We start from the raw sequence: 57,255 nt of genomic DNA, 5'->3' as shown, positions 1-57,255 counted from the left end.
CGCGTTATCCGCGCTGTCGGGCATGGTGCATCGGGGGGACCAGACCGTGGCCGCGCGGCGATATGTCTCCATCGCCGCGGCCGTCGCGGCGGTGGGGGGATTGCTGTTCGGATATGATACCGGGATCATCGCCTCTGCCCTGATTTTCGTCACGCAGACCTTCTCCCTGTCCACCGCGGGGCAGGAATGGGTTGCGGCGGCACTCAATATCGGTGCGATCTTTGGCGCATTGCTCAGCGGTCCGGTGTCGGACCGGTGGGGGCGGCGACCGGCCATCATGGTGGCGGCCGCGATCTTCATCGTCGCGTCGCTGGTCTGTGGGCTGGCCCCTGATGTGCGCACGCTGATCGGGGCGCGGCTGTGGTTGGGGGTTGCGATCGGGGCCACCACGCAGATCGTGCCGGTCTATGTCGCCGAACTGGCGCCCGCGGCACGGCGCGGGGGGCTGGTGTCGCTGTTCCAGCTTGTGTTCTCGCTGGGGCTGCTTCTGGCGTTTTTTGTCGGGTATGAACTGTCGGGGGGGGCCGGGTCATGGCGCGCGATGTTCATGCTGGGTGCCATCCCGGCGCTGCTGCTGGGGGTGGGGATGCTGTTCCTGCCCGAAAGCCCGCGCTGGCTGCTGCATCATGAACGTGAACATCATGCGGTCTCCATCCTGTATAAACTGCGTGGGCATCAGGATATCGTGCGACAGGAACTGGATGATGTCCTGCGCATTGGCGCGGCCACGACGGCGGGGGAACACCGGGCCAGCCTGAAACCGCGCTGGATCCGTCCCGCGCTGATTGCCGCGCTGGGGGTTGCGGCCTTTTCACAGCTTTCAGGCCCGAATGTCATTGTCTATTACGCGCCCATCATCCTGTCACAGGCGGGGTTGGGGCATTCGGCGGCACTGCTGACATCGGTGGGGGTCGGGGTGACATCCACCATCACCACGGCCATGGGCATCGCCCTGATCGACCGGGTCGGCCGCCGGCGCATGATGTTGTGGATGCTGCCGGTGGCGGCGCTGTCGCTGTTTGTGCTGGGGGGTGTCTTCCTTGACCCCGCGCCCCTGACGGGGGTGCGGCTGGTGCTGATGGTTGCATCGCTGCTGGGCTATATCTTCTTTAACTTCGGCTCCCTGTCGGTTGCGGTATGGCTGATCGCGGCCGAGGTCTTTCCCCTGTTCGTGCGCAGCAAGGCCATGGGCATGGCAAGCGCCACGGTCTGGCTGTCCGATACGCTTGTCTCGCTTGTCACCCTGTCGCTTGTCGCGGCGCTGGGCACGACGGGGACGTTCTGGCTGTTCGGGGTCATCAATGTCGCGGCGTTCGCGTTCGTCTGGAAATACGTGCCCGAAACCGCAGGCACCAGCCTGGAACAGATCGAAGGCGCGCTGCGCTCGGGCACGTTTTACGCCGGCACGTTTCATACGGATACCGGCCATCGCACGGACATGCGGCCGGGGGGCTGACGCGCCCGCCCCGGATGGCCATCCCCATGGTATCCGCGCGCCCAAGAGAGTATTTGAAAACAGGTCATTGATAAAAAAGTTTTTGGGTGCCGCCTTTTGATCGAAAAAGGCGGCGTCTTCTGAAGCTTTTTGGAAAAAGATTCACCAAAAAATTTTATGATTTCAGTGTGTTATTGGGGCTGACGGTTCAAACATCCTCAAAGTCCCTGATACCGGCGCCGCGTTGCGGGCGTGGTTGTGAAAACGGCATCCCCCGAAACTTTTACCCCGGGCATTGGCGGTTTTTTCACGGAACACGCGTTATGGTCCTTATGCAGCCAGTTTTGGCACAGCATTGAGGAAGGTCCATATGAAATTAGCCACAATACTGGCGGGCGCACTGCTGGTTTGCGTCATGGCGTGCCCCGTGGCCCACGCCGCGGCGGACCCGGTGACACTGACAACATACCTGCATGATCCCGCCTGGACAAAGCGGTTCGACACGATGTTTGGCAAGACGCCAAAGCCGGGCTGGCTGAACAGCGCAACCCAGTCCGAGGCCGTGCCCGTCACCATGGGGGGCAAGCCCTATACCGTTCTGTTGGCCTGCAAACAGCATGATTGCGCCAATCACCAGCTTGTCGTCCTTTTCGACGCCACGACGATTTACGGCCTGCGTTTCGAAACCACGGACAACAGCCCGAAAGAGACCCTGACATGGCTCAATATCGGCGGTGGCCCCGAAAGCATTGATGGCAAGACGATCCTGTATGCTGCCATCACCGGCAGCCTGTTCAACCATCCCGCGATGTTCGCCTTCCCCGCCTCGAAATAGGCGCGACATCACCGCCCGCCCCCCTCACCCGCCATGCCGGGGGGCGGCTGTTTGACCAGCACCGGGGCAGGCCCGTACAGGGTTTGGGTGGCGCTTGCCTGTCAGCACGCCGTGAGAGAGTGTTTGAAAACAGGTCATTGATAAAAAAAGTTTTTGGGTGCCGACTTTTTTCAGAAAGGCGGCGTCTTTCGAAGCTTTTTAGAAAAAGCTTCACCAAAAACTTTTATGATTTCGGTGTGTTATCGAGCATGTCTTTTCAAACAGTCTCTGAAAGACATCGCCATGTGAAAACACGGCACCGTCCAGAAACATGCATGGTCCCCGGCCCGTCGGCCAGTTGCAAACAGCCCCCGCTATAATCACGAAAGGATCGGGCGCGGTGTCCCGAGAGTGTCCCACAAAGGGCAGATCCCACAAGGAACACACACACGGGGGCACATACAGGGGGCACGTCCCGCAAGGAGCGCACACACAGGACGCGCGTGCCCTGCCTATTATGTATCGTGGGGGGACATGCCGTCTGAAAGCCCGAACTGTTCAGGATAGGGCATGGCGCTGCGGCTGCGTTTTTTCTTTTTCCACTCCGCCAGCGCCCGGTTATATTCGACATGCCGCAGGACAAACTGCAAGGCCGCCACATGGCGTTCGTCACTGGCGTCCATCCTGTTGCGCCGCCATCCCGCCGCGATCAGCCAGTATTCCCCCGCCAGTTGCCAGGCCCCGGCCTGATGATACGCCATGGCCAGCCGTTCAACCCCATGATAGCCATTATCCGGGTTTGCAAGCACCTGTGGTGTGATGATGAAATCGTCACCTTTCCACGGAAACGTCGCTTTCATATAGGGAAACTGCCGCGTCAGGGCACCGGGATCGCCGAAATGCTCCTTGATCAACATCGGAACCAGCCGGTCATAAGACCTACGCCATTCGCACTGCACAGACTGTCCCCGCAAAATCATGATGAAGAATGCTGCTTTTATAACAGCGCGCCCCTTATAACAGCGCCCCCTGCCAAAGTCGATTTTCCGACATTCGTCCCACTGGCGGCCCCCGCCCGCGACAGGGGCGGCCCTGCTGTCGTCTTTGCGGGCAGATAAAGGCAGGACAAGGCCCCCACGGGGAAGAATAGGAATCCCGGCAAGGATTTTTCAAAAGGGCTTTGTAAAGCTGCCGCATTCTTGAAAAAAGGCATGATCGCTTCTAGACTGAAGCCCGTTGAACACAGAATAAAAAACAGGAAAAGTTTCTGGGTGCCGACTTTTTTCAGAAAGGTGGCGTCTTTCGAAGCTTTTTGGAAAAAGCTTCACCAAAAACTTTTATAATTACAGTATGTTATCAAGCCTGACTTTTCAAACAGTCTCCAAAACAACCTCCGAGATTTAGAAACCATGTCCCTGATTGCTTTTGTTGCCGCGGCCTCCCTTCTGACCATAACACCGGGCCTTGATACGGCCATGGTCCTGCGTGTCGCAACAAGCAGCGGGACACGACCCGCATTGATGGCAGGGCTGGGCGTGGCGCTGGGATGTCTGGTCTGGGGGATCGCGGCATCACTTGGACTGGGGGCCGTTTTACGCGCCTCTGAACTGGCGTATAACCTTATTAAATGGAGTGGGGCGGCCTATCTATGCTGGCTGGGCATCAACCTGCTGCTTCACCCACGCACAAACCTGACCGATGGCATGACGTCATCAATGGCTTCTGCGTCAAAGGCGTTGAGACAAGGCTTCCTGACCAATATCCTCAATCCCAAGGTCGGGATATTCTATGTTACTTTCCTGCCGCAATTTATGCCGCCATCGGGCCATCTGGTACAGTATGCGCTTTTACTGACCTCTATTCACGCCATGCTTACCGTGCTGTGGTTTTCCATTCTGGCCATGGCAACGGCACCTCTGCTCCGGCTGTTGAAAAGGCCGCGATTCCTGTCTTTGATTGATCGCTTGACCGGCGGTCTTTTTATTGCTTTCGGTTTGAAAATAGCCCTTTCCAAGGCCAGATAACGCGCAAGCATTTTCCCGTCACAACCATGACGATTTCAGAAAATGCCTTTCCCGCACACGCCCCTCCCTCCTCCATATCGCAATGGCACGGATGACGGTTGGGGAGTGTGATCCCACAGGATGCGATAAAAAAGATATTCAGGATGTTGAAAAATTATTTGGTATTTTTAAAATGTCCATTCCCCGGAAACATCAATCTTAATCGCCATGGTTTATTTTTTATCCTTTTTACATTCCAATTATATTTCGTGAATATTTCATCGCCCATGGCCAGGACGGGCGGAAATTTTCCAGACGATGTTGCGATATTTTCCCATGATGCAGATATCTGTCAGTATCTGGCCGGAGAATGGGACAGCAGCCTGTCGCAGAACAGGAAAACTGAACTCTCCGCTGAAATGGATAAAAATTGTTCCGACATTTATCAACGACAGGAGCATCTTAAAAAGAAATACAGCAGGAATAAATTCATTATGCATAAATTAAATTCTTATGAGTTCTAAAATAAACATTTGAAAACCAGCCTTCATAAAAAATAAAAGTTTTTGGGTGCCGACTTTTGATCGAAAAAGGCGGCGTCTTTCGAAGCTTTTTGGAAAAATCTTCACCAAAAACCTTTATAATTTCACCATATTATGGAACCTGACCTTTCAAACACTCTCTCCGGCAGGCGCCATTTCCCAACGCCTGTTGAAAATAGCGTCACCAGAACGTTTTATGATGCCGCGTGATGCCGGGGCCTGCCCTGTCCGGACCGTTTCCCTCCCCCCGCATACGCACCTGCGACATGCGGGGGCGGTGGTTGCCCGTATTGGTGAAGGGCGGCATGATTGGCCGACGCGCGTTGCCGTGCCGCGCCACATCCCCGATATCGCAGGATACCCGCCCATGTCCCCTTTGTTGCGCCCCTTTTGCCTGATGCTTGCCGCCCTTGCGCCGGTGGTGGGGGGGCTGCCTGTGGCATGGGCCGCACCCGCACCCGCACCCGCACCCGCCGTCAGTTTCGACCGCGCGCCGTTTGGCGCCACCGATGATGGACATGCGGTGGAACAGTTCACCCTGCGCAATGCCCATGGCGTGACCGTGCGGTTCATGACCTATGGCGCCACCATCACCGCGATCGAAGCCCCGGACCGCCATGGCGACATGCGCGACGTGGTGCTCGGCTTTCCCACCCTGTCGGGCTATACCCATGACAGCGCACGTGGCGGCCTGTTCTTTGGCGCGATTATCGGGCGTTATGCCAACCGTCTGGCACGCGGGACATTTTCGCTGCATGGCCACACCTATCACGTTGCCATCACCGCGCCGCCCAATGCGCTGCATGGCGGGAAAAAGGGGTTCGACAAACAGGTCTGGACCTTTGAGGGCGAACAGACCGACGCCCATGGCGCCAGCGTCACGCTGGGGCTGATAAGCCCTGATGGCGACCAGGGCTTTCCCGGCACGCTGCATGTGCATGTGACCTACCGGCTGGATGACGCCAATACGCTTGGTGTGCATTACACCGCGACAACCGACCGGCCCACGGTGCTGAACCTGACGAACCACAGCTATTTCAACCTTGCGGGCGAAGGCAGCGGCAGCATCGAAAACCATATCCTGCGCATCAATGCCGACACCTTTACCCCCACCGACGCGACCTCCATCCCGCTGGGGCCGATCGCCAGCGTGGCGGGCACACCGATGGATTTCCGCACGGCCCACCGCATCGGCGATCACCTGCGCGATAACGACCCGCAGATCATGTATGCACGCGGGTATGACCAGAACTGGATCATCAATACGCCCGCCGGGACGACGCCGCGCCTCGCGGCACAGATCAGCGACCCGGCGTCAGGCCGCATGATGGAGGTCTGGACCACACAGCCGGGATTGCAGGTCTATACCTCCAATTCGCTTGACGGGGCCTATGCCGGGGTGTCGGGCCGCGCCTATCGCCAGACCGACGCCGTCGCGTTCGAGGCCGAGCATTTCCCCGACTCCCCCAACCATCCCGACTTTCCCACCACGGAACTCCGCCCTGGTCAGACATTTGATCACACGACGCTTTTCCACTTTGGCATCAGCGCGACGAAAGCCCCCTGACCTGCGCCGCCATCATGGCGGCGGCCCCGCGGGATTCGCCAAACAACGTCTTTTCCTTTTGCTGGTGGCTACCTAAATATATCACCAGAACGTGAATAAGGACGATTGATGATGTGGACGGCCATGACACGCATGATATGCATCGCGGGCATGCTGGCGGGACTGGCGGCATGCGCGTCGAACCACCCACCCAGCGACCCCAGCCAGAGCGGCGGCATGGGCGGCATGACCGGCTCCCCCGGACAGGACGACAGTTCCGACGGGCCGGGCGGTTCAGGCGGGCCGGGAATGGGTTGAGTGTAACGCCACCGGCGGGGGCTGCCGCCTTTATGGAGGTCGCCTGAAAAGGTCAGGCCAAATAACATACTGAAATTACAAAAGTTTTTGGTGAAGCTTTTTCCAAAAAGCTTCGAAAGACGCCGCCTTTTTCGATCGAAAGGCGGCACCCAGAAACTTTTCCTGTTTTTTATCAATGCGTTGTTTTCAAACACTCTCTTCCGCCACAGGCCGCCATGAAAACAGGCCACAGCCCCAAGGTTTCATGCGGCTGTTTTCACGCGGTCCCTTCCGCCAGGATACGTGCGGGCCAGAACAGATCCTGTGTGAATGCGTGCATTCAAAACGGGTGAAGATGCGCGTAAAAACAATAAACCGGAGCATTTTCACCAAACCGGTTTTTTGGTGGAAATGCCCTAGTGACGTTTTGCCGTCGCTGCTTTTTCCGGCAGGGCAAGCCAGCGGATACGCGCATCGCGCAGTTCGAAATTACGCTTTCCCTGCACGCCCATATCCCCGAACGGGTCATACACGATGCCGGTCACTTCCGCGCGGCATTGCGGGTGCATGCCGGTATCGCCGCACATCTGCTGCGCCTTGTCCGAGGACGCGGCCTCCAGCGATGTGCCATCCAGCGGCACGCTGCCGTTCCAGTTCACGCTGCCGGGCAGGTCGTCAATGCGGAATGCGGCACACGCGGCCCCGCCCGCACTGGCGGAGGCGATATAACATGACAGGGTCACACGTTTCCCCACCAGCGACGGCGCCTGTGACAGCAGGGTCGGCACATCCATGACCGGCGGGGGCGGTGCGGGCGGGGTGACGTGACGGGCGGCGGCATGGCCCATGCCCGGCATCGTGGCGCATGCCGCCGACACCGTGACCGCCACCGCCGCCGCACGCCATATGCGCCCAAGAAACACTTGATTCACTTTATTCTGTCCTTCCGTGGGGTCCATGCGATGATGGGCGGGATTTTTTCCCATCCCATCCGCATTGTCACCACGGGGCGGGGGGCAGGCTGTCATGCGCTGGTTGCGGTGCGTGGGGCATGTGGGGGGCGTGGGGCGCGGACATTGCCCCATCACCCCGCCAATGTCGGAACAGCCCGGACCAAAATGGGCCGGATCAGAATGGATTGGCGCGGTTGCCCGGCGCGTGGCCAAGGTCGGCGAAATGGTTGGTTTCGGCACATCCACGGAAACGGTCCAGCACAGGCGCGCTGCCACCCAGCGCCACATCAACCACCGTGCGCGACCCGTATTCGACCGAGGCCCGCTGCCCACGTTCCATGCCATTCAGCAGGTCGGTCATTTCCTGCGGCTTCAGGTCCACCGACAGGGTGGTCGCGTCATTCGCCTGCATGTGAAAGACATGCTGATAGGCGCCGATGCGCACCGTCATGTCCCCCGTGGAACCGGGCGTCAGGGTCCAATGGTCGTCCGCGCTGCGCATCTGCAACGAATCCGCATCGGCGCGCAGCATCAGCACCTCGTTCTCCGCCCCGGCGATGCACAGGTCGGTATGCAGGCCGTGGTCGGGGGAATGGTGGATCGCCACCCACCCGTCATGGCGTTCGTCAATGGTCATGGCCGGCACGGCCGGGGCGGAGGCCGGGGCATCGGGTGTCGCCAGCGCCTGACGCGCGCCCGCGGGGGACTGCGCCCATTGCGTGCTGTCCTGCACCTGTCCCGTTGCCTGCGCGGCGGCCATGGCGGGCAGCAGGGACAGGGTGATGATCCCCGCGATAAAGCCTTGATGTATCTTCACTTTGCAACAATCCCGTAGTTGCGACCCATAATGGTTGACCCAAAAAGCACCACCGGGGCATGACCTGCCGCGCCATTGCGCGCCCGCCCCTGATGACGTGACATATATTGTCACTTTATCTTGACGAAAAAAGGGCATAGGCAAGGTAGTGCCTGCTTGTGTGACGTTTTATATGCGCTGTGCCGCCTTAATCCTTCGTGGCATGTAAAACCTGACATGACGTGACGTGTTGTCCTGCTCCGCGGGCAATGCAGGGTTGCCATATTGTGAACGTATTTTGGTCATGATTTTATGGCATGAGCAGGGTAATGAAGAACACTAAACAAGATTTTCATATTCATGATCCCGTGGCGCACGCAGTGTCGATGATCCGCCTGTTCGGGGCCAGAGCCTCTGGCATTGCGGGCCTGCGATCCGGCATGTGCTTCAGCGCGGGCGATCTGGAAATGGCGATCACATGGGCGCGCGTGCGCAATTCGATCCAGAACCTGATGGATGAAGGGGACACCGCCCCCCATTCCCGCCTGTCCCACTGACGCCCTGACGCCCTGACGCCCTGACGCCCTGACGCCATAAATGCGGTCGCCTGTACCCTGACGCCACCCTTTTCTGTCCTGCATGCGGCCCTGTTTTCCCCTTGCCCCCTTTTTCCCATCGGGCTGCAACGCCTGCGCCTGCCGGGGCTGCGTTACACGCCATTGAGGCAGGGGGCGCGGCGGGTTATCATGCGCGCCTCACATGCCATGGCAGTGTCACCAGACGGAGGGAAACAGGTCGGAATGCGCATTTTTTCTGTCGTGTTTTCTGTCACGACCCCACCCGTCGCATCCACGCCTGTCGTGCCCATCCCTGTTGTATCCCCCCCTGCCGTGCCCCCCCCTGCCGTATCCATCCCTGCCCGCGCGTTGCGGGCCGTGGCGCTGGGATTAGGGCTGGGGCTGGGGCTTGCGCTCCTCCCCGCCATTGCGATGCCCGCCCGATCCGCACATGCCGCCCCGGCCATGGCCCCGGGCAATAATGGGGGCGATAATGGGGGCAATAATGGGGGCGATGGCGCGCAGGGCGGTGCCCAGGATGCCGGATGGTCGTTTTCCCCCGACGGGGCGCAGGGACAGCCGATGGTCATATCCCGGCAGAACCAGCTTGACATCATGTTCTATCGTTCTGCGTCCGGCTCGCTTGGGATGGCGGTCCATGACCTGCATAAACGCTATCGCAACCCGGCGGGCGTCACCACGGCGGGTGTGGTGATCGGCAAGTTCGAACTGGTGATGCAGATCTTCTCCAAGGGGCGGAAGTGGGATACGGCGGGCGGTGACATGAAACCCGACGCCGTGGCCGACCTGATGCAGCAGTTGCACACCGTCACCACCGGCAACCTTGTGCCGCCCGAACGCGCGCCCGTGCCATTTTCCGTTGCCGGGGCGGCCAACGCCCTGTCGCAGATGGGGGAATATGCCGCCGCCCACGCCCTGTGGATGCCACCGCCACTTGGCCCTGCGGCCGCCCCCCCCCATGCCGCGCCGCCGCTGGATATCGAAAAGCTGGCCCACCACCCCTATGACACGCAGCACGGGCGCATGGTGGCGCTGCCGCATTATCCGATTGCGCAGAACTGCGCCCGCGCACATGTGGAAATGCAGGACAGCGATACGGACTGCATCACGGCGGAACAGAAAAGTGAGGCCGCCCTTTCCACCGCGTGGGCGCATTATGACAGCGACCTGAAGGCCGCATGCCTGGGCATGGCAGGCGATGTCGGACGGCTGGAGAAATATCAGGCGCTGGAAATGTGTCTTTCACGCTATCAGGATGATCGCAGGCAGTGGCAGCTTGTCTCCGGCTCCTCCGGCAGTGACGACATCATGCCGCATGACCATCCCACGCCCCCACCCGCGACGCCCTGACGGTGGGAACAGCAGGCGGGTCATTCCGAGAAAAGACAGCCTGAAACCGAATCATTGATAATAGAAAGCTTCATTTTTGGGTTTTTATTTAATAATACAATACAGTTTGGATATTTTTGTAAATATAAACTAAAAACTTTTATAATACAGATACGTTATACATTCCATAAAATACTTATTACATTTATAATACATTCCCAACATTTTTATTGGTGACGCCTCAGGTTTCGTCCCGCACTGCCATGCATGGGCCTTGTGCCGTCCCCTGCCACCATGCCGCGCGTAAAAGCCAATACAGCGATCATTACACAACAGGACAATACTGGTTCTGTATTTTTGTAAAATAGATGCAATTTACATGCCTATTTTAAATAAATTGTGCATTTTACAAAGCACCCATATCCTTATGTAAGAATTATCATATTTCATAAAAGTAGAATATATTGCGGATGTTTAGGAATTTCACTTTCGCATGGCTGGTGCTGCTGTCCTCTGGCGGGAGTGTCCATGCCGCCCCGCCCCAATACCTGCCCGGCCCCCCACCAGACCCGCATCATGCACAGACGCGGTTCGGCGATGCCGATACCTCCAGCGGAACGCTGACCATCGCGGGACAGGCGACGACACCACGCGCGATGGGCAACGGTGCGTTATTCGTGGAAAAAGTCGGGCAGGTGGGCGATACGGATTACCTGTTGCTGACCTCGACAGGCAATGCGCTCTGTCCCGCCAGTTTTTCCATCGTGCGGGTGGATTCCGGCATGGCCACACCCACCGCATTTTTTGGCAACTGCAACGATATCCACAGGGTACAGATCGTCCATGGGCAGGACATTGCCGTCATACAGCCCGAATTCACCAGCAGCGAAGCCGACACCCCACAGGCCATCACCGTTTACAGCAACAGCACGCGACGCCTGGCGGAAAATGGCGCACTCCTTCATACTGGATGCCCCAATAATCTGTGCGATGGGTTATAGGGTTCGCTCATCCCGCGCACATTCAGGGGCGTTGCCCCCGAACCCCCACCAAAGGGTATTACCCTTTGGAAACCATGACTCCCTCTCAACAGATCAGGGTGCAGGGAGCACGCTCCCTGCCGGGGCCGGGCAGAGCCCGGAGGGGGCGTCTGTTATACGTGCAGCCTTCAGGGGCTTCGCCCCCGAACCCCCACCAAAGGGTATTACCCTTTGGAAACCATGACTCCCTCTCAACAGATCAGGGTGCAGGGAGCGCGCTCCCTGCCGGGGCCGGGCAGAGCCCGGAGGGGGCGTCTGTTATAAGTGCTGCCTTCAGGGGCTTCGCCCCCGAACCCCCACCAAAGGGTATTACCCTTTGGAAACCATGACTCCCCCTCAACAGATCAGGGTGCAGGGAGCACGCTCCCTGCCGGGGCCGGGCAGAGCCCGGATCGTGCATCTGTTATAAGTGCGGCATTCAGGGGCTTTGCCCCCGAACCCCCACCAAAGGGTATTACCCTTTGGAAACCATGACTCCCCCTCAACAGATCAGGGTGCAGGGAGTACGCTCCCTGCCGGGACCGGGCAGAGCCCGGAGGGTGCGTCTGTTATACGTGCAACTCCCCTCGCCAAGTGGAAGATTGTGGGCTAACTGTCTGGAATGACATGTGTACGAAAAGGGAACATGCTCCAGCTTTGCGCGCTGGCCATGGTGATGGGCCTGTGGGGGGGATCGGCCATGGCCCTACCCGACGGTGGGGATGCAGCCGTGGCCTATCGCGTTCCGGCGCAGGCCATCGGATGTGCAACGGCCACCGCCGCGCGGCACCTGTCGGATGGGCGCGTCGGGACGGGATGCCACCCTGCGGGTGCGGCAGTACGCTGGGTATTGGCGCAAAGGGACGGGGATGTCATCGCCCTGCGCCGGGGGGACAGCGGGCGCCATGACCGCGCGGTATATTTCCGCATGCATGATGTTACGCGCGATACCGCATCAGGCAGTATTTCAGCCCTGTGGCACGGGCTGCGCAACAGGGCCACCGCCATGCAGGCGGCCCTGTTGCAGGGGCCGGGCGGAGGGTGGGCCGCGCATCGGCACGCCCTGCACTGGCGCGCAATATTCGCGGCGGGGGCGGCGATTACCGTGGGCTGGCCGGTACTGCGCCTGATGGTGCGATGGTGGGGGCGACGGCGCGCACGCGCGATCTGTGCCGCGTTGGTCATGCAGCATGCCGATACGTTGCGCCTGCGGCGGCGGCAGTTGTTGGGCCGCAACAGTTATGGCGTTGTCAAACCGGAAAAATGGCATCGTGAACGTGATGAATTCATTGCCACCATCATGCGCCCCGCCCTGCGTCAGGCGGGACGTGCGGCGCAATGGCCCCGAATCGCCCCATGGGTCACGGCACGCATCGAACAGGTCGCGCGCGGCACGCCCCAACGACCCGATATCGTCGGGCCAGGCATGGACCCATTGGAATACGAACAGTACTGCGCCGCCGAACTGCGCGATGACGGGTGGCAGGCCGACACCACCGTAGGCAGCGGCGATCAGGGCGCGGACATCATCGCCACGCGCCGGGGCCTGCGTATGGTGGTGCAATGCAAGCTTTACAGTCGCACGGTCGGCAATGACGCGGTCCAGCAGATCAGCGCCGCGCGCGCCCATTATGATGCGGCGGTGGCGGTGGTCGTGTCCAACGCCGCCTATACCCGCGCCGCGCGGCAACTGGCACGGACCAACGGCGTATGGCTGTTGCATCATGACGAACTGCGTGGCCTTGCGCACCGGTTGAAACAGGGCGTCACCCCGGCGGTCACGGCCTGAGTCCCACGGATGGCGGCCATGCGGCCGGGATTATGTCAAACTATGTTTTTTTGTGGCCGGGATGCGCGTTATAACGCCCCCCCGATTCCATGCGTCGCCCGCATGCCAATCCCCCGGCAAAACCAGCGGCATAAGGGCTGCGGCCACGGACCAATATCCCGGTTTTTCCGGGGTTTAGTCCTGTTTGCGCGTTGTGTCGTTCGGCAGCGGCTTTTCACGCGGCATGCGACGGATATTGATAAGAAGGTGGGCAATCATGCGTGCTGAGTTGCTCATGGCTCATGTCTCCTATCTCCTCTATACATATAGAGCCTGACGAAAGCGAAGGTTTCATGCCTCATTTCAGAAAAAATCCGACATGGACTGTTACCGTCGCTGACATGGCCGGGAACGCGCCAATCCTGTAAAGGCGGCGCGGTATGCCGGGGCATGGTGCCCGCCGGCCGTTGGGAAGGACACCACCATGGCCTATCTCTATCTGGCGCTTGCCATCGGGGCGGAGGTCACGGCAACTTTCTTCCTGACCCTGTCGGATGGTTTCACCCGGCGCATGCCGTCATGCGTGACGGTGGTGGGATACCTGACCGCGTTTTATGCCCTGTCACAGGCCCTGCGCACCATTCCCACCGGCATCGCCTATGCCATCTGGTCCGGCGTCGGAACAGTCGCCATCACGCTCGTCTCGTGGGTGTGGCTGGGGCAGAAACTCAATCTCGCCGCCATCGGGGGCATGGTGCTGATTATCGCCGGGGTCATGGTGATGAACCTGTGTTCCGGCGGGTCTGGCCACTGATCCGCCGCCCGGGATAGCGGCCAGAAGAAGCGACCAGAAGAAGCCGCCAGAGGAAGCTTCCCGGGGAAGCAACCCGGGGAAGCCGCCGGAGGAGATCGCCCAAGGAAGCGACCAGAAAAAGCGGCCAGAAAAAGCAGCCGGGGGAACGCGACGCACGCACGGCCCCTGCGACGCCGCATCCATCGTCATCGCAGGGGCGTCAGGATATGGTCGGACTCATTGTCCCCATCAGGGGGCATGAGTCCGTGGCAACCATAACGTCATAAAAGGGCGCGGGGGCGGACGGCCTTATCGCCTGCCGCCATGGCCACCGCCGGGACCACCCCCACCGCCGGGGCCACCGCCCGGCCCGCCACCATGATCGCCGCCGTGACCACCCCCAAAACCGCCGCCGCCCCCCGGACCGCCACCGCCGCCGCCACCGGGGCCACCGGGGCCACCGGGTTGCCTGCCGCCGCCGAAACCGCCGCCACGGCCACCACCAAAACCGCCACCTGGGCCACCACGGCCACCATCACGGCCGCCGCCACGGCCCGGACCGCCCCAACCGGGGCCACGGCCGCGCCCACGATCGCCATAGGACGGATAACCACCATAATAATCACGCGTGTAATAGCCGCCATAACCGCCATACCCGCTGTAATAATCATATCCGCCGTAATAATTGCCGCCGTACCCGCCCGGCCCACCCGGACCGACACACGCGCACAACGCGCCAGCCATTGCCAGCACCGGCACAAGTCTGATGGGTTTCATATTACTGTCTTTCCACTGTCGATCCTGTTTCATCACAATCATCCGCCAGAACCCGGATCAGAACAAGGCGCGGGGATGGCCATCCTATGGCACGTCCCCCCATTCCCCACCGCATCCGCCTCCGGGCAGGCGGGCAGGCGGGCAGGCGGGCAGGCGGGCAGGCGGGCAGGCGGGCAGGAAACGGAAAGAGTACCCATCCATTCAATAACAAAGCGTATGCATGGCAAGACGCCACCTGAAAAGGCAGGGCCGCGCCACTGAAATCATCAAGGTTCCCGGTCAATCTTTTTTCAAAAATCCTTGGGAAACTTCGCATCTTGAAAAAATCACATCAGATGGAAACGTTCCCGATTGACACAAAAACCCGATCCTGCCCCCCCCTTGGGAAACCCGTCAATTCCGGTACCTATACCTGCCTATTTCATTCATTAAGAGACTGTTTGAAAAGTCAGGCGCGATAACATCCTGAAATTATAAAGGTTTTTGGTGAAGCTTTTTCCAAAAAGCTTCGAAAGACGCCACCTTTCTGAAAAAAGGCAGCACCCAGAAACTTTTCTTGTTTTTTATCAATGAGTTGTTTTCAAACACTCTCTAATGTAGGAAACCGCACAAGAGGCTCCCGCCCATGTTGCCAGAGCGTGCCTTACTGACGATTTTCCTTGCTCCATGGCCCATCACGGCGGTCTCCGCGCGGCCCACCTGTCTGTCGGGGGTTACTTTGCACGGCGCACGGCATGTGCAACCCTCACATCCCGAACGGGGCGGCCCACACGCCACCCCGATCCACCGAGACAGACAGGAAGTCACGCCATGAAACTGTATTACGCCCCGGGCGCATGTTCACTTGCCGCGCATATCATCCTGAATGAAACCGGCCTGCCCCATCAGGTGGAACGGGTGGACCTGAAGGCTAAGAAAACCGCCAGCGGCGGCGACTATCTCAGCATCAATCCACGCGGCGCGGTGCCCGCGCTGGAGGTCGCACCGGGCGAGGTCCTGACGCAGAATGTGGCGGTCCTGACCTATATCGGCGCACAGTCTGACATTGCGGCCCTGCATCCCGCCCCCGGTTCACTGGCGCAGTATCGCCTGCTGGAGGCCATTGGCTTTTGCGAGGACGTACACGCCGCCTTTGCCCCGCTGTTCGCGCCCGACCTGCCCGATACGGTGCGTGAACGACAGTTCGCCAACATCAAGCGCCGCCTGACACAGGTGGAGGCGATCCTGAGCGCCAGCGGCGACGACCATATGCTGCCGGTTGGATTCACGCAGGCCGATGCCCTGCTGGCTGTGATCCTGAGCTGGGCGCCGCACGTCAATGTGGACCTCTCCCCCTACCCCGAGGCCAGCGCCCTGCGCGAACGGGTATTCGCCCGCCCCGCGACGCAAAAGGCGCTGAAGGAAGAAGGGCTGGCCTGATCCCGCGCATCCGTCAACGGGCGCGGCGCGGGCCATTACGGACGCGACAGGTGGTGTGCCCCCTGGGGATTGTTTGAAAACAAGAAAAGTTTTTGGGTGCTGCCTTTTGATCGAAAAAGGCGACGTCTTCTGAAGCTTTTTAGAAAAAGCTTCACCAAAAACCTTTATGAGTTCAGGGCGTTATCGCGCCTGACTTTTCAAACAGTCCCTTATGGGGCTGTGCGTCGCTATTGTACGGGCACGGCCCCCGATGACGGGTGCAGGTACTGATCCAGAAACCGCACCAGTTGGGTATAGGCAAAGCGCGTCTGGGGCAGGTTTTCCATATCCCACGGATGGTTCGCACCCGGCAGGGTGACAAGCGCGAACATTTTACCCTGTGCGATCATGCGCTGCGCCATCGCCATGGTATCGGCATACAACACGACCTCGTCACGTGTGCCGTGGATGATCATCAGCGGATCGCGCAGGCCGTCAGTATGATACAGCGCCGACTGCCGCTGGTACCGCGCGGGGAAATCCGACCCGGCGGGCGGCCCCATGATCCATTCCTGTTCGGGATAGGCATGCGCGACATTGCTGGCCGGTGCGCCCGCCACCCCGACGGCATAAAAACCGGGTTTGGTAAACAGTGACATCAATGTCATCAGCCCGCCATAGCTCGACCCCCAGATGCCGATGCGCGCCGGATCGGCATAGCCGCGATCGACCATGAACCGCGCCCCGTCCTGCAGGTCATTGACATCCAGCACCCCGTACTGGCCCAGCATCGGGCGGTTCCATGCCTTTCCCCGGCCAAAACTGCCACGGATGCCCGGATTGATGACGATATACCCGCGCGACACCAGATACTGGTCCAGCCCCCATGTCGGATGGGCGTTGCGGCCGCCCCACTGGTCACGCACCGCATCGGAATAAACCGACCCGACGATCATGGGATAGCGGCGGCTGGCGTCATAATCGGGCGGCAGCATGACCCGCATGGTCAGCAGCGCGCCGTCCACATGGCTTTTGTAATCCATGTAGCGCACATCGGCCCATCGCCGCGCGTCGAACGACGGCAGGGGGGAATGCGTCACACGGCCAAAGGACGGGGTACCGGCGCCCAGAGCCGCGACATACAGGTCCGGCGGCGTGATGTCGTTGCTGAACCGGTCGGCAACATGGTCGAACCCGGGGGAAAACACGACCTCATGCGTGCCGTGCGTCCGGGTCAGCAGTTCGGGCGTCCCGCCCTCCATCCCGACGCGATAAACCTGCCGCTGCGCATAGCCGGTCTGGTTTGCGGTGAAATACAGCCGCCCATGCACCGGGTCCGCCACAAAGGATTCGATTTCCCACGGCCCCTGCCCCGGCATCACGCGCGTGATGGCGCGGGGACGCGCGCCGATGGTGGGAATGTGATAAAGCTGGTTATACCCGTACCGGTTGGTCAACACGACCAGCCCCTGCCCCCGTGGCGCCCATGCCACCTGCCAGTCGGGGCGGACCTGCGCCGGGTCGGCAAAGCGGTAGAACACCTGCCGCCGCCCGGTTGGCACGTCGTAAATATCGATGGCGTGATGCTTGATCGTCAGGTCGCTCTGATTAACGAACAGGGACCGCCCATCCGGCGACAGGCCGAAATTCCACACCGGGTCCTGCGCATTGTCACGCGCCATCCAGCGCGGCGCCCCACCCGCGACATCGACCACCCCGACCGCGAAACCGGTATCGGGATCACCGGGAAACGCGCGGGTCACATGGTCATGATGGACCTGCCCGTCATGGTCGTAATCAATTTCCACCTTATGCACGGCACGGTTATCGGCCATGACGACGGCAATCCGGTCGGAGGCCGGGCTCCATTCCATCCGGTCCACACCGTTATCGGCGGTACCGGGCACCACGATGCGCGCGGGTGTGGACGCGGCCTGCCCCATGTCACGCAGCCATAATGCCCCATCCGACACGAACGCCAGCCACCGCCCGTCGGGCGACGGCGATATCTGCCCCACACCATGGCGCACGATTTCCAGCACACCCACATGGCCATGCAGGTCCGCCACCCGCAACGCGCCATCCATCACAAAGGCCATGCGCCCGTCAGGCAGCCAGGCAAGCTGCGTCACGCCCACGCCCTTTGCCTTGCCATGGGCGGCCTCGTCCATATGCGTCACCTGCTGCACCACGCCTGTCTCGGCCTCGTACACCCAGATGTCGCGAAACGCCGTGCCATGGTCATTCCATGCAAAAGCCAGACGCGCGCCATCACGCGACCAGGCGTAATATTCGGGCGACGTGCCGATGATGCTCTGTTGCGCATACAGGCCCGCAATCGTCAGCGGCGGCGGAAGACGTGACGGATGTGTATCTGACGCCGCGGCATGCGCCACGGGCGCGGCACACAGCGCGGGCGTCGCCGCCAGCAGGGATGCAAGCAGAACAAGGGCGGCGGGCCGCCGGTATGGCCCATGGCGGGTGTTATGGCCGGTGTCATGGCCGGTATCATGCCGGGTGTCATGGCGTGTGATTCTCATCATGGCCCATCTAACGGCGCGCAGAGGTGCGTGGCAATATCGTTTCTGCCGCGCCCGGAATATTTGCGCCCGTGGTATTGATGAAAGTAATGGACATCCACCCATGCCGGTTTTTTCAACAAATCCGGCGTCTGTGACGATTTGCGCGAAAAGATTCGCCAGACCACCTTAAATGTCCACCACGCGCGGGCAGGAATTGACACCCTGTATCCGGTGCGGGCAACGTATGACATCATATCGTAACGATCGGGAACAGGAATGCTGCAAGAAATTCTCAGGCACCGCGCAAAGGCCCTGCTGTGCGCGGGGGCCATTATTTTGTTGCCCCAATGCAACATTCTGGCCACCCCGGCACATGCCACCAGCGCACAGCTACAGACGCTGTTTACCGACTGGCGCGCGCTTGCCTCGCCGGAACAGCGCGACGGGGCGCCGGATTATGACGCAAAGGCCCTGTCGCATAAAAAAGACGGCCTGAAACAGATGCAAAAGCGTCTGGCCGCGCTGGATCACACAGGCTGGACCACCGACGACGATATCGACGCGCGCCTGATTGCCGCTGAAATGAACGGGCTGGATTTCGACCTGCGGGTGCGCCGCCCATGGGCGCGCGATCCCGGATATTTCGCCACCATCTTTGCCGAGGAAAGCGACGTCCCCGCGCATGAAGGCCCGTCGGCCGATACGATCGACCTGTTCCATTACGATTATCCACTTTCACCCCAGGCGGCGCAGGACCTTGCCGCGCGCCTGTCGGGGGTGCCCACGCTGCTGGCGCGTGCGCATGGGTGGCTGGCGAAAAGCAACGCCGCCGACCTGTGGAAATATGGCGACCGCGATTTCCGCCGGCAGGCCAAGGTGCTGTCCGCGCTGCTGGATGGATCGCTGAAGATGCGCACCCTGGAGGGGCAGAAGGCCGCAACCCTGGAGGGCGCGGGCCCGCAGGTGCGTGAGGCGGCGCAAAAGGCGCTGGCGGCGACGCAGGATTTCGCGAACTGGATCGCGGCCCAGGCCCCGACCAAGACCGGCCCGTCCGGCGTGGGCAAGGACAATTACAACTGGTACATGAAAAATGTGCAGCTTGTCCCCTATAGCTGGGACGAGCAGGTTACGCTGTTACGGCGCGAACTGGAACGCGCGCAGGCGTCCCTGCGGCTGGAGGAACTGCATAACCGCAACCTGCCGCCGCTGAAACCCATTGACAATGCCGTGGCCTATCGCAAATACGCCACGACGAAAATGCAGCAGTTCACCGATTTCATCATCAAGTCGGGGCTGGTGCCCGACCAGCCTTATTACCGTGCGGCGATGGCGGCGCAGACCCTGGATTACACCGCGCCGGGGGATCGCAATTTCTTCCTCAGGATCACGGCACTCGACCCGTGGCCGCTTTATTCCCATGACATCCACTGGACGGAACTGGCGCGGATCAAGGACGATCCCAATCCCGACCCGATCCGCCGTGGTGCGCCCCTGTTCAACATCTATGCCGCGCGATCCGAAGGGTTCGCCACCGCGTACGAGGAAATCGTGATGCAGGCGGGCCTGTATGACCACGAACCGCGCGGGCGCGAACTGGTATGGATCATGCTGGCCAACCGTGCGGCGCGCGGGCTTGCGTCATTGTATGTGCAGGCGAACCAGATGGACCTTGCCACGGCGGGACGGTTCCATGCGTCATGGACGCCACGCGGCTATTCCGATCCCAACAGTTCCCTTGTCGGGTTCGAACAGCTTTTGTACCTGCGCCAGCCCGGATACGGCACCAGCTATGTCACCGGCAAGCTGATGTTCGATCAGTTGATTTCCCGACAGGCGCATGAGGCGGAGGCCGCAGGACGCCCGTTCGATGTCCGCACCACGTTCGCGGGCATCGCCGCGACCGGCATCGTGCCATGGCCGCTGGTGGAAGAAGCGCTGCTGCCGGCACAGGCACTGGCGAACGCGCCCTAAAGTCCGGGGGACTGGACAGGGGAACTGGACAGGGAAACGGGGCGGGGACGGGATGGCCCGGCCCCAGACCATGTCGCAAAACAGACCATGTCGTAAAACAGGCCATGTCGCAAAACCGGTGCCGGGTGTCGCCTTTTCCCAAGAGGGCGACACCCGCACACGGCCATGGCGAAACCGTGGCGCACGGCACCCGCCGCACCACCAGCAACCTTCATCACGATGGGTCAGGGCCACCTGCATGGCCGGAGGGATAAAGCCGGCGGGCCACCCGTTCCATGCTCAATCCCTGCACGATGATGGTGAACACCACCACGCCATAACAGACCGGCAGCAGCAGGTCGCGCAACGCGCCCCCCGGCAGACCCAGCGCCAGCGAGACCGAGATCCCGCCACGCAGCCCGCCCCATGTCAGGATACCAAGGGCACGGCCGCGTTCCCAATGCCGCAGATGGACCGGCAGGATCGACAGCAGCACACTCAATGCCCGCGCGGCAATCGACAGCGGAATGATGGCAAGCGTCGCCAGCACCGTAAACAGGCGTGGCGTGATCTCAAGGATTTCAAAACCGATCAACATGAACAGCAAGACGTTCAGCACCTCGTCAATCAGTGTCCATGGCATGTCGAGTTCCGCGCGCGATGCCCCGTTATGGCCCGAGCCAAAGCACAGCCCGGCCATGACAACGGCAATCGCGCCCGACATGCCAAGGTGGGTGGCGAGGCTGAAGCTTCCGGTCGCCAGCGCCAGCGACGCCAGCAGATCAATATGCGGGTCCCGCTGTCCCCTGATGACACACAGTACGCCCCATCCGGTCAGTGCGCCCAACAGCCCGCCACCAATCGCCTCGCGGCAGAAGCTCAGGGCGATGTCCAGCGCGCTGACCCCATGGCTGTCACCGGTGGCAAGCCCGACGGTCACACCGAAAATGACCACGCCCACGCCGTCATTAAACAGGCTTTCCCCCGCGAAAACCGCCTGGAGCGGTCCCGGCAGCCCAAGGCGTTTGAGCATGCCGACAACCGAAACCGGGTCGGTGGGGGCCAGGATGGCGCCAAGGACGATGCACCATGCAAAGGGAACGGCATGCCCCAGCAGGGCAAAGACAGACCACGCCGCGACCGATAACAAGGCAACGGCCAGCACGGTCCCCAGAACCGACAGGGCGGCCACGGATGCAAGCCGTGCGCGCAGGTGCCCGACATCCACCTGCATGGCCCCCGCGAACAAAAGGAGCGACAGCGCGCCATTCAGAAGTGACGTGGGCAGGTTTACGGCCCCCAGCACAGAACGTGGAAGGGCCTGAAGGTCATAAGACGGGATCAACAGGTTCAGGATCATGAGCAGCAGGGAGGCCAGCAATGAAAACACCAGCACACCGATCGTCACCGGCAGGCGTAATGTGTGGTGATTGAGGATGCTGAACCCTGCCGAAAGCGTCAGGAGCAGGGCAAGGAGGCTGATGGTATCCATGCCGTCATTGCTGGCGGCTTCCACATCCTTCGTCAAGGAAAACCGCCCCGTCCTGACAAACATCCGGCTAAAAAATAAAAAATCTTGGGGAAACTTTTTTAGAACACATTGGGAGAATATGATATTTCAATAAAAGTAAAAATATAAATCATTGACTGCAAAATTTAAATTTTACCAATATATCATTTAATCACAACTGTCATTTTTATATTTATCATATAATAACTTCCAAAGATTTTTTGGAAAATATTTACTGAAAAGTTTTGTTATTTTCTAAAGAGACTGTTTGAAAACACATCATTGATAAAAAGAAAAGTTTCTGGGGGCCGCCTTTTGATCGAAAAAGGCGGCGTCTTCTGAAGCTTTTTGGAAAAAGCTTCACCAAAAACCTTTATGATTTCAGGATGTTATTAATCCTGAATTTTCAAACAGCTTCTAAGGTATTATTCTGGTTTTCAAACCATGTCCCAAAAGAAAGGGCCGGACCCTTTCGGACCCGGCCCCTTCTGCCTGATTGCCCTGTCGATCAGGCGACGGTGCGTCCGTCTTCCTTCGCCAGTTCCTTGACACGGCGCAGGAAAGACACGGCATAGTCATCGCCTTCCATCTTGGACGAAAAGCCGCCAAGCGTCGTCGTCAGGCCGCCCACGCTTACGGTGATGGAAAACTTACCCTGTGCGTCGGGGCCCTGCGTTTCTACGGTTTTGCTCATGTCTGTATCCCCCATGGTTCATGACGGGCCAGTGCGGCCTGCTGTCATGATATTATGGGGATGACCACCCCACAGTTCCATGCCATCGCCGCGCATGACTGCGCGGTGCGAACAGCATATGGATGTTTGACCGACATCATGGAAAACACGCCATGCATGGGGGCGGTGCCCCAGATTCCCCGCCATTGCCATCATGCGTGCCCCGTCATCAAACCGTGCCGTGTTTTGCACCTGTCCCGGACGGCCTGTATCGCAAAAATCTCGGTAAAGGACTGTTTTAAAACACCCGATCAAGAGAAAACGGGAACATTTCCGGCGTTACCCTGTTTTTTTAAAGTCAGGCGCAATAATATCCTGAAATCATAAAAGTTTTTGGTGAAGCTTTTTCCAAAAAGCTTCAGAAGACGTCACATGTTTGAAAAAAGGCGGCACCCAAAAACTTTTCCTGTTTTTTATCAATGATGTGTCTTCAAACAGCCAGCCAACTCCATTTCATCCGCACACATGGGCGCACGATAAATATGACAGGCCACTGCCGGGATCTCCGTGCCGCGCCACGGGGGGTGTTCATGCCCGATCCGGCAGACCGTCAGAAACGGTTCACAACCAACAGATGGCGCAGGAATGGAAAACCATTTCCGGGGGATTGCTGGAACAGGCTTCGCCATCAACTTTCAGGATTGCCACGACTTACGGGCTGAGACGTTTCAAACCGCCCCTTACTTCCACATCCATTTGCCAACCACGCGGCCATTGATGACCAGGTCCGCGATATCGACCTCATCCATGGGATAGGTGGGATTGATGCTGATGATGCGAATGCGCGGCGGGTTGGAATGGGGCACCAGCATCAGTTGCTTGAGCACGACGCCAAGCCCGTTCCACAGCACATACACCCCATCGGGCGACGGCACGCGATGCGCGGTATCGACCATCACACGTTCCCCCGCCATGAAGTCGGGTTCCATCGAATTGCCCGATACCCGCAGGATCACAAGCGCCGACGGGTCGGAAACATAATTTTCGACAAACGCGCGCGGCATGTGCCACGCCGCAACGCTGGCATGGCCTTCGCCCGCACCACTGTCGGTTTCACCCACGATCGCACCGCTGCCGGCATGGGGGGCGATATCATATTCATTGATGGTGACGGTGCCGTCCGCATTGCGGCGCGGGGCCTGCGCGCGCGCGGCGCGTTCGATCCCTTCATTCAGGTCCGATCCACCGGGAATGACACCCGACAGGGCCCAGACCTCGTTCGCGGCAATGGGCGGGTCCCCCCGTTCGCTCAGCAGCGGGACGAGCCGACGCACGAGGTCAACCGGCAGATAGTCCTTCTTCAGCTTGTGTTCATAAAAGGAATAGGAAGAAAATTTGTTTCCCATCCCCAGATCCTGCGCCAAGGCCCGGACGCTGTAGCCCGCACGTTCGCGCAATGCCTTCAGCCGTGCGGAAACGGGTTGATATTCCGGGCACGGGGGGGGGGACGATGATGCTGCCATGGGAAATGTCATGTCCGATCAGGGCGGGGAAAGTCCAGTCCCTTGCAGGCCTGCCCATGCATAATTTCACCCGCCGCCATCAGGCGCAAGGTTCATCACGCCCCGGCGGCCAGGAATTTTCCCCCATCGTGTGGACATGGTATGACATGATACAGCCGCGGCGCGTGCATCCGCCGCTGCATTTGCGTCCATCCCCACACATCGCCAAGGAGCGTATGCGCCCGATGATAACACGCCTGCCCGGCCTGTTCCGGATTTCCCACCTGTTCGACCTGTTCGAAGAAGGCGTCATGCTGGTGCTGACGTTGCTGATTGTCGTGATCGCGGGGGTATCGCTGGTCCATGTCGTCATCGCGGTGGGACAGATGCTGCTGGGGATCGGGATGACCCCCACCAGCCCCGAAGTCATCCAGAGCATCTTCGGCATGTTCTTCACCGTCCTGATCGCGCTGGAGTTCAAGCATTCGATCCTTGTCCTGCCCGATGCACAGCCCCACAGCATGATCCGCATGCGTTCCGTCCTGCTGATCGGGATGCTGGCGACGGTGCGCAAGTTCATTGTCCTTGACCTCAAGGAAGTGAATGTCATGGAAATGCTTGCGCTGTCGGCCTCGATCCTGGCGCTGGGTATCGTCTACTGGCTGGTGCGTCCGCAAATGCCGTCCACACCCGATGACATGGCCCATGGCGTGCCACCAGACATGCCCCATGACATGCCCCGGCACACGGACCAGAACACGGACCAGCACGTGGCGCAGACCGTATCGCGGAACATTGCCACACCTGAATGAACAGGCCCCCGGTCCGGCCGCCCCAAACCATGGGGATACGTGATGGGACATGAAGCCGGGCCGCCTATTGGGGCGCTGACTGGGGTGCCTTAGAGATTGTTTGAAAACAGGTCATTGATAAAAAACAGGAAAAGTTTTTGGGTGCTGTCTTTTGATCGAAAAAGGCAGCGTTTTTCGAAGCTTTTCAGAAAAAGCTTCACCAAAAACCTTTATAATTTCAAGGTGTTATCGAGCCTGACTTTTCAAACAGTCTCTTACCGGGGCCAGCAAAGGAACAGGCGCCCGCCCCCTTGCGCAATCGAGAGCCATCTTTTGGGACACGCTGTGTGCAAAAGTCCGGTTTACTCTGCCGCCTGTCTGCAACAATCCTCCGGCGGACCTGTTTCATGGCCTTGGCGGGCTTGCTGGATTGGGGACGAAAATCGCGCCTGCATGTCATTTTCACACAGGAAGACCACACCCCTTGATGCATCAATTCATAATATGCCTGTTTTTCCGGCAGATCATTTCAGGAATATGCCCAACCTGACAGGAAATTAGGGGCTACCTGAAAAAGCAGGGGCGATAACATCCTGACATTCCAAAGGGTTTTAGTGGGTATTTTCCTGAAAATCTTTAGAAGACGCCGCCTTTTTAAAAAAAGGCGGCACCCAAAAACTTTTATCATTTCAGGAGGTATGCTGATTTTCTTTTCAAGAGGATGGTATTTTATCATGATTCGGCAACACATCACTTCCCAAAAAAAACATCTCTATTGAAAAATACATAATCCACGCATGGGTTTTTATAAAATATTTACAAATTCCTTTTAATATTTCGTCAGACTGAGAACTTTTGCAAAAGACATCGGGATAGTCTTTCCATTTTCATACCAGCCAAATTATAAATTCTCTGCAAATTACAAATGGAAGTCGATCCCCCCGATCCTCCAAGCTATTTGAAATTTTGCACCAAGCCCCCTGAAATAATAAAAGTTTTTGGTAAAGCTTTTTCCAAAAAGCTTTGAAAGTCACAAACATTCCAAAAACCCAGAATAACGTCTGAAATGATCCACCAATAAACAATGGAGAAATATTTTTAGTATTGCCTGTCGATCGGAAAAGGCGACGTCTTTCGAAGCTTTTTGAAAAAAGCTTCACCAAAAACTTTTATGATTCCGCGATCTTATCGGACTTACCTTTTCAAACAGCCTCTTATACTCCCATCACATCACCGTGCAGGGATCGTGCTGCGTACCGGGTTGGGGCAGCGGGCGGATATTCTATGCACCACAGGCGGCAACAGGCCGCAACCATTTGCACATCATGCCCTTATGGATGGCCGGCGCGTGTTGGACGCCACATGGGCCGTGCCCCTCACGCCTTCTTGACGTGGGGACAGGGGGCGGCTTTGCTGGGGGCACAGGGATCACCCGATTACGGACAGGAGGGCACATAATGGCTTTTAAGGACGGTGACGTCGTCATGATACGCAAGGACGCGATATCGGACCCTGAATGGAGCGGGACGCGCGGCACCGTGGTGGAAATCATTGATAACGGGCAGATGCGCGTGCGTTCCGACCAGACGGGCGATGACAAATGGTTTACCCCTGAACAGGTTGTCTCTGGGTGATCCTGTCTCTGGGTGATCCTGGCCTTTGCCGGGCGAAACCGGGGCGTGGCGCGCGGGCTCACGCCCTTTTTTTCATGCCTGCCGCGTTTTCATGACATTGCATGCGTAACGCGGGCACGGGCCATGTGTTGTGTGCGGGGCGCCTTGGACGCAGGTGGCGGCATGATGATAGGATGATGGCCGGTTGCCCGCTTTCGGGACAAACCGACGGAGGCGTAAGGCAGAAACACGATGGATCGCGGCAAGATTGTAAAATGGGGCACCATCCTTTCGCTGCTGCTGATGATCGGCAGCGTCGGCGTGCTGGTACGCGGCATGACGCCCGACGGGATCGGCCCCATGGCATGGATGGTGGCAGAGGGGCTGGCCGGGCTTGGCCTGCTGGGTCTGGGCATCATCAACATCACCGGGGGACGGGATAAATAGTACCGGCCACACACCGGTATACCTCTCCTGCCACCCTCCCCTGCCGCGCCACTCCATGGGGCGCGTCTGGCGGGGTTCTGAAACAGCTTCGCATCACAGCATATTTCTGAAAAAATCCGGCGACAGGTGCCTGTGGCCTGTCCCTATGCCGCGCGGCCGGCCGGGTCGTCCGACAGGATGGCCCAGCGTTCGTGGTCACGCCATGCGCCGTCGATGAACAGGTAACGCGGCGAAAATCCCTCGCACCGGAACCCGACACGCCGCACCAGCGCGCGGGATGGCAGGTTGGCGGGCTGTATGTTGGCCTCCAGCCGGTGCAGGCCCATCGCATCGAACGCGTGGCGCACGGTCATGCGCAGCGCCTGCGTCATCAGGCCGCGCCGCGCCTGGGCCTTCATCGCGTAATATCCCAGATAGGCGCTGCAGAACGTGCCATGGACGATCTGGCTTAGTGTCAGCACGCCGATCACGCCGTCCGCGCCCGCCATGTCATCGCGCCGCGCCACCAGTGCGACATTGGCCCCTGTCACCACCTGATGAAACCATTTTACAAAACCGTCATGGTCGGTAAAGGGCGCGACCCATGGCGCATGGAAATCGCGGCTGGCGATATTGGCCGCCACAAGGTCATCTTCATCCATGCGCGTGACGGGCGCCACCATCACCCCCGTATCATGCGCGCCCCCATCCGACCGGTCGGGAAAGGCCGCAGGGGCGGGATCATCCATGCCCATCATCCCTATCCCCACCCGCCGCACCTGTCGCACCTGTCGCACCACGACGCGCGGGCATTGCGCCAAGGTGGTTTTCGCCCCGCGCATGCGCCATGCGGGCCTGTCGTTCACGTTCGGCATAGCGGGCGCGCTGGATATCGTCGCGCGCGTCATGGCAGGCGGGGCAACTGACCCCCGGCACATACAGGGCGGAGGCCTGATCCGCCACGCTGACGGGCATGCGGCAGGCATGGCACGGCACATGGGTGCCGGGGCGCAAATCGTGGGTAACGCTGACGCGCTGGTCAAAGACGAAGCATTCGCCCTCCCACATGCTGTGGGCCTCTGGCACGGTTTCAAGGTATTTCAGGATGCCGCCACGCAGGTGGAACACATCGTCGATCCCTTCGGCACGGACAAAGGCCGTCGCCTTTTCACACCGGATGCCCCCGGTGCAGAACATCGCGATTCTGGGCGCACGGCCACGCGCCATCATCTCCGCCCGTCGCGCCCGGAACCATGCGGGAAATTCACGAAACGACCGGGTGGCGGGATTGATCGCACCCGCGAATGTACCGATCGCGACCTCGTAATCATTGCGCGTATCGATCACGATGGTATCAGGGTCCGAAATCAGGTCGTTCCACTGTGCGGCCTCCACATAATGACCGGCATCATGGCGCGCATCAATGTTGGGCACGCCCATCGTCACGATCTCGCGCTTGGGACGGACCTTCATGCGGTGGAACGGCACACTGGCGGCGCGGGTTTCCTTGACATCCAGACCCGCGCATCCCGGCAATGCACGGATATGCGCCAGCACATGGCCGATCCCCGCATCGCTGCCCGCAATGGTGCCGTTGATCCCCTCTGCCGCGATCAGCAGCGTCCCACGCACGCCCTGTTCGGCGCATACCCGTTCCAGCGGCGCGCGCAGGGCAAGGTGATCGGCAAACGGGGTAAAGCAGTACAGCGCCGCAATCCGCACCGGCAGGGCAGTGCCGGCAGCCGTGTCGGGGGTGGTGGAAGGGGCGGGCGCGGTGCTGGTCATGGGGCGAAACCCTGAAAACGGGGGGACAACCCCACCGCCATATCAGGCCGCCGCGCGATCTCCAAGCGGCATCGGGGGATGCGTGCGACATTTGCCGATTATGCGTGCCCCGCGCCTTGGTATGCCTGCCCCATGGTGGAAGGCCATCGGCAACATGCCCCCCTGGTCAACAGACTGTTTAAAAAGTCAGGATCAATAATATCCTGAAGTTATAAAGGTTTTTGGTGAAGCTTTTTCCAAAAAGCTTCAGAAGACGCCGCCTTTTTAAAAAAAGGCGGCACCCAAAAACTTTTCCTGTTTTCTATCAATGTTTTTTTTCAAACACTCTCCAAGGAACAGGAAATATCATTTATTAATTTAATACTATAAAACAATGACCATTTTGACAAATATTTCTGGAAAAATACCTGTCAAAATTCATTGTTTCAATTCTGTATTGGCACATGACTTTCAGACAACCTGTGCAGCACGCCTGCCGCGCGGGGCGGTGCGCTTATGCCATGGCCTCCGTCGCCGGACGTGCCAACATCACGCATGCCGCATTGCGATATGTGCATTCCCCTGTCGGGTGGTACCCCATCCGCGCCGCCAGTCGCAGGGAGGGATGGTTGTCCGGGTCGATGATGGCCACCGTGCGTTGTGGGCCATGGGTGCGCGCGAACCAGTCATGGGCGGCGCGCGCGGCCTCTGTCGCATATCCGTGACCATGGGCGGCGGCGGCCATGATCCACGCCACCTCCGGGCAGCGATCGAACTCCGCCCCCAACCCGCGATGGAAATCCGCCAGCCCCACATCGCCCAGGAACCGGCCATCCGCCCGGTTGAACACGCCAAACAGGCCATATCCCAACGCCGACCAGTGCCCGATATAACGCAGGAGGCGATTCCAGGACTCCTCCTCGCTTGGCAAAGGGGAACTGAGGAAGCGGCGCGTGCCTTCATCAAGGAACATCGCGCGCCATTCATGAAAATCCGACAGGCGATGCGGGCGCAGCAGCAGACGCGGCGTCTCGATCACGGGCTGGGTCAGGGTCAGGGGATCGGCCATTTTCTTTCCACGGTCTGTATCGCCCACAGGGGCAGTGCCAGATACATATCATGGATTGCAAAGACCGACGATGCACCTGGCCCCTGTCCCCACCGGAAACACACCACACAGACCACAGCCGGACACGACAGGAATCACGCCCCCACACCCCGATCCATTTACATCATGGTTTCCAAAGGGCCAGCCCTTTGGCGGGTTAAGGGCAGCGCCCTTGTGACACCCTGTCCCCACCGGAAACACGCCACACAGACCACAGCCGGACACGATAGAAATCACGCCCCCTACACCCCGATCCATTTACATCATGGTTTCCAAAGGGCGAGCCCTTTAGCGGGTCAAGGGCAGCGCCCTTGTGACACCCTGCCCCCACCGGGAACACGCCACACAGACCACAGCCGGACACGACAGGAATCACGCCCCTACACCCCGATCCATTTACGTCATGGTTTCCAAAGGGCGAGCCCTTTGGCGGGTCAAGGGCAGCGCCCTTGTGTCACCCTGCCCCCACCGGGAACACGCCACACCCCATATTACAGATGGTTTCATCCACCCCGCCCCCATTGCATGCGAGCCGGGGCGCATGCTGTCTTGCGCGAAACAGTCTTACGGGGTCCATGACAATCGCCTTTCTACGCCGCCCTTTCTCCCGCACACGCCGCCCGGATTTCGGGTTCTGGCTTCTTGTCTCCATGGTGTTGGCCCCATCGGTCCTGTCTTCGCATGGAATCGTACGCAGCGTAGCGACGGCCATGTTGCTGATGGCCGCACTGGGGCAACGGCGGCTGGTGGTCGTGGCGTTGCTGCCCGCGCTGCTGCTGATGCCCATGGCGCTGTATTACGTGCATCTGACGGGCCACCTGCCGGGGGTGCAGCTCTGGCTTGTGCTGTTCTACTGCTCGCTGCCGGTCATCATGGGATACCTGCATGCATTCTGGCCGTGGCTGGTGATGTGGGGGGCGGTATGTACTGGCGTGACGGCGGGATATGTCGCACGCCCGCGCGGGCCGGTGCTGCCGTCGGGATGGGGGCGGCGGGGATGGGTGCGGTGGTTCACGCTGCTGATGCTGGTGCCGATGGGCGCGCGGGTCATGCAGCTGAACCACGAAAATTTCCACCGTGCCGTGAATTACAACCCGTTTTACGGGCTGGAGGATTTCTACGATCATTCCTATCCATGGAACCTTGTCGCGGGGTACCTTGCCGGGCGGTATGAAACACGGCGCGTGACCGACATGGCGCGGCGGATGAACCACCAGCCGGTGCGCTTTGTCGCCCCGCCGGATCGCGACCCGCCACATATCGTCGTGCTGGTGATCGGTGAAAGCGCGCGGCGCGATCACCTGCACATGTATGGGTATGACGTGCCCGACACCCCGGAAATGGAACGCGAAGACGGGCTTCTGCGCTTTGGCGACATGGTGACGCCGTTTGATTACACGGTCGGGTCGGTGCCGGTCATCCTGTCGCAATATGACCGGGTCATGTCGCCACGCATCACGCAACATGACCTGATTTCCCTGTTCAACGCCGCCGGATATGGGACATGGTGGATCAGCAACCATCCCCGCCTTGGCCCGTATGACAGCGTGATCGGCGCCTATTCCGAACAGGCGCGTCACGTTATCTATACCACCGTGCATGGCGGGATGATGAGTCGGCCGAAACTTGACGAAGCCTTGCTGCCCGAATTTGCGCACGCCCTGCACGATGCGCATGGCAACACCTTTATCGTGGTGCATATATTCGGCAGCCATGAATTCGTGGCCGACCGTTTCCCCCGCGCCTATGCCCGGTTCGGGTCCGATTATGACGACAGCATCGCCTATACCGACCATATCATGGCACAGATCACCGACATGCTGCGCGCCACACCGGGGGATAACATGCTGTTCCATGTGGCCGACCATGGGGTGCGGGTGGATGAATGCACCGCAGGCCATACACAGCATGGCGACCTGAAGCAGGATTACGCCGTGCCGTTCCTGATCTGGCTTTCGCCCTCATGGATTGCCCATCACCCGGCACAGTACCAGACCGCGCGCACGCATCTCGACACGCCACTGATGACATGGAACCTGCCCGACAGCATCACCGACGCCGCCGGGCTGCACCTGACCGATGCGGACGCCACGAAATCCGTGTTTTCCCCCCGGCTGGCCCGCCCGCACCGCGTGGTGCATGGCGACGGGGACAACATCAACGTGGATTATGACCACAGCCATAACACCGCCGAATGCCATATCATGCCCGACTGAATCATGCCCCCCGGCGGGAATGGGGGGAGCGCATCACCGGGCGCGCGCCAGAGATTGTCTGGAAACACACCCCTGATGAAAAAGGAAAGTTTCCGGGGGCCGCATTTTGATCAAAAAAGGCGGCGTCTTCTGAAGCTTTTTAGAAAAAGCTTCGCCAAAAAAACTTTATGATTTCAGCATGTTACCTGTGGGAACGCAGGCATCGGGCGATGGCTGCGCCTGATGCCTGACCGTGCGGCATCAGTGCTGCTGTGCGGCGCCGGGATGATGGCGGACATAGGCGTCGTAACGGCGCTGGTCCACGCAGAAGGCAAGGTTTTTATACAACTGGATATGCCGCTGTGCCGTGACCTGCTGCTGGCATGTGACGCGGTCGGCGTCCTTGTATTCATCCCACACGCCACGCAGGACCGCGGCCTTTTCCTTTTCAGCGGAAACGCAGGCATATTTCACTTCATCGCCGAATTCATTGGTACAGTCGGCATCAATGTCATATTCGGGAAAGGCCGGGCTGGCGGCGGGCAGGTGGACCGAAGGATCGACATACAGGGAATCCAACATGGCCTCTGACACCGCATGGGCGGGCGACACCCCCGTAACAAGCGTGGCCGCCACAACCGACAGCACCGCGATAACGCCACCTGTTTTCTTCATGTCCGCAATCCTTTTACGCACATCCGGCCTGCCACCGCGCAGGTCCGTCGTGGCGCGCACTGTGATGGAGTTGAAGGTAATTGGAAAGCCCAAAATCCACCATCACCGGCCCTGCGTCACGCGGGCGTGATGGCGCGGGGCAACGACAATCCCGCCACACGCGGGGGTTGCGACTGGACACCGGTGGACAATGCCGCAATGATGATGCCCCATCACCCCGACAGGTCATGGCCGCGCCCCGGACCATCGGCCTTTATGCCGCATGTACGTACTGAGGGACCGACCGCATGACCGCACCAACGCCATCGTCACCCGCCCCATCGCATGACACGTCGCGGCCCATCCGCATCGCCATCATCGGGACGGGCACGATCGCCAATACGCAACATGTGCCCGTCATCCGCGCGCATGCGGGATTTGAACTGGTCGCCGGGGTTAACCCCACGCCCGTGACATGGTGGGACGCGGCGACAGGTGATGCCAAGATGTTTTCGTCCCTGACCACCCTGATCCAGTCGGGGACAGAGGTGGACGCGGTGGCGATCTGCACCCCGCCTGCGACGCATTACGCACTGGCGGCGCAGGCACTGGCGGCGGGATGGCATGTGATGCTGGAAAAACCCCCCACGCCCATCCTGTCACAGGCGATGGACCTGCACCGTCTGGCGCGCAACGCGCGGCGCACGCTGATGACGTCATGGCATGCGGCCTGCGCCCCGGCCATCGCCCCGGCACGACAGATCCTGTCGGCCAACGGCATGCGCGCCATGCGCATCACCTGGCGCGAAAACGTGCAGAAATGGCACCCCGGCGCGAACTGGTTCTGGAAACCCGGCGGCCATGGCGTGTTCGACGCAGGCATCAACGCGCTGTCGATCGCCTGCGCGGTGATGGACGATCCCCTGTTCGTGCGCGACGCCATTCTGGATATCCCCGCCGGGGCCGCAACCCCGTGCATGGCGCAGGTACAGTGGAGCACCCCCTCCCTGTCGAGCGGGGTGGAGGGCATATTCGACTGGACCCATCGCGGGCTTGAGGTATGGGACATCGCATGGACCCTGAACAACGGGCGCAGGCTGTTGCTGTCACAGGGGGGCGGCGGCCTGTCGCTGGACGGGGTGGGCATCACCCTGCACGGAACGCATGAATATGAATGTGTCTATAGCCGGTTCGAATCCCTGGTCCATGCCGGCGCATGCGACATCGAATACCGCCCCGTCGCCCTGGTGGAAGACATCCTGTCCACCGGACAGCGCCGACCCGCCGAAATGGCGGTGCCGATCACACCCGACCCAGCCCCCTGAGACGCGCGTTGCCCGGTGTGTCCTGCGGGAGAGTGTTTGAAAACAACTCATTGATAGAAAACAGGACAAGTTTCTGGGTGCCGCCTTTTGATCGAAAAAGGCGGCGTCTTCTGAAGCTTTCTGGAAAAAGCTTCACCAAAAACTTTTATGATTTCAGGATGTTATCGCGCCTGATTTTGCCAACAGTCTCTAACACGTCCCCTGGCATGCCCCCGGCGCGACCCCGCCGGGCTATACGCGCCCATCGTCGCATCGCCGCCGCCAGCCATAACATCGCGCGATGGAGGCCCTGCATCACGGGGGATGCCATAGGGGGGGGATTGTGTTCTATAACCACCCCGTGTGATCCCCAACAGGCGAAACGGACGGCAATTCAGGTGACATGGGTGACATGGGGCGAGTATCAGGCGCTCGTCCAGCTTTCGGCCGGGATGAACATGGCGATCCTGAGCTTTGTGGACATCAGCCTTCCGGCGATCAAGGAACGCCGCCGCGTCTTTGAAAAGGCACAGCAGGAACTTGAACGCCACAAAAAAAGCACACGCCACGACAGCAGTGACAGCGACGCGCAGGACACCCACAAGCGCAGCATCAGCGCCATGGACCAGAAGATGTACCTGCTGTGGAAAGAAGCCGCCACCTTCAGCAGCGAGGAGGACTCGCTCCTTAAATCCACCGGCGTGATGGGGGTGACGGGATCTGTCGTCAGCCTTGGGCTGCTGTGGTATTCGGCACAGCATTACAATGACCCGATTTCCCTTTTGGGCAAGATCCTGATCGGGCTGTCCTTTGGCTCCCTGCTTGGGGCATTCATCATCAATTTCATGACCGCGTCACAGGCCGGGATGCTGACGCGCAAATGCAACGATATCCGCAGCGAGATGCACGACCTGCTGTAAGGTGCGCGGCGCAATGCGCATCGGGCATGCGCCACCATGGCTTAGCCCCCGTGCACCGGACGTGGTATCGCCATGTCCCGACGCGGCATGAACGCCGCCACCCGATTGACCATCCCATCGCCACGAAAGGGCATCCGCACATGAACGCCACCGAAATCCGTACCCGCTTTGCTGCGGCGCTGGACAATATCCTGTCCGATGACGAAGTGCCCGCCGATGCCCGCATCCTGCCGCAGGCCCTGTCGCAGGCGCTGGTTGAATACCGCCTGTCCGCCGCACAGCCGGGACAGGACCTGACCCCCGCCGACATCACCGTGTCCGACATCACCGAAATCGACCGCCTGAAGGGCGGGGACGACGCAACCGCCGCCACCTTGCGCAGGATTACCGATGGGCAGGATGCGCGCGCCCTTCGGCTGGCGTTCCTTTATTACTGTCAGGCCATCACCCGCATGGCCGCCTGACGTCACGGCGCAAAAGGCGCGCAGGCGGGCGCGACATGTTATGGTCGCATGTTATGGCCGCCGCGCCCTTGCGCGCCACCCCGCCTTGCGTGGGGGCGGGCGTTGGTCCTTAATGTCCACCATCCATGGTGGGCATACGTTCAGGCGGGCGTGCCTGCCGCACTTGACGGGACATGGGCTGACGATGAGGCATCTTGGGCATACGTTGCGGCTGTCGCGCATATTTTTGGGGCCGTTTGCGACCCTTGCCCTGGTTGCGGGGATCTCCACCATGGCGCAGGCGCAGCAGACGCAGGCCCAGCAGACCCGCTTTGGCCCCGTCGCCATCAGCAAGGACAGGATCACATGGCGCGGCCATGCGGTGCATCCCGTCCTGACGGGCAATAGCGGCCTGATGCTGTCACCACCAATCGCGATGGGCGACAGCGATATCGTGGTGGTCCAGAGCATCGGCGGTTCCCTGTGTCCCGCCACGTTCGCCGTCTTGCAGGTCAGCCGTAAAAAAGAACAGCACACCAATTTCTTTGGCACCTGTTCGGACATCGTCCACACAAAGGTGGTGGGCGATACGCTGCAACTGCGCATGCCCTCCATGCACACCAACGGTGTGCAACGCACCTATACCTATCACGATGGGCTGGTCAGCAAGGAAGGCGTCCTGCTGAATTCCCCCTGTACCAAAGGTATTTGCGAGAATTACTTTGGCGACGAGTGAGCCAGGCGGTCTTTTTGTAACATAAAGTCACACGTTGTTACATAGCCATACATTTCCAGACATGCGACAAAGCCGGGTCATCATGAACGGAGAAGATCATGAACAAGCTCGTGCCGCTGTTTGGCGGTATGGTGCTGTTGGCAGGATGTGCCGCCAGCCCCGATAGCATCCGGCCGGCCTATATTCCCGACAGCGCCTATTCCAGCCTCAGTTGCCAGCAGCTTGGCGAGGCGGAGTTGAAGGAAGGCGACGTGTTGCAGACCCTGACGGACAAGCAGCACCGCGCGCGCAAGACAGACACATGGGGTGTCCTGATGGTGGGGCTGCCGCTTTCGGAAATGACTGGCAGCGACGTCAAGGGCCTGCTGGCGCGTGAAAAGGGCAAGATGGAAGCCCTGCACCGCGTTCAGGCGGCCAAGGGATGTGCGGGCGCGGGGGGCCTGAACGACATGGGGGTGCCCGGCGGCACCACGACCGGGACGTCGCATGGTACATCCGGCACTACCGGCGCCAACAGCTATATCGGCGGTACGGGCGGCAGCGGGTCTTATGGCAGCACGGCATATGACACCGGGATTTCCAGCCGCGACAATGCCACCGGCATCGGCCCAAGCGGCATGATGAGCGATCCCGGCGGTATCGGAACCTCGGTCACGCCAGCGGCGAACCTGCCGGGCGCGGGCGATTTCCGCCACTAGAGCAGATCCGGTTTGAATGGACACATTCGAACTGGCGAATATGACTGAGAAATAATGAGTTAGATCATATCCGGTTTGAATGCGTGCATTCAAACCGGTGAAGATGCGCGTAAAAACAATAAACCGGAGCATTTTCACCGAACCGGTTTTCGGTGGAAATACGTCAGGCGTCACATCCCCGGTGGTGGCCCCTGCCCTACCCTGCCGGGGCAGGGTTGCACGCATGCATGTCCCCATATGCCCCCGCCCCCTGCCGACATAATGGCATCCCGACGTCCCTGATCTGTCTGAACACAGATCCTTGATAAAAAAGAAAAGTTTCTGGGTGCCGCCTTTTTTCAAAAAAGGTGATGTCTCGTGAAGGGTTCTGGAAAAAGCTTTACCAAAAAACCTTTATGATTTCAGGAGGGTACTGGCCCTGACTTTTTGAACAATCCTGCACTCCCTTTACTGCTGTCAGGGGCATCGACCATACATTTCGTGACATTTTCATCATCCCGTCATGATGGTTTCGCGGTTATGAAGGATGCAGGCCCCATCCATCGGGGATGGGAGACAGGTAGGCTGGCCTTTGTGAACATGCGCAATCTTCTGGTAATCTGCTTTGTGGCGGTGTGGTCCTGATGGCGCGCATCACGGCGCGACGGGTGCATGGGTGGTCCGCGCTGGTCGCGGCCCCAAGCCTGCTGTTTTTCGCGCTGACAGGTATTTTCCAGATTTTCGGGTTTCACGAATCCCATAACGGATACGTGCCCGTCCCGATTATCGAAAAGCTGGGCGAGCTTCATAAAAAACAGGCTTTCCGCGCCAAGCCGCCACGCCCCGGCCCACCACGCCCCGCCGGGGACAACGCGCCACAACGCCCGCCGCGGCCTGCGTCCACACCCGTGCCGACCCTGTTGCTGCGGTGGTTTTTTGCCCTTGTTTCCGCAAGCCTCGTGGTGTCCACCGTGCTTGGCGTCTGGATCGGGCTGACACAGACGCGGCAGAAGAAACTGCATTACACGCTTCTGGCCGCAGGAACGCTGGTCCCGATCATACTGGCGATGCTGTAACGCGCCCCCTTAACATGGCGGGACGGGGAAATTCAGCGGGGGTTAGAGACTGTTTGAAAAGCGAGTCTCAATAACATCCTGAAATTATAAATGTTTTTGGTGAAGCTTTTCCCAGAAAGCTTCACAAGACACCGCCTTTTTGGATCGAAAGGCGGCACCCCAAAACTTTTCCTTTTTTATCAATGTGTTATTTTCAAACAATCTCCTATATCCGACCATGCCGCCCGGTGGGATCGTCCTCGGGCTCTTCCTCTGGGGGATCGGGGGGCAGGGTTTCATCATCCCCATCCGGGTCGTCGCCCCCTTCGTTGTCCCACGTGCCCAAGCCGTCATCTTCCGCCACGTCATATTCCGGCAGTTTCAGCGGCGCGGGCACGTCGTCTTCCTCCCCCGGAAGCGGGGCAGTGGGATCGTGATCCTCCGGGTGGGGATCGGGCGGGGCCTCTGGCGGGATGCCAAGGCCCGGTCCGGGGCGCGAAGGCTGGGCCTGTGGGCATGATGCAGGGCACATGGGCGTTGTCCTTGACCATCTTGCTGTCCCAAACCTGCGGAACAGGGCAAAGTTCCCGTCCCGGCCCAAAGTGCGCCCGATAGAACAGCAGCCAAGCAGAACACCGCCTGTCAGAACAACGACAACTGGAAAAGCGGCCGTCGAAAAACAGCCATTGGGAAACAGCCAGTCGCCTGCCTTTCCTCTTGCCTTTTAGAGACTGTTTGGAAACAAGCTGTTGATAAAAAACAGGAAAAGTTCTTTGGTGCTGTCTTTTTTCAAAAAGGTAGCGTCTTTCTAAGCTTTTTAGAAAAAGCTTCACCAAAAACTTTTATAATTCAGGATGTTATCGAGGCTGTGTTTTAGAAATATTCTTTCGAAAAGCTCCCTAATCCAGCAGTCGGGTAGAGATTGTTTGAAAACAGGCCATTGATAAACAATAGAAAAATATTTTTGGCGATGTCTTTCGAAGCTTTTTGAAAAAAGCTTCACCAAAAACTTTTATGATTTCACGATTTTATCGGACTTAGCTGTTCAAACAGGCTGCTAGAGACTTCTTTAAAACATCCCATAAAAAGGAAACGGGAACATTTAAGTTGTAACACTGATTTTTCAAAAAATTAGGATTCCATAATACCCTAAAATTATAAAGATTTTTGGTGAAGCTTTTCCTAAAAGCTTCAAAAGACGCCACCTTTTTGAAAAAAAAGCGACACCCAGAGACTTTTCTTTTTTCATCAATCACTTGTTTTCAGACAACCTCTTGGCGAAAGGCCATCAATCACATGCCATCGGCAGGTCAGTGCGCGATGGCCGGGCACCCGATAACAGGGAACTTCACGACGGATATGGGGTTATCGCCCCAAGATATCGCCGTGACACGACCATGTGGGGCCAGCATCGCAGCACCCGCCCGGTGTGGTTGATGGCACCACGGCGATGCCCCATTCCCGAAGGGTCCGAACAATGAACAATATCCTTCTTGTCATCATCATTATCCTGCTGATCGGGGCGTTACCAACTTGGCCCTACAGCGTGGGATGGGGCTATTATCCCTCGGGCGCGCTGGGGCTTGTGGTTCTTGCGCTGGTGGTCCTGATGATCATGGGGCGAATATGACGCCCCATTCCCTACGCGCCCCTGCTGGAAAATAGAGGCAAAAACAGGCGGTCGGGCCTTTCCCGCCGCCTGTTTTCATATTCGGCCCCTGCCTCTGCCTGGGGACAGGCCGGGACGTGATTGCATGCCCTGCGCATAACACCCTGCCTGTACCGGACGGAACGATACGGGGTCTGCCCCCACATGCACCATGCGGACCATGCTGCATCATGGCAGGCAGAAACGAAAGGCTGGCACGGAACATTGGCACGATATACTGGCATGACACACTGGTACAAAAGGCTGGACGGGGCCGTTTTTCAGGAATGTAACGTCCCCTGAGGGATTATTTGAAAACAAATCCAAGAAAAGTTTCCAGATGTCGCCTTTCGATCGGAAAAGGCGACATCTTCTGAAGCTTTCTGGAAAAAGCTTCACCAAAAACTTTTATGATTTCAGTCTGTTATTGATCCTGACTTTTCAAATAACCCCTGCGGCTTTCTGCACAGGATGTTCCCGGAAAATATCCTGATGATTTCAATATATTGAATGGGTCATTCGTGGAAAATCCCCTATTCATGAATGATCCACCGGGGTGGACCGCCATGGTGCAATGCCCTCGACAGGTCAGCTATGACCCGATCATCATGCATGCAGGAAAAAAAACGCACGACCATGCATGAACTGCCCCCCATGCCACAACACATCACATTGCGCATTGGCGCGCCCCTGCCCGCGCCGGTGTCACTGCCGCCCGGACACGTGGAATTCGTCATTGGCGACGTGCATGCCGAACGCGCGCACCTGCATGCGCTGCTGCGCCATTGCGCGCGGCATTTCCCCACCGCGACCTGCACCTCCCTTGGGGATGTGATCGACAGGGGGCCAGACAGCATCGGCTGCCTGATGGATGTGCTGGATTTCGCACGCCACGGCAAACTGCCGGGGACGGACATCGCCTTTCACGCGCTGCCGGGCAATCATGAACAGATGTTGTTCGCCCCCCTGTTCAACCCGGATTATCCCGACATCTTCGCCGGGCATGGCGGCGACTGGCTGATGCCATGGAAAGGGGCCTATGGCGGCGATACATGCCGCGCGCTGGTCCATGCCGCGATGGCGGCGGGCATCGCGCATGACGCGGCGCGGTCCATGGTGGATTATGCCATCGCACGATGGAAACCCGGCACGGATGGCCGCCCGTCCATCGCCACGTTCCGCACCATCGGGTCGGTACTGTTGCTGCATGCGGGCATCAACCCCACCGCGCCGGACCCCGTGGCATGGGCACGGCGGTATAACGCGCTGCATGCCCATGACGACGACAATCCCCTGTGGATACGCAAGGCATTTCATACCTCCACCACCCCATGGCCCGGCGGGTGGTTCGTGGTGCATGGCCATACGTTCGAACACCGCATTCCCACCGCGCGCGACGGAACATGCAAACCCATCGGGACATTACGACCCGAAGGATACCGGCTGGGCCTTGATGCGGGATCAAGTGCAACCGGAATCGTCGCCGCGGTCACAATCACCCATGGTGCGGTGCAGATCATCACCGCCCACCAGTCCCGTGACGGATGAAACAGCCACAAAGGGGATGATGGATCATGCAAAGGGACAGGTATTCAGGCGTGACCTTATATTTTGATAACATGCAATATTTTTCAAAGATCTTTGAAAAATATCCTTGCCCGGAACTTCTGTCGTTTTAGAGATTTCTTGAAAACAAATCATTGATAAAAAACAAGAAAAGTTTCTGGGTGCTGCCTTTTTTTTCAAAAAGGCGGCGTCTTCTGAAGCTTTTTAGAAAAAGCTTCACCAAAAACATTTATAATTTCAGGGTGTTATTGAGGCTGACTTTTCAAAAAGTCTCTTAATGGGGTTCTGGCCCAAACCCCGCAAACAGTTGCCAGAACGCACCTGTAAAAGGCAGAGGCAGAGGCGGGGCCAGCACCACACCAAACCCGATCAGGATATCTGGTGCGGGTTCTGTCAGAAAGCTTCGGGAAATGCCGCCTTGCATCTGCTAAAAGGCGGCATCCGACCCCTTCACATCCCGATTGCCGGGACAGGCATCGCCCCTGCAACCTGTCACGGTTTCGTCTGCGATTCCATGGGCGGTTTTTACGCGCCCGACGCCAGTGCGCAGCCACATTCACGCGGCATGACATCTTCCGCCACTCCCCTTGCCGCGGCCTGACACGGCCATTCCCGCAGGACGGGACGGCCCGTACGATCCCAGGCATGCAGCAATGTCTGCTTCCATTCGTCACGGATTTCGCGGGGAATCTGGCGGATTGAGCGTTTCATGGCGTGACCTCCGTCATGCAGGGGCGACATGGTCCCTGTCGATACATAACATATCGCAATCATGACGTGCGGAATGTGGATTTTTCATGAATTCGCCCCCCACCCGATCATAAGAATGTCAACCACGCCATTGCAGGCATGGGCGGGTGGGCGTGACCTACATTCCGGGGGCACCCGCACTGCCGGGGCCTGCGCCAGCCTGTTGCGGGGAACCGCCCATGCCGCCCGTCCCGTCGGGATAGCTGGCCCCGCCCGGCGGTGCCGCATGCCGTCCGGCACAGGCCGCAAGCCCTGCCGAAAGCACAAGGATATACAGGATGCGCGCTGTTGCCTGTCGCATATGCTTAACTCTCCTGTTCTTGGTTAAGGAATTATTTAAAATCAATGGATTGAGGCCATGAAAACACTTCCCCACATCACGTTTCACAAACAGGGGCGGCCTGACGGGCATGCACGACCTGCCATGACTGCCGGGGGAGGAGATACGGCCGATATCAGGGCCAACGCAGGGACCAACACCGGAGCCCGGAGGAGACCGAGCCAGAGCCAGAGCCAGAGCCAGAGCCAGAGCCAGAGCCAGAGCCAGAGCCAGAGCCAGAGCCAGAGCCAGAGCCAATCCCGGAAACCGGGCACGGGCCGGAGTCAAGACCGGAATAATCCCCGGGTTGGGGCCTGTCACACGCCAACGCTGCACCCGGCAAGAGATCCCGCAGGCCCCCGACCGACCAGTCACGATGGCCAGAGGCCACGTTGACCGGATCAGGACAGTAACCCCCTGAAGCAACAAAAGTTTTTTTAAAAATGTTTGAAAGATACGGCATTTCCAAAAATGCACGGCAACGCCTGACATCTTTCCCCATTCATTATCACGGGGCATGTCCAGACATTATTCCAAGAGCTTGTTTGAAAACACATCATTGATAAAAAACAGGAAAAGTTTTCGGGCGCCTCCCTTTTGCAAAAAAGCGGTGCCTTCTGAAGGCTTTTTAGGGAAATCTTCACCAAAACCTTTATAATTTCAGGATGTTATCGAGCCTTTCTTTTCAAACAGCCTCCAAAAACCATCACTCTTTCAATATGATATTGGCTCGCTCTTTTCATCCCTCCTGCCACGCCAAACCCATCCCCCTGCCCGGGCGTTGGCACGGATACACCCATGGCGATAGCAGGACAAAACAGGACAGGTCATGCGACAATTTTCATTTGCGGGGATATTCCTGCCACATGGGGGACGTGCACACAGGATATTGCTTGGGGGGATGGTGCTGGGGGGCCTGCTGGCTGGGGGCATGATGGCACTGCCCGGCGCATGGGCGCATGAACCCACCCGGCAGCAGCAGGCCCGCGCATGCCGGGGCGACGCGCTGCGTCTGTGTGCGACCTCCATCCCCGATGAAGCCCGCATCACCGCCTGCATGCAGCGCAAGATCGACCGCCTGTCGCCACGCTGTCGCGCCATGTTCCATCCACCCGGCATGCCCGCATCCCCGTCGGGCAAGGTGACGCGGGCCACCCCCTCCGTCACGCCGCCGCCCACGCCGCGCGCCACGTCATCAGGCGACCGGCGGCCGGTATGACCCCTTTCGCCGGCGGTACACGCAACCCGGCGCACCCCGGCGCGTTTTCCCTGCTCCCCCCACCAGGAGCCCATACATGACACGAACACGCGCGATGACCGTCCTGATGCTGTCGGTGACACTGGCCTGTACCGGCCTTGCCGGGTGCAAGCGCCATCATGAGACAGCGGGCGAAAAGCTGGATAAATTCGGCAACAAGGTGCAGGACACCTTTGACCCGCCCAAGGGTCCGGCGGAAAAGGTGGGACGCAGCATCGACCGCGCCACGGGCGACTGACCCCCACCCAAGCAAGGTCGCAGGGACGGGACCGTGGCATGTGCGGGCCCGATACCCGACCGGCGTTACAAGGGTTTGGAGACTGTTTGAAAAGTCAGGCTCGATAACACCCTGAAATTATAAAGGTTTTTGGTGAATCTTTTTCCAAAAAGCTTCAGAAGACGCCGCCTTTTTCGATCAAAAGGCGGCACCCAAAAACTTTTCCTGTTTTTTATCAATGATGTGTTTTCAAACACTCTCTTAGGGGATTTCCCTTCCTCTCTTTGAAACGGCGATTACGCTTAAAACAGACGGTAGGCATCAGGCCATGCCGTGGCGGCGTCATCCCATGCGGGGGGCACCCGCCACGGCACGTGCGCAGGCCGCGACCGCCACCAGCATGGCCGCCAGCATCGCAAACGCCATCGGCAGGCCGCTGTACTGCGCCACAAGACCAATCAGCGCAGGCCCGATCAGTATCCCGGCATAACCAATGATGGTGATACCCGATATGGCGGCCTCGACCGGCATGATCCGCTGCCTGCCCATCGCGCCATACAGGACCGGGACAATATTGGCACACCCCGCCCCCATCAGCGCCAGCGCGCACAGTGCAACCCAAAGCGAGGGCGCCACCACAACCAGTGCCAGCCCCATCGCCGCGCAGGCAGCCCCCATACCGATCACCCATGCATCGCCCATACGCCGCACGACGGCATCCCCCGACAGCCGGCCCAGCACCATGGCGGCGCAAAAGGCCACATAACCGCCCCCCGCACGCGCGGGCGGCAGGTGATGCGCGCTGGACAGGAAAATGGCACTCCAGTCCAGCATGGCGCCCTCGACCAGAAACGCGGCACAGCACATCAGCCCCGCCAGCAGCACGACCCCGCGCGGCAGCATCAGGCGACGTGCGACACCAGGGCGGACGGCATCAGGGCGGGCAGCATCAGGGCGGGCGGCACCATCATGCGCCGTGGTGGGTTTCTGGGGGGATGCCGGGATGCATGCAATGTCGGATTCCGGCAATGATTCCGCCACCATCCCCGGCAAGGATTCCAGCATGGACTCCGCCGCAGCGCCCGGCACAGCGTCCGTCACGGCATCCGGGACAGCATCCGGCGCAACCGCCGGTCCGAACACCGGACCCAGCAGCCCCCCCGCCGCCAGCGCGATCGTGCCGCCAACGCATATGACACCCGCCACGGTAATGCCCGCAGGCGACATCCCCATGCCCAGCCCCCCGCTGGCCCCCGCCGCGCCCAGCAGCGTGCCGACACTGAACATGCCATGGAAGCCCGACATCATGGGCCGCCTGCTTTCATGTTCCACCGCGACGGCCTGCACGTTGATGACGCAATCCATCGCCCCCATCGCCGCACCAAACAGCAACAGGCATGCCGCCAGCGTGACAAAGGTGGAGGCCAGCCCAAGCCCCGGTAACGCCAGACACAACAGCGCACACGCGACCACCAGCACCCGTCGGCATCCCGCGCGCGCAACCAGACGCGCGGCAATCGGCATTCCCACAACCGACCCCAACCCCAGACACAGCAGCAGAATACCCAGCGCCCCCGATGACAGCCCGGCACGCGCCCGCGCGAACGGAACCAGCGGCCCCCATCCCGCCAGCGCAAACCCCACCACCAGGAATACCATCCGCGTCGCCACCTGCCGCCGTCGCAGGCCAACGGGCAAATATCCGCCACATTCCACAGGCATATCAGCAGGGTTCCTCGGTTCACGGTGCCATGCGCCAACATCAGGGCAGGCAGGGGCAATGTCCGGCATGGATAGGGGATTATGCGCGCGCCCGGCAACCCTGCCCGCCACCAGCCGTTGGCCCCCTGCTTCTACGCGGTCCATGACGGACCATGGGAGAAATATCATCATGACAATATTGCGCACCCCCACCCTCCGCACGCCCCGCCATGACGGGGCACAGGGACAGGCACGAACCCCAGGGCGCAGGCGTGCCGCCGCGTCCCTGCGCCCGGTCGCGCTGTTGCTGTGCCTTGTCTCACTTGCGGGGTGTTACGGCGGCCGGGACTGGCACGACCATCACCATCATCGCGACGGATATTATGGCGGCGGATACCATGACGGGCGCGGCGGGTATGGCGGAGGCGGATATGGCGGAGGCGGGCGCGGGTGGTAAGCAGCCGGCACCGGGCGGTGGCCAGCGCGGACAGGTGGTTGCCATATGACCACCATGGCGCCACCATGCGCCGCGTCGGTACAGCACGGAGCATGACGCAGGATGAAGGACCAGATCATCGAAGGCATAATTTCAATCGCCTTGGCGCTGGTGGTCCTCCTGATCCTGCAAAGAATACTGGGGTAGCAAAAATTACCGGGCCAGGGGTTTTTTCCCACCCGGAAGGCGCAGCAGTGATATGCAGCGGTATTGTGCCGCGATATTTCCGCACTCCTGCCGCAATGGCCGTGCGATATGTCACCCGGCAGCCCCGTTAGTGGAGAATGCAGGATGAAGAAAACGATATTTGGTGCGCTGGCGCTGATGCTGGGCCTTGCGCCCGCGCTTGCCATGGCGCAGCCAATGCCGCCGGGTTATTATCATTATGGTCCGCGTTACGAACGCCGAGGCTGGCGCAGGCCACCGCCGCCACCGCCCATGTGGCGCAGGCCACCGCCCGTGTGGGGCCGGTATTACGGGCCACCCCCGCCGCCACCGCCTCCGCCGGTCTATCCTTACTGGTAAGGGATGGCGGAACGCGGCAGGATGCCTGCGTTCGCGAACAATGTCTTTGATGGAAACCTTCCGGACGTCGCCTTTTTCCGAAAAGGCGGCGTCTTTATGATGTCTTTGGCAAAAGTCAGAACCCGCGCCCCATTGAAATCATCAATGTTTTTGGCGAATATTTTTCCAAAAACCCTTCGAAGACATCATATTTTCAAAAAATTCCTATGCCTGAAAAGTCAGGCTCGACAACATCCTGAAATAATAAAAGTTTTTGGTGAAGCTTTTTCCAAAAAGCTTCAGAAGACGCCACCTTTTTGAAAAAAGATAGAATCCAGAACCTTTTGTTGTTTTTAGGGACCGTCTGAAAACAGGTCTTTGATAAACAAGTAGGAAAATATTTCCTGTTGCCTTTCGATCAAAAAAGGCAACATCTTTCGAAGCTTTTTGAAAAAAGCTTCACCAAAAACTTTTATTATTTCATGATCTTATCGGATTTACCTTTTCAAAATGCGTCCCGCATCCCACCATGGCACTGGCCCGACCGTTTCGGACATGCCCGCCCGCCGCGCCGGCAGTCCGGGCGAGGGCACAGCCCAGCATGCGCATTGCAATGTTGCAATAACGGCTGGGTGTTTCATTTGTGACGATGCATGTATTGCGCGCCAGCACATCCCCGGCACAATGATGGATGCCATCATCATGCCCGGCGTTTTTATTCCCTGAAATTAACACTCAATCAATACATGGGATATCATAGTAAAGTGTGCGTTACTTTCCGCACCAATGGAACCCGACGCCCATCGCGGCGTTGGGATCTGTATGGCGGATCGCCATGATCAGGCCACCAGACGTGTTCGCACCATATGGTACGGACACACATCAACGGAATCAGGAAGCATCATCATGGGTGAATTTACCGACAAGCTGAAGGGCACAGCCGACAAGACCGTCGGGTCGATCAAGGAAACCGTCGGCAAGGCCACAGGCAACGAGGAACTTCAGGCCAAGGGCACCGCCCAGAAGCTGAAGGGAGAGGCTGAAAAGGCCGTAGGTAGCGTTAAGGGCGCGATCAACAAGATCTGATCCCCCTGCCCCTGCGACCGGAGGCAACGGACCATACGCCGTCCCCCTGTCACCTCAATCCCCCACCGCACCATGCCGGTGCGTGGGGGAAGGGGGCAGGCCCACCCACCGGGGGCGCAGCAGAGCACCTTGCGCATGTCATGGGACACCATGGCATGCGTTTTTTATGTTCCCCAAAATCATGATGCCCAAATGATACTTCCCCTGCCGGGCCAAGGGTGGCAGCACCCTGCACCTGAGGGATTATTTGCAAAGTCAGAATGAATACCACACTAAAATCATAAAGGTTTTTGGTGAAGCTTTTCCCAAAAAGCTTCAGAAGACGCCGCCTTTTTCGATCGAAAGGCAGCACCCAAAAACTTTTATTTTTTATCGATGAGTTACGTTCAAACAATCTCTGATATGCAGATCAGGGCTTCGACAGGTTTGCAACGACCGGCGCGATACAGGCGGGATCCGTCATTTCCCCATCATCGTTATCATCACTGTCGCCACCATCACCGGCACCACCCAGCCATTGCCCATCGCGCGCCACCCGCCCGGCGGATGCATCAAGCGCGCAGTTCACGACAATCCGCGCCTCCCCCGGTGGGATAAGGGCGTCAAGGCGCAACGTGTCCGGTCCGCTCATGACATCGAATGTACCAATCGGTCCGTATGTCTGGCGCAGCCACGCCGTCGCGGCCCCCTGCCCCGGCAACAGCCGCACATCCCCCGCCCGCACCAGCAGTTCGGCGCGCCCATCCGGCCCCTGCGCGGGGACGGGACGCATATCGGGCAGGTCCGCAATGAACAGGCCCGCCGCCACCCGGCCGGGCAGGCGGGTCACATCCTGCATGAACGCCATGGCAAAGGGGGTGGCCGGCGCATCGCGCAACTGTTGCGGCGTGCCGGACTGCACAATGCGGCCATCGCGCATCAGGGCGATGGTATCGGCCAGTTCGCAGGCCTCGTTCCGGTCATGGGTGACAAGAATGGTCGTCAGGCCCAGCCGGTCATGCACGTCACGCAACCACCCCCGGATACTGCGCCGCACCAGCGGGTCCAGCGCACCGAACGGTTCATCCAGCAGCAGCACACGCGGCCCCGTCGCCAACGCACGCGCCAGCGCGACACGCTGCCGCTGTCCACCCGACAGTTCATGCGGATACCGCCCGCCCATGCCCGGCAGGTGCATCAGGTCCAGCAGTTCCTCCACCCGCGCGGCGATCTGCGCGCGGGTGGGACGTGTTTTGCGGGGACGGATCGACAGGCCGAACGCAATGTTACGCGCCACCGTCATATGATCGAACAGGGCGTAATTCTGGAACATAAAGCCGATATTGCGCGAACGTGCCTCCAGCATATCCACGCGCGCGCCATTCAGGAACACACAGCCCGCATCATGCCCGTCCAGCCCCGCAATGATACGCAGCAGCGACGTCTTGCCCGCGCCCGACGGGCCAAGCAGGGCGGTAAAGCTGCCGGTTTCCACCTCCAGCGAGATATCATCGACAATCGGGCGTCCGCCCACCCTGCGCACCAGATGTTCCAGGCGTACGCTCATGCGATTTTCCCCATCCGAAGGGCCGTGCGTTCGACAAGGCCCCGCACCGCGACCACGCCCATCGCCATGAGCGCAAGCAGCGCCGCCATCGCAAAGGCCGCGACCGTCTGGTATCCGTTATACAATGTCTCGATATGCAGCGGCATCGTTTCCGTCAGGCCGGGAATATGGCCCGACACCACCGATACCGCGCCGAATTCACCCATCGCCCGCGCCGTCGTCATCAGCACCCCCGACAACAGGGCCGCCCGCGCACCCGGCAGCGTGACATGCCACAGCACCCGCCACATGCCCGCCCCCAGCATCACGGCGGCTTCCTCCTGCGCGCGGCCCATATGGCGCAGCATCGGCATCATCGTGCGCGTGACATAGGGAAACGTGACAAACAACGTCGCCAGCAGGATGCCCGGTGGCGCAAACATGACGGGATAGCCCCAGCGTTCCAGCGCCGCCCCCCACCATCCCTGCGTGCCGAACACCAGCAGCCACACCAGCCCCCCCACCACGGGCGATACGCTCAGAGGCAGTTCCACCAGCACGATCGCAAGCCCCCGCCCCGGAAACGAAAACCGCGTCAGCGTCCACGCCGCCATCACGCCAAAAAAGCTGTTGATCGCCACCGCCAGCGCGGTGATGAGCAGCGTAAGCCGGATGGCCGACAGCGCATCGGGATCACACAGGCCATCCCATGCCGCGCGCAGCCCGTGCGCCAGCGCCCCGGCGAACACCATCACCGGCGGCAGCACCACCATCATCCCCACCATTCCCCACACAAGGGCGGCAAACCCCCATCGCCCGACCCGGCCGTTCATATCGCGCCCCCCGCACCGCCACGCCCGACATGGCGACGCACCCATGCGATCACACCCAGCGACGCCATCGCGATCGCCACCAGCACCAGCCCGATCAGGCTGGCCCCCTGCGTGTCATATTCCTGAAGGCGGATGACAATCAGCAGCGGGGCGATTTCGGTATGGTACGGCTGGTTCCCGGCGATGAAAATGACCGACCCATATTCCCCCACCCCACGGGCGAACGCCATCGCGAACGCCGTCAGCAACGCGGGATACAGCGCGGGCATGACCACGCGGGCCACCACCTGCGCACGGGTCGCGCCAAGGGTGCGCGCCACCTCCTCCGCCTCGGGCGGGAGGGCGCGCAGGACCGGGACAACCGTACGCACCACAAACGGCAGCCCCACAAACATCAGCGCCACGACAATACCCAACGGCGTGAACGCCACCTTCATCCCCAGATGCGACAGCGGCGCGCCAACCCATCCATGCGGGCCATATAACGTCGCCATCGTAATGCCCACCACCGCGGTCGGCAGCGCGAACGGCAGTTCCACCAGCGCGTCGATCACGCGCCATCCCGGCACCCTGACCCGCACCAGCCCCCATGCGATCACCACACCCGCAACCACATCAAGTGCCGCGGCCACCAGCGCGGACACGAAACTGACCCGCAGGGCGGCAAGCATCCGCCCGTCATGGACGATATGGGCGAACGCACCCAGACCACTGCCGACCCCTTGTGCCCATGGGCGCGCCAGCAACGCCAGCAGCGGCAGGATCACCAGCACACCCAGCCACCCCAGCGTCAGCGACAGCCCGACGCCAAAACCCGGCAGCCCGTCACGCCGCCGCCGCCACAACGTGAACGGAGCGTGCCCGCCCGCGCCCTGCCGCGCCGCGCCATGTCCGGCCATACCACCACCGTCCATATCATGGGCGGGTGTCATCGGGCCGGGTGTCATCGGGCATAAATACCGTCGAAAACACCGCCATCGGCGAAATGCGTCTTCTGCACCTGCGTCCATCCACCAAGCGAGGCGATGTCGAATGTCGCGGTGTCGGCAAAGGTCGCGCGGTTTTCAGCAAGGATGGAGGGCGTGACCGGGCGGAAATAATGTTTCGCCCCGATCCGCTGTCCCGCATCGGTGAACAGGAAATCAAGATAGGCACGCGCAAGGTCCAGCGTGCCATGCGCCTTTGCATTGCGTTCCACCACCGCGACGGGCGGTTCGGCAAGGATCGTCAGCGGCGGGACGACCATGTCGAACTGGTCCGGCCCGATGTCGCGCGCGGCCATCAGGGCCTCGTCCTCCCACGCCAGCAGGACATCACCGGTCCCGCGCTGTACAAAGCTGTTGGTCGCGCCGCGCGCACCGGTATCAAGCACCGGCACATGCGCAAACAGCGACCGCAGGTACGCCCGCGCCGTATCGGGCGTCGCGCCCGGCTGCCGCAACGCCCAGCCCCATGCCGCGAGATAGTTCCACCGCGCGCCGCCCGATGTCTTTGGATTGGGGGTGATGACCTGCACCCCGTCACGCACCAGGTCGGGCCAGTCATGGATGCCCTTTGGGTTGCCCTTGCGCACAAGAAAGACAATCGTACTGGTAAATGGCGTCGAATTATGCGGCAGCAATCCCTGCCAGTTGGCAGGCAGCAGGCCGACCGCCGCCAGCATGTCGATGTCATAGGCAAGGCCAAGCGTCACCACATCGGCGGGCGCGCCCTCCTGCACCGAACGGGCCTGCGCGCCGGACCCGCCATGCGACGTGCGCACCATCACCGGCGCGCCGCCATGCGTGCGCGCCCATTGCGCGGCAAAGGTGCGGTCGACCTCCTGATACAATTCGCGCGTGGGGTCATATGACACATTCAGCAATGTCGTCGCAGCCCACGCCGCGCGCGGCCGCGCCGCCAGCAGCGCGGCACAGCCCAGCCCGGCCTGAAGGAAACCACGGCGGCTCGAAAGGAATGATGGCTTCATGGAACAGTTCTTTCCAGGCGGCGTCACGTCGTTGACGGGTCGTTCCCCAGGATGGCCAGCCATAAGGGTGACGCATGGTGGGGATAATTAAACCATTTTATATCGTTTAATACTCTAATCCACGCCCCTGAAACCTGTCAATAATCATCTTCCAACGGCGTACTTCGCATAAATCAACGAATTATATATGTTGTATATACCCCTGTGGCAGGCATGGATGTTTCAATTTTTATAATTTAATTTCAATATGTTATAAACATGACGCAAAAAAGTGGATCTGCGCGTCGGCGCTAAGCACTTATATTTTGATGTGTTTTCTAATTTAACTTTATTGACCGTATTATAAAATCCCATTACGGATATGAACCAGATTCCTTCCGCTTTTCCCTTCCTGTCCACCGAAATGGTTTTCCCATGACACCCTTGCCACGGTCAGCCACAGCAGGCGCGACGCCTTTTCGTTTCGCATCCGTCCTTTCATGGAATGCGCGCTGCCTGCTTGTCGCACCGCTTGCGGTACTGTCATGGGGAATGATGACGGCCACGCGCGCGCAGGGAGCGGCAACACAGGGGGCGACCACACAGGGCACAAGCACACTGGGTACGAGCACACTGGGCGCACCCCCAAATGCAGTGCAGGGCACAATATCGGGCACGATCCCACACACGGCGCACCCGCTGTCGCCACGCACCATGGCGCCCGCGCCCGTGACGCCATCGGCCAATCCCGCCGCCATACATTCCACCACCGGCATCGCACAGCCTGAAAGCATGATGGTGCATGTTGGCCCACGCCCGCCCATCCAGACCTATCCCCATGCCAACCCGGTGGGGCAGCCCATCGTCATGACCGGTGCGCAGAACCGCATCAACGGCCATCCCTATGACTGGGGCGTGTTCAATCGCGGTAACGGGGAATCCGCGGGCTTTGGCCCGGTGGGTCAGTACGGCATCGCCCCGTGGGCCGAGGACTGGAGCCGCCTGCGCAACAGCACAAAACATACCGACCCGTTCGACGTGCTGAAATATATTCCGCTGACCCCTGACGGGCAGGTATGGATCAGTTTTTCAGGCGAGACGCGGCTGCGTAACTGGTTCGAGACACGTCCCAACCTTGGCACGCAAAAACCCAACGATTCAGGCCGCTTTGGCGTGCGCAACCTGTATGGCGCGGACCTGCATATCGGATCGCACCTGCGGTTTTTCGGGCAACTGATCAACGCCGATGCGGGCGGGTGGGGCGGATATGGATATGGCTCCACCTATCGCAAGCGTCTGGATGCGCAACAGGCATTTGTGGAAACACGGTGGAACCTGCTGGGTGCGAAAACGGGGTTCATGTTCGGGCGGCAACAGTTCCTCGATGCACCGTCTTACATGCTTTATAACCGTGAAACACCCAATGTGCCGCTGTCATGGGACGGGTTCCGCGCCTATGCCATCTGGAAACGCATCCGCATCGACGGCTGGGATTTCGTGCAGACGAACGACAGCCAGAACAAGATGTTCCACGACACCGAAAACTATTCCACGCGGCTGTACGGGTTCGACACCACATGGGCGCCACCGGATTTCCGTTTCCTGGGCGAACGTGGCTATTCCTTCGTCGATGCCTTTTATATCGGCTATAAACTCTCCGGCTCCTCTGGCGCGATCGCGACGCAGACGGGCACGGCGACGGGTTCGAACACACGGAACAATTTCGGCGTCCGCTGGCACGGGCAGGCCGGGCCGATCGAATTTTCCGTCGGCGCGGTATGGCAGGGCGGCGTGTTCCGATATGCCAAAACCAATATCGCCCGCAATGTCAGCGCCTATGCCATCAATTCCATCGTTGGGTACCGTGTGCCAAAGGACAGGCTGCATACCTTCGCCGGCGTGCAGACGGATATTTATTCAGGTGGCAATGACGCCAGAAAAAATGGGGATATCGGCACCTATATCTCGCCCTTCAATCCGCAGACCAACTATCTCGACACCACGACATACATGACTGCGTCCAACCTCATCAGTGTCGCGCCACTGGTGCGTATCACGCCGTTCAAATCCGTCAGCCTACAGGTCAAATTCCCCCTGTTCTGGCGCGACAGCACCAATGACCGGGTTTACAAATCCTCTGGCGCCTACAGCTTTGCAGGGAATTTCGGCGGCAAGTTCATCGGCATGGCCCCACAGGCGTCACTGGCGTGGCAGATCAATACACATCTGTCATGGACGCAATATGTCTCGCGCTTCATGACGTCACGCGCCCTGAACGATGCAGGCGGGTCGAGCGGTACATATTACCAGTCCAACTTCGTCTTCCGCTTCTGAGAGGCTGTTTGAAAACAGATCATTGATAAAAGATCATAAAAGTTTCTGAGTGCTGATTTTTTTCAAAAATGTATTTTCTTCTGAAGCTTTTTGGAAAAAGCTTCACCAAAAACTTTTATAATTTCAGTATGTTATCAAGCATGATTTTTCAAACTGTCCCTGATCCCAGCTCAGGGGGCGTTGCACATGCCCCCGACCAAAGGATGTCGCCCTTTGATTCCAGACACAAGGTCAGGGAATTCATGGTTTTTGACAGATTATTTTTAAAAGATATCTGGACATACAGGGTATTTCAGAAAATCACCCCGCCGCGGAAATATCTGCCATCCAGTTTAGAAATTCAACACTGGAGCATTTTCACCGGTTTGAATGCAGGCATTCAAACGGGATCCACTCTAAAATCATAAAAGTTTTTGGTGAAGCTTTTTTCAAAAAGCTTCAGAAGACGACGCCTTTTGGGAAAAAGGCAGCACCCAAAAACTTTCCTTATTTTTTATCAATGCGTTATTTTCAAACACTCTCTCAGGTGGCAGAAGGCGGTCATCGGCCCCCTGATGCACTGCCCTTTGCAGCATGCATTGCCCCGGCTGTCCCGCGTTGGTGGATTGGCGCCATGCATGTCGTGGCCATCCCGGCCATGTCCCGGCATGCCCCTCACCTTATGACGCCCGCCAGATGAGGCCCACCATGTCCGGGCCATCACAGATCCCCGGATTTTTCAGGCGGCCGATTCTCTTCCGGCTTTGATAAGGCAGGTCGCGTTCCCCACTCCGCCCCCCCCCGATGTCACCCGATGTCGCCCGGCTACCAGTCCTGACATCAACCGCGCTGGCGGGATGCCGACCATGCGTCGCACGGACCTGACACACACACCAGTGGGCAGAGATGTCAGCGCCGTTTCAACGCGCGGTCGCGCGGAACAGGGTGGCGACGCGGCGGCGCAGGCTCGACAGGTCCGGCAGCACCACATTATGCAATGCCCGCACACTGTCATGGGTGGCGTAAAACCGCCGCCCGACCGCATTGGCCAGCACGATCGCGGTTCCGACGAAAATTCCGTCAATTTCAATAATTGTTGATTCCAGCATGATCTGTATCCGAAAAAATCTTACGCAGGGCCAGACGGTTTCGGCAGACCACAGGGATGCCTACCGTACTGGACGTATATGCCGGGGTCGCGCCGGCGCAGGAAAAACAGGACATCGACCATATCCACACATATATAGAAGCATGGGCTGACCTTCTATGGCAGTCATGGGTTTCGATTTGGCCTGCATCATATGCGCCAAGGGGAGGATGTCAACATTAAACAGTTCAAGTTCGTTTTAATACATATTAAACGTATTTATATGTATTTTTTATGCCCCTTATTTTCACATTGTTTATCATATGGTTACGATAAATCTGATGCCGCATGCGCCAATATCCATCTCCATCTACGGATCACAACCGACCGCCTGGCATCCCTGCGGCAGGGGTTTGCGCCATAAATCACGTAACGGGCGTGAATATGCATCGGCCCTGACACGTGATGATACACTCCCCAACATTCATGGCACCTGACAAAAGTGTTCAAACCTGCTATTCACGCGATGGGCATCAAATCTATTATTCAAGGTTAAATAAACACAGGAAGCACGATAATAAACATTTATATTACAAGTATGTTTTTATTTTTATTCATTCCACCACCGTCACACGACATGCGCATGACTGCACCCCACACCCGCGCGCATGCCACATGCCGTCCGACCTTTGCCAAGGAGATAGCCCGTCAGCATGGCCGCCACCCCGATGCAAGCCACCACGCGCCTGAGGCTGCTGGAACAGGCATGGCCCCTGATCGCACAGAAAGGCTTTGCCAATACCAGCATCAATGACGTGCTGGAGGCCGCCCATGTGCCCAAGGGTTCGTTTTATTATTATTTCTCCTCCAAGGATATCTTCGGTCAGGAGGTCTTGCAGTACAACATGCGCGAACATGCCGATGCGATCCGCATGTTCCTGTCCCGCCCGCACCTGACGGGGATGGAACGGATGATGGCGTACTGGTCATCATGGGCAGAGCGTGAGTCCAATCCCGACCCGCGCCAGAAATGCCTGATCGTCAAGATCGGGTCAGAGGTCAGCGAACTGTCCGATGGCATGCGCGTGGTCATGGAACGCGGAATTGACATGCTTGTGGCGCTTCTGGACGGGGGGATACGCGCGGGCGTCAACGATGGCTCCATCTGCCCGGTCATCGAACCCGCACATGTCGCGCGCGAACTGTTCCATTACTGGCTGGGCAATGCGGTGGCGTTCAAGATACATCGCAACCCGCCGCGCCTGATACGTGCGCTGGACATCACGCGCACCATCCTGCTCGGGCTGCGGCCCGAGCAGGATATGCCGGTTGCCGTGCCATGAACGCCCCATGACAACGGGCGTGCTTCGATATCGCCTTTTTCAAGAGACTGCTTGAAAAGTCAGGATTAATAACACCCTGAAATCATAAAGGTTTTTGGTGAAGCTTTTTCCAAAAAGCTTCAGAAGACGCCGCCTTTTTTCAAAAAGGCGGCACCCAAAAACTTTTCTTATTTTTTATCAATGCGTTGTTTTCCAACAGGCTCTTACTGCCCGTCAAAGGCATAATGGAACAGCAGCATCCCGTCGGTTTCCGACCATGGGCCAGAACGCGTATAGCCCCCTTCAAGCCCGACGCGGAAACGATGGTCCACCTGATAGACCACGCGCCCGCGCACATTCCCCGCAAGGCCACTGGCCCCATACCCGCCATAGGACCCAGGTGCCATGACTTCGGATTGCAACAGCGTGCTGGTGGGGTAATAGGGCGCGCCCCTGCTGTGATAATCCTGATATCCCGCCTCGCCCCGCAGGAACCATGTCCAGCGATCGGTATGGCCCGACCATTCCACCGGCACCATCGCCGCGAAATATTCATGCGGCGAGAAGTAGCCTCCCTGCCCCCATGTGAAGAAATAGGAATCCTTTTTATACCCGAAATAGATCAGGTCCGCCCCCACACGCAGGCGCTGGCGTTCGTGATACTGCCACACTGTGGCGCTGCCACCGGCCCCGGCCTCGGTCTCGGTATTGCCTTCGACATTATGCCCCTGCAGATAGGCGAACCCACCCCCGGCATAGGCATTCCACCCGGCCTCCCCCCATTCCAGCGC

55 protein-coding genes (2 of these 55 cut by a window edge) are annotated in these 57,255 nt (G+C 59.3%); 33 read left to right on the top strand and 22 right to left on the bottom strand.

The annotated features are described in order from the left end of the window. A protein-coding gene (locus IFJ82_RS02825; RefSeq protein WP_062809520.1) for a sugar porter family MFS transporter crosses the window boundary here: on the top strand, nucleotides 1–1,456 show its 3' portion. Its footprint begins 53 nt before the window's first position; 1,456 of the gene's 1,509 nt are visible here — the last part of the coding sequence; its start codon lies off the left edge, out of view; the stop codon is at nucleotides 1,454–1,456. Nucleotides 1,457–1,805: 349 nt separating this feature from the next. Beyond that, complete coding sequence (locus IFJ82_RS02820; RefSeq protein WP_062809521.1) at nucleotides 1,806–2,270, top strand: Ivy family c-type lysozyme inhibitor; 465 nt, start codon at nucleotides 1,806–1,808, stop codon at nucleotides 2,268–2,270. A gap of 494 nt (nucleotides 2,271–2,764) precedes the next feature. Here IFJ82_RS02820 and IFJ82_RS02815 read toward each other — a convergent pair whose 3' ends face one another. After that, a complete protein-coding gene (locus IFJ82_RS02815; protein WP_192265542.1) occupies nucleotides 2,765–3,166 on the bottom strand; it encodes a hypothetical protein in 402 nt (133 codons plus the stop codon). Nucleotides 3,167–3,658: 492 nt separating this feature from the next. Between IFJ82_RS02815 and IFJ82_RS02810 the strand changes: the two genes are divergently transcribed. From IFJ82_RS02810 to IFJ82_RS02800, 3 genes are all read left to right on the top strand, one after another. Then, a complete protein-coding gene (locus IFJ82_RS02810) occupies nucleotides 3,659–4,273 on the top strand; it encodes a LysE family translocator (RefSeq protein WP_062809522.1) in 615 nt (204 codons plus the stop codon). A 918-nt stretch (nucleotides 4,274–5,191) separates the two neighbouring features. Continuing rightward, nucleotides 5,192–6,361, top strand: a complete 1,170-nt coding sequence (locus tag IFJ82_RS02805; protein ID WP_192266300.1) for an aldose epimerase family protein — start codon at nucleotides 5,192–5,194, stop codon at nucleotides 6,359–6,361. 123 nt (nucleotides 6,362–6,484) lie between these two features. Further along, on the top strand, nucleotides 6,485–6,658 hold the full coding sequence (locus tag IFJ82_RS02800; protein ID WP_155116163.1) for a hypothetical protein: 174 nt from the start codon (nucleotides 6,485–6,487) through the stop codon (nucleotides 6,656–6,658). A gap of 395 nt (nucleotides 6,659–7,053) precedes the next feature. On the opposite strand, the gene IFJ82_RS02795 is transcribed toward IFJ82_RS02800, so the two are convergent. Further along, entirely contained in the window at nucleotides 7,054–7,569 is a 516-nt protein-coding gene (locus tag IFJ82_RS02795) for a hypothetical protein (RefSeq protein ID WP_141313084.1), read from the bottom strand. 196 nt (nucleotides 7,570–7,765) lie between these two features. After that, entirely contained in the window at nucleotides 7,766–8,407 is a 642-nt protein-coding gene (locus IFJ82_RS02790; protein ID WP_003621674.1) for a hypothetical protein, read from the bottom strand. Between the two features lie 308 nt (nucleotides 8,408–8,715). Between IFJ82_RS02790 and IFJ82_RS02785 the strand changes: the two genes are divergently transcribed. The 5 genes from IFJ82_RS02785 to IFJ82_RS02765 all read left to right on the top strand — a co-directional run bounded on the left by IFJ82_RS02785 (nucleotide 8,716) and on the right by IFJ82_RS02765 (nucleotide 13,894). Further along, nucleotides 8,716–8,943, top strand: coding sequence for a hypothetical protein (locus tag IFJ82_RS02785; protein ID WP_040511042.1), 228 nt, complete (start codon nucleotides 8,716–8,718; stop codon nucleotides 8,941–8,943). A 243-nt stretch (nucleotides 8,944–9,186) separates the two neighbouring features. Continuing rightward, complete coding sequence (locus IFJ82_RS02780; RefSeq protein WP_225578751.1) at nucleotides 9,187–10,314, top strand: hypothetical protein; 1,128 nt, start codon at nucleotides 9,187–9,189, stop codon at nucleotides 10,312–10,314. 449 nt (nucleotides 10,315–10,763) lie between these two features. Beyond that, nucleotides 10,764–11,294 carry a hypothetical protein gene (locus tag IFJ82_RS02775; protein WP_003621663.1) on the top strand — a complete coding sequence of 177 codons (531 nt, stop codon included), beginning with the start codon at nucleotides 10,764–10,766 and terminating at the stop codon, nucleotides 11,292–11,294. A 664-nt stretch (nucleotides 11,295–11,958) separates the two neighbouring features. Beyond that, a complete protein-coding gene (locus tag IFJ82_RS02770) occupies nucleotides 11,959–13,101 on the top strand; it encodes a restriction endonuclease (RefSeq protein WP_225578750.1) in 1,143 nt (380 codons plus the stop codon). A gap of 463 nt (nucleotides 13,102–13,564) precedes the next feature. Beyond that, nucleotides 13,565–13,894 (top strand): DMT family transporter, encoded by a 330-nt coding sequence (locus tag IFJ82_RS02765; RefSeq protein ID WP_003621659.1) that lies wholly within the window; start codon nucleotides 13,565–13,567, stop codon nucleotides 13,892–13,894. Between the two features lie 288 nt (nucleotides 13,895–14,182). Here the strand turns inward: IFJ82_RS02765 and IFJ82_RS02760 are convergent, their stop codons facing one another. Then, nucleotides 14,183–14,650, bottom strand: a complete 468-nt coding sequence (locus IFJ82_RS02760) for a hypothetical protein (protein ID WP_192265538.1) — start codon at nucleotides 14,648–14,650, stop codon at nucleotides 14,183–14,185. An 810-nt stretch (nucleotides 14,651–15,460) separates the two neighbouring features. Between IFJ82_RS02760 and IFJ82_RS02755 the strand changes: the two genes are divergently transcribed. After that, a complete protein-coding gene (locus IFJ82_RS02755; protein WP_075596432.1) occupies nucleotides 15,461–16,069 on the top strand; it encodes a glutathione binding-like protein in 609 nt (202 codons plus the stop codon). Nucleotides 16,070–16,296: 227 nt separating this feature from the next. Here the strand turns inward: IFJ82_RS02755 and IFJ82_RS02750 are convergent, their stop codons facing one another. Continuing rightward, nucleotides 16,297–18,591: a prolyl oligopeptidase family serine peptidase gene (locus tag IFJ82_RS02750; protein ID WP_192265536.1), complete on the bottom strand. Its 2,295-nt coding sequence runs from the start codon at nucleotides 18,589–18,591 to the stop codon at nucleotides 16,297–16,299. A gap of 255 nt (nucleotides 18,592–18,846) precedes the next feature. On the opposite strand from IFJ82_RS02750, the gene IFJ82_RS02745 reads away from it, so the two are divergent. After that, nucleotides 18,847–20,541: a DUF885 family protein gene (locus tag IFJ82_RS02745; protein ID WP_192265534.1), complete on the top strand. Its 1,695-nt coding sequence runs from the start codon at nucleotides 18,847–18,849 to the stop codon at nucleotides 20,539–20,541. Nucleotides 20,542–20,755: 214 nt separating this feature from the next. Here IFJ82_RS02745 and IFJ82_RS02740 read toward each other — a convergent pair whose 3' ends face one another. The 3 genes from IFJ82_RS02740 to IFJ82_RS02730 form a co-directional block, all read right to left on the bottom strand. Next, nucleotides 20,756–22,012, bottom strand: a complete 1,257-nt coding sequence (locus IFJ82_RS02740; RefSeq protein ID WP_192266298.1) for a cation:proton antiporter — start codon at nucleotides 22,010–22,012, stop codon at nucleotides 20,756–20,758. 526 nt (nucleotides 22,013–22,538) lie between these two features. After that, a complete protein-coding gene (locus IFJ82_RS02735) occupies nucleotides 22,539–22,724 on the bottom strand; it encodes a dsRNA-binding motif domain-containing protein (protein WP_003621646.1) in 186 nt (61 codons plus the stop codon). Between the two features lie 719 nt (nucleotides 22,725–23,443). After that, nucleotides 23,444–24,226 carry a S24 family peptidase gene (locus IFJ82_RS02730; protein WP_003621643.1) on the bottom strand — a complete coding sequence of 261 codons (783 nt, stop codon included), beginning with the start codon at nucleotides 24,224–24,226 and terminating at the stop codon, nucleotides 23,444–23,446. Between the two features lie 56 nt (nucleotides 24,227–24,282). Between IFJ82_RS02730 and IFJ82_RS02725 the strand changes: the two genes are divergently transcribed. The 3 genes from IFJ82_RS02725 (at nucleotide 24,283) to IFJ82_RS02715 (ending at nucleotide 27,056) form a co-directional block, all read left to right on the top strand. After that, entirely contained in the window at nucleotides 24,283–25,017 is a 735-nt protein-coding gene (locus IFJ82_RS02725) for a phosphate-starvation-inducible PsiE family protein (RefSeq protein ID WP_225578749.1), read from the top strand. 1,436 nt (nucleotides 25,018–26,453) lie between these two features. Then, nucleotides 26,454–26,630, top strand: a complete 177-nt coding sequence (locus IFJ82_RS02720; protein WP_003621640.1) for a hypothetical protein — start codon at nucleotides 26,454–26,456, stop codon at nucleotides 26,628–26,630. A 231-nt stretch (nucleotides 26,631–26,861) separates the two neighbouring features. Beyond that, nucleotides 26,862–27,056, top strand: a complete 195-nt coding sequence (locus IFJ82_RS02715) for a hypothetical protein (protein WP_003621639.1) — start codon at nucleotides 26,862–26,864, stop codon at nucleotides 27,054–27,056. 143 nt (nucleotides 27,057–27,199) lie between these two features. On the opposite strand, the gene IFJ82_RS02710 is transcribed toward IFJ82_RS02715, so the two are convergent. From IFJ82_RS02710 to IFJ82_RS02700, 3 genes are all read right to left on the bottom strand, one after another. After that, nucleotides 27,200–27,784: a GNAT family N-acetyltransferase gene (locus tag IFJ82_RS02710; RefSeq protein WP_192265532.1), complete on the bottom strand. Its 585-nt coding sequence runs from the start codon at nucleotides 27,782–27,784 to the stop codon at nucleotides 27,200–27,202. Further along, nucleotides 27,777–28,820 (bottom strand): oxygen-dependent tRNA uridine(34) hydroxylase TrhO, encoded by a 1,044-nt coding sequence (gene trhO / locus IFJ82_RS02705; RefSeq protein ID WP_192265530.1) that lies wholly within the window; start codon nucleotides 28,818–28,820, stop codon nucleotides 27,777–27,779. The genes IFJ82_RS02710 and trhO overlap by 8 nt, the downstream gene beginning before the upstream one ends. Before the next feature lie 493 nt (nucleotides 28,821–29,313). Beyond that, nucleotides 29,314–29,868: a GNAT family N-acetyltransferase gene (locus IFJ82_RS02700; protein ID WP_192265528.1), complete on the bottom strand. Its 555-nt coding sequence runs from the start codon at nucleotides 29,866–29,868 to the stop codon at nucleotides 29,314–29,316. Between the two features lie 614 nt (nucleotides 29,869–30,482). On the opposite strand from IFJ82_RS02700, the gene IFJ82_RS02695 reads away from it, so the two are divergent. Then, nucleotides 30,483–32,123, top strand: coding sequence for a phosphoethanolamine transferase (locus IFJ82_RS02695; RefSeq protein ID WP_192265526.1), 1,641 nt, complete (start codon nucleotides 30,483–30,485; stop codon nucleotides 32,121–32,123). Nucleotides 32,124–32,363: 240 nt separating this feature from the next. On the opposite strand, the gene IFJ82_RS02690 is transcribed toward IFJ82_RS02695, so the two are convergent. Continuing rightward, the gene (locus IFJ82_RS02690; protein ID WP_062810026.1) at nucleotides 32,364–32,777 is read right to left on the bottom strand and encodes a hypothetical protein; all 414 of its coding nucleotides are present in this window, start codon (nucleotides 32,775–32,777) and stop codon (nucleotides 32,364–32,366) included. An 80-nt stretch (nucleotides 32,778–32,857) separates the two neighbouring features. Between IFJ82_RS02690 and IFJ82_RS02685 the strand changes: the two genes are divergently transcribed. The 7 genes from IFJ82_RS02685 (at nucleotide 32,858) to IFJ82_RS02655 (ending at nucleotide 37,912) form a co-directional block, all read left to right on the top strand. After that, a complete protein-coding gene (locus IFJ82_RS02685; protein WP_139312545.1) occupies nucleotides 32,858–33,052 on the top strand; it encodes a hypothetical protein in 195 nt (64 codons plus the stop codon). 12 nt (nucleotides 33,053–33,064) lie between these two features. Further along, entirely contained in the window at nucleotides 33,065–34,081 is a 1,017-nt protein-coding gene (locus IFJ82_RS02680) for a Gfo/Idh/MocA family protein (protein ID WP_003621630.1), read from the top strand. A 386-nt stretch (nucleotides 34,082–34,467) separates the two neighbouring features. Continuing rightward, nucleotides 34,468–34,980: a hypothetical protein gene (locus tag IFJ82_RS02675; protein WP_040512760.1), complete on the top strand. Its 513-nt coding sequence runs from the start codon at nucleotides 34,468–34,470 to the stop codon at nucleotides 34,978–34,980. A gap of 50 nt (nucleotides 34,981–35,030) precedes the next feature. Then, a complete protein-coding gene (locus IFJ82_RS02670) occupies nucleotides 35,031–35,444 on the top strand; it encodes a hypothetical protein (protein WP_192265524.1) in 414 nt (137 codons plus the stop codon). Beyond that, the gene (locus IFJ82_RS02665) at nucleotides 35,371–36,159 is read left to right on the top strand and encodes a hypothetical protein (RefSeq protein WP_192265523.1); all 789 of its coding nucleotides are present in this window, start codon (nucleotides 35,371–35,373) and stop codon (nucleotides 36,157–36,159) included. The genes IFJ82_RS02670 and IFJ82_RS02665 overlap by 74 nt, the downstream gene beginning before the upstream one ends. 98 nt (nucleotides 36,160–36,257) lie before the next feature. After that, nucleotides 36,258–36,857: a hypothetical protein gene (locus IFJ82_RS15665; RefSeq protein WP_075596024.1), complete on the top strand. Its 600-nt coding sequence runs from the start codon at nucleotides 36,258–36,260 to the stop codon at nucleotides 36,855–36,857. A 623-nt stretch (nucleotides 36,858–37,480) separates the two neighbouring features. Next, nucleotides 37,481–37,912: a hypothetical protein gene (locus tag IFJ82_RS02655; RefSeq protein ID WP_003621618.1), complete on the top strand. Its 432-nt coding sequence runs from the start codon at nucleotides 37,481–37,483 to the stop codon at nucleotides 37,910–37,912. A gap of 205 nt (nucleotides 37,913–38,117) precedes the next feature. Here the strand turns inward: IFJ82_RS02655 and IFJ82_RS02650 are convergent, their stop codons facing one another. After that, on the bottom strand, nucleotides 38,118–38,423 hold the full coding sequence (locus IFJ82_RS02650; protein WP_003621616.1) for a hypothetical protein: 306 nt from the start codon (nucleotides 38,421–38,423) through the stop codon (nucleotides 38,118–38,120). A 945-nt stretch (nucleotides 38,424–39,368) separates the two neighbouring features. On the opposite strand from IFJ82_RS02650, the gene IFJ82_RS02645 reads away from it, so the two are divergent. Next, complete coding sequence (locus IFJ82_RS02645) at nucleotides 39,369–39,521, top strand: DUF3309 family protein (protein WP_003621614.1); 153 nt, start codon at nucleotides 39,369–39,371, stop codon at nucleotides 39,519–39,521. Nucleotides 39,522–40,193: 672 nt separating this feature from the next. Further along, nucleotides 40,194–41,087 carry a metallophosphoesterase gene (locus tag IFJ82_RS02640; protein ID WP_192265521.1) on the top strand — a complete coding sequence of 298 codons (894 nt, stop codon included), beginning with the start codon at nucleotides 40,194–40,196 and terminating at the stop codon, nucleotides 41,085–41,087. A 543-nt stretch (nucleotides 41,088–41,630) separates the two neighbouring features. Here the strand turns inward: IFJ82_RS02640 and IFJ82_RS02635 are convergent. Together IFJ82_RS02635 and IFJ82_RS02630 are read right to left on the bottom strand one after the other, a co-directional pair. Continuing rightward, nucleotides 41,631–41,816: a hypothetical protein gene (locus tag IFJ82_RS02635; RefSeq protein WP_139312547.1), complete on the bottom strand. Its 186-nt coding sequence runs from the start codon at nucleotides 41,814–41,816 to the stop codon at nucleotides 41,631–41,633. A gap of 157 nt (nucleotides 41,817–41,973) precedes the next feature. Next, complete coding sequence (locus IFJ82_RS02630) at nucleotides 41,974–42,156, bottom strand: hypothetical protein (protein WP_003621603.1); 183 nt, start codon at nucleotides 42,154–42,156, stop codon at nucleotides 41,974–41,976. A gap of 847 nt (nucleotides 42,157–43,003) precedes the next feature. Here IFJ82_RS02630 and IFJ82_RS15660 point away from each other — a divergent pair. After that, nucleotides 43,004–43,393, top strand: a complete 390-nt coding sequence (locus IFJ82_RS15660; RefSeq protein WP_003621601.1) for a hypothetical protein — start codon at nucleotides 43,004–43,006, stop codon at nucleotides 43,391–43,393. Nucleotides 43,394–43,469: 76 nt separating this feature from the next. After that, nucleotides 43,470–43,670, top strand: coding sequence for a hypothetical protein (locus tag IFJ82_RS02620; RefSeq protein WP_225578748.1), 201 nt, complete (start codon nucleotides 43,470–43,472; stop codon nucleotides 43,668–43,670). A gap of 321 nt (nucleotides 43,671–43,991) precedes the next feature. On the opposite strand, the gene IFJ82_RS02615 is transcribed toward IFJ82_RS02620, so the two are convergent. After that, nucleotides 43,992–45,542, bottom strand: coding sequence for an MFS transporter (locus tag IFJ82_RS02615; protein WP_192265519.1), 1,551 nt, complete (start codon nucleotides 45,540–45,542; stop codon nucleotides 43,992–43,994). Between IFJ82_RS02615 and IFJ82_RS02610 the strand changes: the two genes are divergently transcribed. The 4 genes from IFJ82_RS02610 (at nucleotide 45,541) to IFJ82_RS02595 (ending at nucleotide 47,436) form a co-directional block, all read left to right on the top strand. Further along, nucleotides 45,541–45,807, top strand: coding sequence for a hypothetical protein (locus IFJ82_RS02610; protein ID WP_192265517.1), 267 nt, complete (start codon nucleotides 45,541–45,543; stop codon nucleotides 45,805–45,807). The genes IFJ82_RS02615 and IFJ82_RS02610 overlap by 2 nt on opposite strands. 330 nt (nucleotides 45,808–46,137) lie before the next feature. After that, nucleotides 46,138–46,371, top strand: a complete 234-nt coding sequence (locus tag IFJ82_RS02605) for a hypothetical protein (RefSeq protein ID WP_003621593.1) — start codon at nucleotides 46,138–46,140, stop codon at nucleotides 46,369–46,371. Nucleotides 46,372–46,392: 21 nt separating this feature from the next. Next, nucleotides 46,393–46,671 carry a hypothetical protein gene (locus IFJ82_RS02600; protein ID WP_192265515.1) on the top strand — a complete coding sequence of 93 codons (279 nt, stop codon included), beginning with the start codon at nucleotides 46,393–46,395 and terminating at the stop codon, nucleotides 46,669–46,671. Nucleotides 46,672–47,256: 585 nt separating this feature from the next. Continuing rightward, nucleotides 47,257–47,436, top strand: a complete 180-nt coding sequence (locus tag IFJ82_RS02595) for a CsbD family protein (protein ID WP_040512744.1) — start codon at nucleotides 47,257–47,259, stop codon at nucleotides 47,434–47,436. 409 nt (nucleotides 47,437–47,845) lie between these two features. Here IFJ82_RS02595 and IFJ82_RS02590 read toward each other — a convergent pair whose 3' ends face one another. From IFJ82_RS02590 to IFJ82_RS02575, 4 genes are read right to left on the bottom strand one after another with little or no spacing between them, the layout of a single operon-like run. Then, the gene (locus tag IFJ82_RS02590) at nucleotides 47,846–48,982 is read right to left on the bottom strand and encodes a sulfate/molybdate ABC transporter ATP-binding protein (RefSeq protein WP_075596034.1); all 1,137 of its coding nucleotides are present in this window, start codon (nucleotides 48,980–48,982) and stop codon (nucleotides 47,846–47,848) included. Continuing rightward, entirely contained in the window at nucleotides 48,979–49,794 is an 816-nt protein-coding gene (locus tag IFJ82_RS02585) for a sulfate ABC transporter permease (RefSeq protein ID WP_075625203.1), read from the bottom strand. The genes IFJ82_RS02590 and IFJ82_RS02585 overlap by 4 nt, the downstream gene beginning before the upstream one ends. Next, a complete protein-coding gene (cysT, locus tag IFJ82_RS02580) occupies nucleotides 49,791–50,726 on the bottom strand; it encodes a sulfate ABC transporter permease subunit CysT (RefSeq protein ID WP_081380391.1) in 936 nt (311 codons plus the stop codon). The genes IFJ82_RS02585 and cysT overlap by 4 nt, the downstream gene beginning before the upstream one ends. 11 nt (nucleotides 50,727–50,737) lie before the next feature. Beyond that, nucleotides 50,738–51,763 carry a sulfate ABC transporter substrate-binding protein gene (locus IFJ82_RS02575; protein WP_192265514.1) on the bottom strand — a complete coding sequence of 342 codons (1,026 nt, stop codon included), beginning with the start codon at nucleotides 51,761–51,763 and terminating at the stop codon, nucleotides 50,738–50,740. A 414-nt stretch (nucleotides 51,764–52,177) separates the two neighbouring features. Here IFJ82_RS02575 and IFJ82_RS02570 point away from each other — a divergent pair, with 414 nt between their 5' ends. Then, nucleotides 52,178–54,076 carry an alginate export family protein gene (locus tag IFJ82_RS02570; RefSeq protein ID WP_225578747.1) on the top strand — a complete coding sequence of 633 codons (1,899 nt, stop codon included), beginning with the start codon at nucleotides 52,178–52,180 and terminating at the stop codon, nucleotides 54,074–54,076. Between the two features lie 899 nt (nucleotides 54,077–54,975). Here the strand turns inward: IFJ82_RS02570 and IFJ82_RS02565 are convergent. Beyond that, complete coding sequence (locus IFJ82_RS02565; RefSeq protein WP_003621579.1) at nucleotides 54,976–55,164, bottom strand: hypothetical protein; 189 nt, start codon at nucleotides 55,162–55,164, stop codon at nucleotides 54,976–54,978. Between the two features lie 691 nt (nucleotides 55,165–55,855). On the opposite strand from IFJ82_RS02565, the gene IFJ82_RS02560 reads away from it, so the two are divergent. Beyond that, a complete protein-coding gene (locus tag IFJ82_RS02560) occupies nucleotides 55,856–56,485 on the top strand; it encodes a TetR/AcrR family transcriptional regulator (RefSeq protein WP_192265512.1) in 630 nt (209 codons plus the stop codon). 203 nt (nucleotides 56,486–56,688) lie between these two features. Here the strand turns inward: IFJ82_RS02560 and IFJ82_RS02555 are convergent, their stop codons facing one another. Continuing rightward, on the bottom strand, nucleotides 56,689–57,255 hold the end of the coding sequence (locus tag IFJ82_RS02555; RefSeq protein WP_225578746.1) for a cellulose biosynthesis protein BcsC. Its footprint extends 3,333 nt past the window's final position; only the last 567 of its 3,900 coding nucleotides appear in the window; its start codon lies off the right edge, out of view; the stop codon is at nucleotides 56,689–56,691.

This window comes from Novacetimonas hansenii, from assembly GCF_014843995.1.
Classification (GTDB): Bacteria; Pseudomonadota; Alphaproteobacteria; order Acetobacterales; family Acetobacteraceae; genus Novacetimonas; species Novacetimonas hansenii.
The sequence above is the reverse complement of the archived record's forward strand: the minus strand, read 5'-3'. Positions and strand labels throughout refer to the sequence as shown.

Coding starts and splice junctions, on each gene's coding strand:
- IFJ82_RS02800 (WP_155116163.1), top strand. CDS start 6,485: ATGACACGCATGATATGCATCGCGGGCATGCTGGCGGGACTGGCGGCA.
- IFJ82_RS02690 (WP_062810026.1), bottom strand. CDS start 32,777: ATGAAGAAAACAGGTGGCGTTATCGCGGTGCTGTCGGTTGTGGCGGCC.
- IFJ82_RS02595 (WP_040512744.1), top strand. CDS start 47,257: ATGGGTGAATTTACCGACAAGCTGAAGGGCACAGCCGACAAGACCGTC.
- IFJ82_RS02655 (WP_003621618.1), top strand. CDS start 37,481: ATGGCGCGCATCACGGCGCGACGGGTGCATGGGTGGTCCGCGCTGGTC.
- IFJ82_RS15660 (WP_003621601.1), top strand. CDS start 43,004: ATGCGACAATTTTCATTTGCGGGGATATTCCTGCCACATGGGGGACGT.
- IFJ82_RS02785 (WP_040511042.1), top strand. CDS start 8,716: ATGAAGAACACTAAACAAGATTTTCATATTCATGATCCCGTGGCGCAC.
- trhO (WP_192265530.1), bottom strand. CDS start 28,820: ATGACCAGCACCGCGCCCGCCCCTTCCACCACCCCCGACACGGCTGCC.
- IFJ82_RS02760 (WP_192265538.1), bottom strand. CDS start 14,650: ATGAAACCCATCAGACTTGTGCCGGTGCTGGCAATGGCTGGCGCGTTG.
- IFJ82_RS02615 (WP_192265519.1), bottom strand. CDS start 45,542: ATGATGATATTTCTCCCATGGTCCGTCATGGACCGCGTAGAAGCAGGG.
- IFJ82_RS02740 (WP_192266298.1), bottom strand. CDS start 22,012: ATGGATACCATCAGCCTCCTTGCCCTGCTCCTGACGCTTTCGGCAGGG.
- IFJ82_RS02695 (WP_192265526.1), top strand. CDS start 30,483: ATGACAATCGCCTTTCTACGCCGCCCTTTCTCCCGCACACGCCGCCCG.
- cysT (WP_081380391.1), bottom strand. CDS start 50,726: ATGACACCCGCCCATGATATGGACGGTGGTGGTATGGCCGGACATGGC.
- IFJ82_RS02560 (WP_192265512.1), top strand. CDS start 55,856: ATGGCCGCCACCCCGATGCAAGCCACCACGCGCCTGAGGCTGCTGGAA.
- IFJ82_RS02575 (WP_192265514.1), bottom strand. CDS start 51,763: ATGAAGCCATCATTCCTTTCGAGCCGCCGTGGTTTCCTTCAGGCCGGG.
- IFJ82_RS02605 (WP_003621593.1), top strand. CDS start 46,138: ATGAAGAAAACGATATTTGGTGCGCTGGCGCTGATGCTGGGCCTTGCG.
- IFJ82_RS02570 (WP_225578747.1), top strand. CDS start 52,178: ATGACACCCTTGCCACGGTCAGCCACAGCAGGCGCGACGCCTTTTCGT.
- IFJ82_RS02750 (WP_192265536.1), bottom strand. CDS start 18,591: ATGATGAGAATCACACGCCATGACACCCGGCATGATACCGGCCATGAC.
- IFJ82_RS02730 (WP_003621643.1), bottom strand. CDS start 24,226: ATGGCAGCATCATCGTCCCCCCCCCCGTGCCCGGAATATCAACCCGTT.
- IFJ82_RS02810 (WP_062809522.1), top strand. CDS start 3,659: ATGTCCCTGATTGCTTTTGTTGCCGCGGCCTCCCTTCTGACCATAACA.
- IFJ82_RS02645 (WP_003621614.1), top strand. CDS start 39,369: ATGAACAATATCCTTCTTGTCATCATCATTATCCTGCTGATCGGGGCG.
- IFJ82_RS02805 (WP_192266300.1), top strand. CDS start 5,192: ATGCTTGCCGCCCTTGCGCCGGTGGTGGGGGGGCTGCCTGTGGCATGG.
- IFJ82_RS02815 (WP_192265542.1), bottom strand. CDS start 3,166: ATGTTGATCAAGGAGCATTTCGGCGATCCCGGTGCCCTGACGCGGCAG.
- IFJ82_RS02635 (WP_139312547.1), bottom strand. CDS start 41,816: ATGAAACGCTCAATCCGCCAGATTCCCCGCGAAATCCGTGACGAATGG.
- IFJ82_RS02820 (WP_062809521.1), top strand. CDS start 1,806: ATGAAATTAGCCACAATACTGGCGGGCGCACTGCTGGTTTGCGTCATG.
- IFJ82_RS02630 (WP_003621603.1), bottom strand. CDS start 42,156: ATGCGACAGGCAACAGCGCGCATCCTGTATATCCTTGTGCTTTCGGCA.
- IFJ82_RS02755 (WP_075596432.1), top strand. CDS start 15,461: ATGAAACTGTATTACGCCCCGGGCGCATGTTCACTTGCCGCGCATATC.
- IFJ82_RS02610 (WP_192265517.1), top strand. CDS start 45,541: ATGACAATATTGCGCACCCCCACCCTCCGCACGCCCCGCCATGACGGG.
- IFJ82_RS02700 (WP_192265528.1), bottom strand. CDS start 29,868: ATGGCCGATCCCCTGACCCTGACCCAGCCCGTGATCGAGACGCCGCGT.
- IFJ82_RS02735 (WP_003621646.1), bottom strand. CDS start 22,724: ATGAGCAAAACCGTAGAAACGCAGGGCCCCGACGCACAGGGTAAGTTT.
- IFJ82_RS02650 (WP_003621616.1), bottom strand. CDS start 38,423: ATGTGCCCTGCATCATGCCCACAGGCCCAGCCTTCGCGCCCCGGACCG.
- IFJ82_RS02565 (WP_003621579.1), bottom strand. CDS start 55,164: ATGCTGGAATCAACAATTATTGAAATTGACGGAATTTTCGTCGGAACC.
- IFJ82_RS02590 (WP_075596034.1), bottom strand. CDS start 48,982: ATGAGCGTACGCCTGGAACATCTGGTGCGCAGGGTGGGCGGACGCCCG.
- IFJ82_RS15665 (WP_075596024.1), top strand. CDS start 36,258: ATGAACAAGCTCGTGCCGCTGTTTGGCGGTATGGTGCTGTTGGCAGGA.
- IFJ82_RS02710 (WP_192265532.1), bottom strand. CDS start 27,784: ATGGATGATCCCGCCCCTGCGGCCTTTCCCGACCGGTCGGATGGGGGC.
- IFJ82_RS02600 (WP_192265515.1), top strand. CDS start 46,393: ATGCCTGCGTTCGCGAACAATGTCTTTGATGGAAACCTTCCGGACGTC.
- IFJ82_RS02765 (WP_003621659.1), top strand. CDS start 13,565: ATGGCCTATCTCTATCTGGCGCTTGCCATCGGGGCGGAGGTCACGGCA.
- IFJ82_RS02745 (WP_192265534.1), top strand. CDS start 18,847: ATGCTGCAAGAAATTCTCAGGCACCGCGCAAAGGCCCTGCTGTGCGCG.
- IFJ82_RS02680 (WP_003621630.1), top strand. CDS start 33,065: ATGACCGCACCAACGCCATCGTCACCCGCCCCATCGCATGACACGTCG.
- IFJ82_RS02725 (WP_225578749.1), top strand. CDS start 24,283: ATGCATAATTTCACCCGCCGCCATCAGGCGCAAGGTTCATCACGCCCC.
- IFJ82_RS02780 (WP_225578751.1), top strand. CDS start 9,187: ATGCGCATTTTTTCTGTCGTGTTTTCTGTCACGACCCCACCCGTCGCA.
- IFJ82_RS02585 (WP_075625203.1), bottom strand. CDS start 49,794: ATGAACGGCCGGGTCGGGCGATGGGGGTTTGCCGCCCTTGTGTGGGGA.
- IFJ82_RS02640 (WP_192265521.1), top strand. CDS start 40,194: ATGCCACAACACATCACATTGCGCATTGGCGCGCCCCTGCCCGCGCCG.
- IFJ82_RS02665 (WP_192265523.1), top strand. CDS start 35,371: ATGGGCAGGATGCGCGCGCCCTTCGGCTGGCGTTCCTTTATTACTGTC.
- IFJ82_RS02715 (WP_003621639.1), top strand. CDS start 26,862: ATGGATCGCGGCAAGATTGTAAAATGGGGCACCATCCTTTCGCTGCTG.
- IFJ82_RS02720 (WP_003621640.1), top strand. CDS start 26,454: ATGGCTTTTAAGGACGGTGACGTCGTCATGATACGCAAGGACGCGATA.
- IFJ82_RS02770 (WP_225578750.1), top strand. CDS start 11,959: ATGCTCCAGCTTTGCGCGCTGGCCATGGTGATGGGCCTGTGGGGGGGA.
- IFJ82_RS02775 (WP_003621663.1), top strand. CDS start 10,764: ATGTTTAGGAATTTCACTTTCGCATGGCTGGTGCTGCTGTCCTCTGGC.
- IFJ82_RS02620 (WP_225578748.1), top strand. CDS start 43,470: ATGACACGAACACGCGCGATGACCGTCCTGATGCTGTCGGTGACACTG.